Here is a 56,464-nt window from a genome sequence, read left to right on the forward strand (position 1 = left end):
GTCGTTGACATAAATCTCTGGCCACGGCGGGGCGAGGAAAAGACGATCATAGCGAACGCGACCGATGATGGTGGTCGGCTGTTCACCGCCGGTTGCTGCAATCGCAACGGCTGCATCCACAACCCCGCGATCAAAGAATGTGAGTCCGCGCGCGATCTCGTAGTCCTCAATGGACATCTCGAGTGCGCGGCGAGCAAATGCACGCGCATCGACCCAGGGAAGCGCGGCCCCATCCCCCGTCCGTTCCTCAGCGATAATACGGCGTCCGGGCTCCGCAACCACCGCGTAAGCTCTCCGCGCGAGTTCGGCGAGCAGGGTAGACTTGCCCCCGCCTGAACAGCCCGAGATCATTACAAACACGAGCGTTCTCTCCGCCGAATTTCCGTCAGCATATCTTCAACTTGCATTCACGCGGACCACGCAGGCTCCGATAGCAGAAACGAGGCTGCCGTCCCGCATTCGCTGAATCTGCTCGGCTTTTTTGTTTGAGGTGACGGCAACACTCTTCGACCCACGGCGCTAATTCCCTCAACTTCACAACCCCAATAGAGCAGTTGACCAGAGGTAGCGGCTCGTGCGGATGACGGCTTTCGTAGTTCGTCAAAGGGCGGTTCTTCAAGCCCGGGATGACAAGGATAATAACGCTCGCCGGGGTCAAGCGTCTGGCGCCAAATCACGATCCACCCTAGGGGCGCGCTGAATGACCTTTGTTGCCGATCTCGCCGGGCATCTCGACAGCCTGACGCGCAGCCACCGTCGCCGCGGGCTCAAGCCGCGTGCCGGGCTCGATTTTGCATCGAACGATTATCTCGGCGTGGCCGGCGCGCCGCCTCTCGTGCAGGCGGTGCAGGATGCATTGGCGCGCGGCGTGCCGATCGGCTCAGGCGGATCCCGCCTGTTGCGCGGTAACCATGAAGAGCATGAAAGGCTGGAGATGGAGGCCGCCGAATGGGTCGGGGCCGAATCCGCCTTGTTCTTCTCCAGCGGCTATGCCGCCAACAGCACCCTGCTTTCGACCCTGCCGCAACGCGGTGACCTGATCGTTTACGACGACCTCGTCCACGCCAGCATGCACGAGGGCTTGCGCCTCGCCCGGGCAGACACGGCGCCGGTGCGCCACAATGATATGGATGCCTTCGACGCCACCATCGCAGCATGGCGCGCGCGCGGCGGCCGCGGCCGGCCGTGGATCGCGGTCGAGAGCCTGTATAGCATGGACGGCGATCAGGCGCCGCTGGCGGAACTCGCCCAAGTGGCTGCGCGATACGACGCCGTGCTGATAGTCGACGAAGCGCACGCCACCGGCGTGTTCGGCGACGGCGGCCGCGGCCTGGCGAGCGCGCTGCCACGCGGCGGAAACCTGATCACGGTGCATACCTGCGGCAAGGCGCTCGGTTGCGAGGGCGCGCTGATCTGCGCGCCGGCGCTCGTCCGGGACTTCCTCATCAACCGCGGCCGGCCGTTCATCTTCTCGACTGCGCCGTCGCCGCTGATGGCCGCCGCGGTGCGCGCCGCACTCCGCCTCGTCACCGACGAGCCCGAGCGGCGGACACGATTGCTCGCGCTCGCCGCTTATGCCGAGCGGAAGCTCGCACCACTCGGCGCCACCCGAAGCGGATCGCAGATTCTGCCGCTCATCCTCGGCGACGACGCCCGCACCATGGCGGTTGCGGAGCGATTGCAGGCGCGCGGATTCGACGTCCGCGGCATCCGTCCCCCGACAGTGCCCGCCGGTACCGCTCGGCTGCGTATCGCAATCACGCTCAATATCGACGAGGCGGCGATCGACGCGCTCGCGGCGGCACTTGAGGAGGCGCTGGAATGCGCTTGATCGTGACCGGCACCGACACCGGCGTCGGCAAGACAATATTCGCCGCCGGCCTCGCCGGTGCGCTGGGCGCGGCTTACTGGAAGCCGATCCAGGCCGGGCTCGAGGACGCGAGCGATACCGCGATGGTGGCAGCGTTGGCGCCGGCAGCGAGATGCCTGCCGGAAGCTTATCGCCTGCGCACCCCTGCTCTCCGCATCGCGCGGCCGAGATCGACGAGGTGCGGATCTCGCCCGAGGCGCTGACGCCGCCCGCACTCGATCCCCTCGTCATCGAAGGCGCCGGTGGTGCGCTCGTGCCGGTGACTCGCGACCTGCTCTATGCCGACCTGTTCGCACGCTGGAAGCTGCCGGTGGTGATCGTCGCGCGCACCGGCCTGGGCACGATCAACCATTCGCTGATGACGATCGAGGCGTTGCGCCATCGCCGGGTCGAGATCACCGGAATCGCCTTTGTCGGCGACGCGGTGGAAGACAGCGAGGCGACGATCGCTGCGATCGGCCGCGTAAAGAGGCTGGGGCGCCTGCCGCTCGCCGATTCCCTCGACCCGGCGTGGCTTCAATCTGCCTTCGCAGAGGCATTTGATCTCGGTGATTTCGCGTGAGGAGCTCGATCTGGCACCCGTTCACGCAACACGGCCTCGCCGAGCCCACCCCGCTCGTCACCCATGCCGAGGGTGCGGCGCTCTATACCGCGGACGGCCGCCGGATCATCGACGCAATCTCGTCCTGGTGGGTGAACACGCACGGCCATTGTCACCCCCGGATCATGGCCGCGATTGCCGAGCAGGCTACCAGGCTGGACCAGATCATCTTTGCGGGCTGGACCCACGAGCCGGCGGAGCAGCTCGCCAGGGGGCTGCTCGAGATAATGCCTGCGCCGCTTGCCTACGCCTTCTTCTCCGACAGTGGCTCGACGAGCGTGGAGGTCGCGCTGAAAATGGCGCTCGGCTTCTGGCTGAATCGCGGCGAGCCCCGGCAACGGATCGTAGTGATGGAAAGCAGCTATCACGGCGATACGATCGGCGCGATGTCGGTCGGTGCGCGCGGTATCTTCAATCAGGCCTACGCGCCGCTGCTGTTCGATGTCGCCACCGTTCCGTTCCCCACGGCCGGTAGCGAGCAGGTGACCCTCGACGCCCTCGAGCATTTCTGCACCCACGAGGACAAACCCGCGGCATTCATCGTCGAGCCGCTGGTGCTCGGTGCCGGCGGCATGCGGATCTACGCGCCATGGGTGCTGGCGGCGATGCGCGCGATCTGCGCCGCGCACGGTGTCCTGTTCATCGCCGATGAAGTGATGACCGGCTGGGGGCGCACCGGGACTCTCCTCGCCTGCGAACAGGCAGAGATCGTTCCCGACATCCTGTGCCTGTCCAAGGGCCTCACGGGCGGGGCAATCCCGCTCGCCGTGACTCTCGCGACCGAGCCCATCTACGAAGCCCATTTCTCCACCGACCGAAGCAGGCAATTCTTCCACTCGTCGAGCTACACCGCCAATCCGATCGCCTGCGCCGCCGCGAACGCGAACCTCGCCATCTGGCGCGAGGAACCGGTCCTGGAACGCATTGCCCGCCTCACCCGGCTTCAGGGCGAGAAGCTCTCAGGCCTCCAGGGCGTTGCCAATGCACGGCAGATCGGCACGATCACCGCGCTCGAGATCGAGGCGCCCGAGGGCGACTATCTCTCCGCCCTCGGGCCGCGGCTGCTCGCCTTCTTCCGCGAGCGGGACCTGCTTCTCCGTCCGCTGGGAAACACCGTCTACGTCATGCCTCCTTATTGCATCGGCGAGGAGGATCTCGCTGCCATCTATACGGCGATCGGCGAGGCTATCGACGCGATGCGCGGTTAAGCGGCCTCCGCGCACTCGGCTCGACCGAGTCGCTTGACCGATTGTTAACCAAGGCCGGTCATGGATAAGCGGGACATCCAGAGAGGGTCGCGTGGAACTTCGACATCGTCAATTCACGCTGACGGAAGCAGCGCCCGCACCCGACGTCACCCTTGTCATGCCGTGCCTGAACGAAGTGCAGAGTCTTCCGTATTGCATCGGCAATGCGCTCGATGCGCTTGCGCGGCTGCGCAGCGAACTGGGCCTTTCGGGCGAGATCGTGGTCGCGGACAACGGTTCGACCGATGGCAGCCAGACGCTCGCCACCCAGCTCGGCGCCCGCATCGTGCCGATCGCTTGCCGCGGCTATGGTGCAGCGCTGATCGGCGGCTGCCAGGCCGCGCTCGGGCGCTACATCCTGATGGGAGATTGTGACGGGAGCTACGATTTTACCGAAGGCGTGAAGATGATTGCCAAGCTCGAACAGGGCTACGAGCTGTGCATGGGCAGTCGCTTCAAGGGCAGCATCGCTCCGGGCGCGATGCCATGGAAGAACCGCTATATCGGCAACCCGGCGCTGACCGGCATCCTCAACCTGTTCTTCAGACCCGGCATCAGCGACGCGCATTGCGGCCTCAGGGCGATCCGCAAGGATGCCTTCGAACGGCTGCGGCTCACCGGCGAGGGGATGGAATTCGCCAGCGAAATGGTCATCAAGGGCGCGCTGTTGAAACTGAAGATCACCGAAGTGCCCGCTACCCTGTCGCGGGACCTGCGTGATCGGGCGCCGCACTTGCGGCCGTGGCGCGACGGCTGGCGGCACTTGCGCTACCTCTTCATGCTCAGCCCGACATGGGTGTTCGGTGTGCCCGGGATAGCGGCGTTCGGCGCGGGACTATTGATCCTGACTGCGGCCGCGCTGCACTCGCTCGGGCTCATCGGCGCAGTCCCGTTCGGCGAAAGCTGGATCGTGATCGGCGCCCTGCTCGCGTCTGTCGGCCACATGGCGGGACTGATGGCGACCGCCTCGCATCTTTACGGCGTGCACGCAGGCTATCGTTTGCCGAGCCCGGCGTTTCGCCGCATTCGGCACCTGCTGAACCTCGAAACCTGCGTGATCGGCGGATTTTCGCTGATCGCCGCGGCGGGAGCGGCGATGACCGGCATCGCGGTTTACTGGGGCGCGGGCAGCTTCTTCGCCCTCCCTCGATTCTGCCGGTTGCGCTGGCAGGCGTCGTCGGAACCATGGGCCTGCAGACCTTGTTCGGCGGCTTCCTGCTGGCCGTGATCGGCGGCAACGACGCACAGTTCATGTCGGCCTCGCGCGCCTGACCATGATCCACGAACCGCATCGATCCGCTTTCGACCAGAGCACACGGCGGCGCAAACCGCGCATCGTCGATTCCGACTGGCTCGTGCTGCGCGGCCTCGCCGCGGAAGTGACGCGGGCGGCCGACGGACTCGCCCGGCCAGGTGCGACTGCCATCGACGTCGGCTGCGGCGATCAGCCTTATCGGCTGCTGTTCGAAGAACGAGGCGTCATCTATCAGGGCGCGGATTTCGGCACGGCAGCCGAGATCGGCATCGCGGCGGACGGCAGTGTCGCTGCGCCCGACGCCACTGCCGACCTGGTCCTCAGCTTCCAGGTTCTCGAGCATGTCCGCGATCTCGATACCTACCTTGCCGAGATAAAACGGCTGTTGCGCCCCGGAGGTCGGCTGTTGCTCTCGACGCACGGCATGTGGCTTTATCATCCGCATCCGGAAGATCATCGCCGCTGGACCCGCGAAGGTCTCGCCAACGACCTGCAATCGCGCGGCTTCGCAATTGAGAGCTGCCGCCCCGTCGTAGGGCCGCTCGCCCTGACGACGATCATACGCCTGACCGCCTTCGCCTACGCGTTGCGGCGCATACCGTTGCTCGGCCCGGCGATGCTCGTGCCGCTCGCCATTGTCATGAATGCGCGTGCGGTGATCGAAGACTGGATTACGCCAGCTGCGGTACGCAACGACAACGCATGCGTTTACCTGGTGCAGGCCTTGGTAGTGGAATGATGCTCCGCCAGGCCGGCCCTTATACCCTCATCGCGGCGCTTTGCGCCGGGCTCAACATCGCCATTCTCATAGCCGGCGAGGCGGCCGGGCTGCACTATGTTTTCTCGACGGCGCTGTCGTTCGCCGCTTGCATATGCGTCGGCTATGCGATGCATTGCCGGTGGACCTTCGAAGCCGAGCCGACACTGGCCGGTCTGCTGCGCTACACGATGGCGATGTCGCTGAACTTCCCGATGAGCCTGGCCGCGGTCTGGTTGTTCTACAGCGCCCTTGGCTTGCCAATGATGCTTGCAGCCCCGGCATCGACCGTGATGCTGACCGGCATCAACTTCGCGCTGACCCGCTGGGCCATCCTCCCGAAGGGAGCGTAGAATGACCGATATTACCCTTGATCGCGTCAGCCATGTCTTCGCGGCGCACGCCCCGCTCTACCGGCGCAAGGCGCCGCGATACCAGGCTGCGATGCTCCGCGACCTCGCCGGTGTCTGGCAGGGATCGCACGATCGGGTGCTCGACGTCGGCGGCGGCACGGGATTGATGGCCGAGGCGATCCAGACTTTGTTGCCTGCGCGCCATGTCGTCGCCATCGACGTCGTCGACCGCTATTACCCGTCGCTTTCAGTCGAAACCCGGGTTTATGACGGCCGCACGCTTCCCTTTGGCGACGGCCATTTCGATGCGGCAACGATCAACAACGTCATGCACCATGTTCCGCGCGAGCACCGGCCGGCGCTGATGGCGGAGATCGCACGTGTCGTCTCGGGGCCGATCTACATCAAGGACCATCTCGCGGCATCTCGTCTGGACCATTGGCGCCTGACGGTGCTCGACGTGATCGGCAATATTCCGTTCGGCGGCCAGATCGAGGCGCACTATCTCTCCATGCCCGAGTGGCGCCAGCTCGCCAGCGCGATCGACGCGACGATCGGCGCGGTGCAGCCCGGCAGATACCGCGCCCCTCCGATGGCGTGGGTGTTCCCGAACCGGCTGGAAATCACCTTCCGATTCGATCGCCGCTGAGAGCCCGCGGCGGATGCGGATCCTGCTGGTCTCGGGCTTCTTCGAGAGCCATGGCGGAGGCATAGAGATCGTCGCCGGCGCGATGGCGCGCGCGCTCGGGGCTCGTGGCCACACCTGCCGCCTGGCCGCTGCGGCGTTCGATCCCGCGCCCGTGGACCCACTGATCGATCCCGTCCCGCTCACGGCGTACGACCCCGTGGAGCGCTGGACGGGCCTGCCGATGCCGTTGCCGAACGGGTCCGCACGCCGGTGCCTGAAACAGGAAGTGCAAGCAGCGGATGCCGTCATCATCCACGACGCGCTGTACGCCAGTTCGCTGCTCGCGATGCGCTATGCTAGGCGGTTCGGAAAGCCATGGCTGCTGGTGCAGCATATCGGCACCATTCCTTTCACCAACCCGATCCTGCGCGTGGCGATGACGATCGCCGATCGCCTCGTCACGCGTCCCGTGATCCGATCCGCACCGCAAGCCGTGTTCATCAGCGATCTCGTCCGCCAGTCCTTCGCCGATGATCTCGACCCGAAACAGGCCGCGCTGCTGTTCAACGGCGTCGATCACACGCTGTTCTTCCCGCCGCCGGAACGTGCCGCTTCCTCGACGGTCGCCGGCGATTGCTGTTCGTCGGCCGCTTCGTGGAGAAAAGGGCTTGGGCGCCTTGCGCGAGCTCGCGGCACGGCGCCCCGATTGGCAGCTTCTGATGGTCGGTAGCGGCCCCATCGACCCAGCGGCATGGGCACTCGCCAATGTCAGCGTGCTCGGGCGCAAATCGCGCGCCGAACTGGCGCAGCTCTATCGCGAAGTGGATGCGCTCCTTCTGCCGTCGGTCGGCGAAGGATTCCCGCTGGTGATCCAGGAAGCGATGGCCTCGGGACTGGAAGTGTTCTGCGGGCTCGACAGCGCCGCGGCGGATCCTGAAGCGACGGGCATTCTGCATGGCATCCCGGTCGACCCGCGCGATCCCGCCGGCACGGCGGCACGTTTCGCCCGCGCGATCGAAACGACCGTTCCCCGCATCGACAGCGCCGCCGCCGCACACGCCCGCCAAGCCTATGATTGGGATCGCAACGCCGAGCGCCTCGAGCATATGCTGGCCGGGCGCGGTGCGGAATCCGCTTAGCGAACCCCCGGCCGCACGCAATTGCGGCCGTCGAGAGGTGCCACTTGATGGTTGAATTGCGGGTCCCCGGCGGGCACCCGGGCCAGAAATAGCTCCCCGCTGCGCAGCACGCTTCGGCCCACCAGCGCGATCGTGCCCCGGTCGCACAATTGGGTCACCTGGGCGGGCGTGAGATGCGCGCTCGAGAAGATCAGCGGGCGATTTGAAAGATCCGGCCGGTTTCTCACCTGGTCCATCGCAAAGCCCGGGCCATTGGTATCGACGATCACGAAGTCGACATCCTGTCGCGCGATCAGCGCGCTCAGCCGGGCGTACGGCGCCACGAAGCCATGGGTCGTCGCCAACAGCCAGTCGGCGATCGGCAGGGTCGCCGCGGTGAGGAAAGCGACAAATCCCGTGGCCACCCGCTCCTCGCGCCGCGCCAGCTCGCGATAGCCATAGCCGGCGAGCAGCAGGCAATTGCCGAGCAGGCCGTGGATATAGCGGTAGCCCCAGCCATGGCCCTGATACGCCAGCAGGATCGTCATCGCGAAGATGGTCAGCAACACCCCTGCGGCGAGCGGGGTCGTCAGCCCCTCACGACGGCGAACGGCCGGAATGGCCAGCAGCACGCAGGGAAGCAGGAACGCCGCGTTCCACACGACCGCACGCACCAGATTATAGAACATCAAAGAGAGGTCGCCGCCACGATCCCTGAACAGGAGCGGGAGCACCCGGTTGGTGACGAACCCGCCGGCCCCGACGATACTGCCGCTGTGCGCCGTCATGCCGCCCGCCGCGGTCACCATCTGGGGCCAGCTCATCCAGAAGCCGAGCGCAGCAAAGTACACCGCAGCATAACCGGCAAACAGCCGCCAGCGGCGTTCGCGCAGCAGCCACAGGATGAACGGGCCTGCGAACAATGGATGGAACACCACCTGGTGCAATCCGATGGCGAGAGCGCCGACCAGGGCCGCCAGCATATGGCTCCACCATTTGTCGCGCAGAAACAGCGCCAGCCAGATCAGATTGAACGCGAGGTGCGCGGTCATCGCGTAGCTGGTCATCGCGTTCACCGCGATCTGCGCCGACAATACGTAACCGATCAGGACCAGCCACTGCGCGCCGGGAGAATCGGCGAATAAACGTCGCGCGATCCGATGCAGCGCTATCAGCCCAGCCGCTGCGAGCAGCGGATTGAGCAACGCCGGATCGGCGACAAACCCGAAGGCCGCGCGCATCGCCGAATTGACCGGACCATAAGCAGAGGCCAGCAATGCCTGCCCCGGAACGTCGAGCAGGAAATCGGGGACGAGTGCCAGGCCGTACCCTGTCCAGACCGTAGGCAGGAGCGCCGACAATCTGCCCGCGGTGAAGTTTGCCTGGTCGAAACCAGCCATCAATTCGTCGCGCGTGAGGGGATAATCGAGCATCAGCGCGTGCGCCCCCGCCCACAAGCCGAGCGCGAACACCGCCGCAGCGCCCAGCACGAATGCGAGGCGTGGCGGTTGCAGGGGCAACGCCAGAGGCAGCTTGATCCACCAGGCCAGCAACCAGCACGCGATGAGGGCGATGCCGGCTTGCAGGTCCTGGTGCAGGAACAGCCAACGCGTGATCAGCGGACCCTGGGGAATGGCGAGCACTGCCAATCCGATCGCCAGACAGATCGCCGCGCGCCGCGGGGCTGGCAACAGCGCCGATATTTCCTCCGACTTCATCACGACGGCACTAGCGACGATACGTTAACCCTGTGTGGAGGCCGTCTGCATTGATCGCGGCACCGTGAACCGGCTTTTTCCTCCAGCTCGAGCCAGAATCGCGATTGCAAAAGCGTGGATCCACCCTGGCTGCACCCATTGCCGATTGCGCCGCTACCGTTGCGCTCGTTTCTCATTTCGCTTTGCCCTGACGGGCCGACCTATAATGGTTGGTGATCGGAGCCCGCTTGCAGGGTCGCGGAGGGTGTCGAATGCCAGTGCGTCGGATATTGTTGAGCACCGTGACGGCAAGTGTCGGCGTTGTGGCGCCTGCGGTCTCGATGCCCGCGGAAGAGCGCTTCACTGTGAGCGCGACCGTCGTTTCGCCCTGCTCGATTTCAGTCCGCGGTGCAGCGCCATCGCCGACCGACGTCAAAACCGTCTCGGTGGACTGTGCCTTGCCGGGGCAATCGTTCGTTCGCGAGGATGACCGGGCGACGCCCTCACCGATCAGCTCCGCCACGGAACATCATCGCGCCCCGGAAATGGCAGGGACAGATACGATCGAGATTATCGAAGTCGTATTCTGAACTCTTCTCCGCGCGTAAGCGTACGTTCTTGGCAAGAATGCCGCGCGCTTATATCAAAAGATATATCAGACCACGTCAAATCATGGTCAAGTGTTAATTATTATTTAACTTAATTATTACAGTATCGCTGTGAGATCATCTTACTTGATCTCTATACGTAATTCTACTCATGCTTGTATGTAATACGTATGTGGGACATATAGCACATCATAATTGTTGCGATGCGATATAGTCGCACATCGCCGTAAATTCGAGTGCAATCGACTGTGCCCGAAAATCGGCAAACTCTTGGGCGCCAAATTAAAATTACGGCGTCGAGTATGGAGGCTGAAATGATTGCTCATGCCAAGATTCTTGTTCCGTGCTGGATCGCTATTGCGGGTGCGGGGCTCCTTGTCTCTCCCGCCGCGCAGGCAGACACCACCACAACGACCTTCACGGTAACGGCTACCGTCCTCAAGGCCTGTGTCGTCACGGCGAATCCGCTCGCTTTCGGAACCTATGATCCGACGGCGGCAACGCCGCTCGACGGCTCGACCACGCTGTCGGTGTTCTGCACCGTCGGCTCATCCTTCACGGTCGGTCTCAACACCGGCACGGCGAGCGGCGCCACGGTCACGACGCGCCGCATGACGAACGGCGCCAACACGCTTGGCTATGCGCTGTACCAGGAAGCGGGCCGCACCAATAACTGGGGCAATACGCCTGGTACCGACACGCCGCTGGCGACCACGGCCCTCGTCCTGCCGTCGACTTTGACGGTCTATGGCCGCATTCCCGCCAACCAGAATGTGCCCGCGGCCAGTTATGCGGACACCATCACCGTCACCGTAAACTATTGAGGCCGAGCCGATGCGCGCCGGAGCCGCCATCGTCGCGATAGTGCTGCTGCCGCTGGCGGCGCAGGCTTCCTCGCTCAAAGTATATCCCGTCCGGATCGTCCTGACCCCGAAAGAACCGGTGCAGACGATGACGATCCAGAACGGCAGTGCCGAGACTGCCCGCATCCAGCTGCGCGTCTTTTCCTGGCGCCAGGTGGACGGCGAGGACAAGCTCGAGGAAACCCGGGACGTTCTCGCCAATCCGGGCCTGTTCGAGATTGCGGGCCAGGGCGAGCAGATCGCGCGCTTCGGCTTGCGGACCAGCCCCGGCACGGTCGAGAAAAGCTACCGCGTCGTTCTGGAGGAGGTGCCGGGTTTGCGCCCGAGCGAGCCCGGACAAGTGCGAACCTTGTTGCGGATAAGCATTCCCATCTTCGTGCCGGCGCCCAACCCGGTCGGTCGCCTCTCCTGGCGCGCCTGGGCAGCGGGGGATCGAAAAATGGCCTTCGAGATCCGCAACCAGGGCACCGTCCATGTCCAGATCAATCGGCTCGCGCTGGCCGGGCGGAACGGCACGAAGCTGGGCGCCGGCGACATGTCGGTCTATCTGCTGCCCGGCGCGTCGCGGCAGGTCATGCTCGATGTCGGCGCTCCGGTTCGCGCCGGCGAGGCCCTCAAACTGAGCGCCGTGACGGATCAGGGTGATTTGGCCGCCGATCTCGTCGCCGAGGCGGCTCCCCGTGAAACCGGCCGCCCCTAGGAACATAATGGCGGCGCTCTGCCTCCTCGCCGACGCCACCGCCGCAGGCGCACAGTCTGCCGCTCCGGATCCGCCGGCGCGGCAGCAGGACTCGGATCGGTTCGAACTGCTGTTCGTCGCGATCACCGTCAACGGCGTGCCGGAGGGCGAGTATCTGGTGGCGCGGCGCGGCGGCGACTTCTTCGTCCACCCGTCCGATCTGGTGCGCTGGGGCGTCAGGGTTTCCCCGGCCGCGACGACCATGATCGAGAACGAGGCCTTCGTTCCGCTGACCGGCATCGCCGGCATGACTCTGCAATTCGACGCGGCCGGCCAACGCATCGCGTTGATCGTTTCCGCCGAACTCTTCGCTTCCAGCAATGTCTCGGCGATGGCCGTGCGCGTACGGCCGACCAAGAGCGCCTTCGCGGCCTTTCTCAATTACGATCTGTCCGTCCAATATGATCACAAGGCGCAGGCAGCGGCTTTCCTCGAGGCCGGAATATCGGACGGTTGGGGCCTGCTCGCCAGCACCGCGGCGGTCGGCCAGCAGGCGGGATCCAGCCGGGTCACGCGTCTCGACAGCTATTTCCTGCGCGATGATCCCGATACGCTGGTCCGCCTGATTGTCGGCGATACGGTGACGGACGCACGCGACTGGTCGCGCCAGATACGCTTCGGAGGCGTCCGGCTCGGCACCGAATTCAGCTTGCAGCCAAATCTCATCACCTTCTCCACGCCCGCTTTTACCGGCCGCACGGCGATCCCTTCCAATGTCGAGCTGTTGGTGAACAACGCGCAGCGCTTCCAGGCCGACGTGGCGGCGGGACCCTTCTCGATCAATCAGGTGCCGCTCGTGAACGGCGCGGGCGACGTCACGCTCGTCATCCGCGATACGCTTGGCGTCGAACGCCGGGTGACGTCCTCTTATTATGTCAGCTCGCGCCTACTCAGGCCGGGTTTGAGCGACTGGTCGCTCGAGGCGGGTGCCGAGCGCCTGGGTTACGGCATCAGGAACTTCGGCTACACCAATCCCTTCGCCGCCGGCTCCTATCGCCGCGGAGTCGCCGACTGGTTGACCCTTGAAAGCCGCGCCGAATTGAGCGGCGATGTCCAGATGATCGGCGGAGGAGCCGATATCGTCTGGCCTGCTATCGGCGAGTTCGGAATTGCCGGCGCGGTTTCGCGGGGAGACGACGGCAAAGGCGCGCTCTACCGCATCTTCTTCAGCCGGATCACGCCTGGATGGAATGTCGCGGTCAGCTATCAGCGCGCCTCGCGCAAGTTCGACCAGCTCGGCATCTATCGCGACGCGGAACGCATCACGGGCCAGCTCCAGGCCTCGGGCAGCCTCTCGCTGGGGCGCCGCGGCAATTTCGGCCTCGTCTATACCGATCTCGAATATGCCGACCGTAACCGCACCCGGCTCGCCTCGGCCAATTACAGCATCGGAATCAAGGATCGCGGCTATCTGAGCCTTTTCGCGCTGCGCAGCACGACCCGGGGCTCCGGCACACAAACGACGGCCGGTGCGGGTTTCACCATTCCCTTCGGATCGCGCAGCAGCGGCTATGTGCAGGCGGACACCCGCAATGTCCTCGCGGAACTGCGCAGGACGCCACCCCGGAAGGGGGCTGGGGCTATCGGCTGACGGCGGGTGCGGGCGAAAGCGACCGCCAGCAGGCCGAGCTTACCTGGCGCGGCGATCCGGGCGAAATCAGGGTCGAAGCCGCGCGTGTGGAGGGGAGCGCGGGTGTCAGGATGCTCGCCAGCGGCGGGTTGCTTTTCGCCGGCGGGCGCCCCTACGCCACCCGGCGCGTAGAGGACGCACTGGGCGTCATCGACGTGCCCGGCCTGGCGGATGTCCGCATCTACCAGGAAAACCGCCTCGTCGCCCGTACCGACGCCCGGGGCCGTGCGATCATACCGGATCTGCGCGCTTATGAGCAGAACCGGATCGCGATTGCGCCCGGCGACATCCCGATCGATGCGCACATGTCGAGCGACACGCTCATGATCGTGCCGCGGCATCGCGGAGCGGTCACCGCGCGCTTCGCGATCGAACGCGATCACCCCGCGACGATCCTGCTGCAGGCAATCGATGGCACGCCGGTCGATGCCGGCACCACGGTGCGGACCGATACCGGCGAGACGGCATTCGTCGGCTATGGCGGCGAGATCTTCGTGCGCGAAGCGCGGCGGAACATGATCATCGCGTTCGAGACCCGGCAGGGGCCCTGTCGAGTCATGCTTGGGGGATTGCCCGAAAATGACGTCCTGCCGCGCATCGGGCCATTACGGTGCGGCACTCCCGTGAGCGCGCCATGAACATACGGCATTTCATGTTCCTGATGACGATGCTGGCGGGCTGGTTCATGCTTGCGCCATCGCCGGCAAAGGCGGCCTGCGCCCCGCTGTCCCTCTGCAGCTGCACCGTCACGGCGACCGGCGTGAGTTTCGGCAATTACAATGTCGTCAACGCGTCGCCCACCGATTCCACCGGCAGCGTCCGGGTCCGCTGCACGCTGCTCGTTGCGCTGGCGGGGTCGTTCACGGTCGATCTCAGCACCGGATCCGGAACCTACGCACAGCGCACCCTGCACAACGGTGCGCCCGTCCTCGAGTATAATCTCTATACCGACGTGGCACGAACCCAAATTTGGGGAAATGGCTCGGGGGCTCGTTCCGCGTAACCCGAAATTTTACGGCACTGCTCAGTGTCGATCAGACGATTACGGTCTATGGCCGGATCCGCGCCGGCCAGAATGTACCTGCCGGCAGTTACAGCGACACTATCATCGTCACCGTGACCTACTGACGGGCGGCTTGCGTGGGAGCCGTCAATTGCAGGCGCCTGCACGGGCAAGCAGGAACGCCGCTTCGCGTGCGTTGCGCGTGAGCCTGGCCGCGGCCTCGAATTCGGTGCGGGCCTCGGCCAGTCGACCGGCCCGAAACAGGAAGTCGCCCCTCGCCGCCGGCAGGGGCGCATAATTGCGCAGCGCGGCGGCGTCGGCGATCTCGTCCACCAGCCGCAGGCCCGCTTCCGGCCCGAAGGCCATGCTGTGGGCGACCGCCCGATTGAGATCGACCACCGGCGAAGGCATCACCCTGCGCAACTGGTCGTAGAGCGCCGCGATGCGGGACCAGTCGGTGTCTGCTGCCTTGCGCGCCCGCGCATGGCAGGCGGCGAGCGCGGCTTGCAGCGCATAGGGGCCGTCGGCGCCGCCCAGCGCTTCGGCTTGCGCCAGCGCGTCGAGACCCCGGCGGATCAGCAACTGGTCCCAGCGTGCCCGGTCCTGTTGGGTCAGGGTCAGGAGCGCACCGTCGGGGCCGGTGCGTGCCTGCAGGCGCGATGCCTGGATTTCCATCAGCGCCAGCAGGCCGAACACTTCGGCGTCCTCGGGCATGAGCCCCGCGAGGATGCGGCCCAGTCGCTGCGCCTCGAGGCACAGGCTGGGCCGGACGAGGTCGTCGCCCGCCGTGGCGGCATAGCCTTCGTTGAAGATCAGGTAGATGACCTCCAGCACCGAGGCCAGCCGTGCCGCGCGCTCGGCGCCGCGCGGCACTTCGAAGGTGAGGCCAGCCTGTCCGATCGTCTTTTTCGCGCGGACGATGCGCTGGGCGATCGTCACTTCGCTCGACAGGAACGCCCGGGCGATCTCGTCGGTCGTCAGGCCGCCGACGACCCGCAGCGTGAGCGCCGCGCGCGCATCGGCCGAGAGTATCGGATGGCAGGCCGTGAAGATGAGCCCCAGCAACTCGTCGCCGGGATCGCCGTCGATCGCGAACGTCACGTCCATCTCGACTGCGTCGTCCGCCTCCCGTGCGATATCCGCATGCTTGCGCTCGCGCATCTTGTCGCGACGGATGGCGTCGATGGCGCGGCGCTTGGCGGCGGTCATCAGCCAGGCGCCGGGATTGGCCGGGACGCCGGTTCGGGGCCATTCGGAAAGCGCGATGACCAGGGCATCCTGCGCCAGTTCTTCCGCGCGGTCGACATCGCGCACGACCCGGGCCAGTCCCCCGATGAGCCTGGCCCGTTCGATGCGGAAAACCGCTTCTATGGCCCGGGAGTCTCGCTTGCGGTCATGCCGCCTTGTCGGCCATAGCCACAAAGGCGGCAAGCCGGCGCGTATCGGCGAGCTCAGCCAGAACCGGAGAGGATATCGATGTCGCTGCGCACTGCATTGCTTCTGCTGGCCGCCACCGGAAGCGCGCTGACCTGCGGCGCAGCCGCTTCCGCCCAGACCCCTACGGAAGCGAGTCCGCGCGCGGCGATCGAGACCGCTACGAAGCTGGCACGCTGGCAGCTCGCGAGGATGAACGATGTCAGCCATATCTCGCGCGCCGGCGGCGAGACGCGCAACCCACGGGCGTGGGAGCAGGCGGCGTTCTGGGTGGGCATGACCGCGCTCGCCGATCACGGCGCGCCGGCGGATATCGGCAAGTCGATCCTCGATATGGGCGCGGCCAACCAGTGGCTGCCCGCCCAGCGGCCCTATCATGCCGACGATCTGGCAATCACTCAGTCCTATCTGTGGTCAGCGAAGCATGGCGGCGGTGCGGCGGCGCTGGCCCCGACGAAGAAGGCATTCGACTTCATCCTCGCCCATCCGCCCAGGACCACCCTCGCCTTCGTGATCCCCGAAAAGGGCGGCTATAACGCCACCGAATGCCTGACGCGCTGGTGCTGGTGCGACGCGCTGTTCATGGCACCGCCGGCGATGCTCGAGCTTTCCAGGCAGACCGGCGATCGCCGCTATCGCGACTATGCCATCCGCGAAATCTGGGCGACGACCAACTTCCTCTACGATCCGGTCGAGCGGCTCTATTACCGCGACAGCCGCTTCTTCGAGCGGCGCGACGCCAAGGGGCGGAAGATGTTCTGGGCGCGCGGCAATGGCTGGGTGGTCGCAGGGCTGGCACTGATGATCCCGAAACTGCCCAAAGGCGATCCCGACCGGAAGAAGCTGGAAGCGCTGTTCGTCGAGATGGCGGGCAAGCTGAAGGCGACGCAGAAGCCGGACGGCTATTGGGCGCCCTCGCTGCTCGCACCTGAGGATTCGCCCCGGAATCGAGCGGGACCGGTTTCTTCACCTACGGCCTCGCCTGGGGCGTGAAGGCGGGGCTGCTGCCGCGGGCGGAATATGCGCCGGTGGTCCGGAAAGGCTGGTCGGCTCTGACGCGCTCGATCCAGCCCGACGGGCGGCTCGGCTGGGTGCAGCAGGTGAGTGATCGGCCCGAACAGGTGCTGCCGACCGACACGCAATATTATGGCGTCGGCGCGTTCCTGCTTGCCGCGACCGCAGTCGCCGACCTCAAGCTCGACTGATGCTCAGGCTGCTGGCGCCGCTCGCGCTGATCTGCGCGGCGCCCGCGGCGGCGCAGAAGATCGAGGCGGTCGATCAGGTATGGGCGGGGCACGAGGTGCCGTTCGCGCTCGTGGTGACCGAGGAGCGCATCTATGTCGGCTATTACGACGCGGCACGGCAGCTCAGCGTCGCCACCCGCCCGCGTGGCTCCTCGTGGTGGACCTACACCAGGCTGCCGAGCTGGGTCGGGTGGGACAGCCATAACCGCATCGCGATGGCAGTGGATGCGGCCGGGCAGCTGCACGTGACAGCGAATATGCACAATGATCCCCTGGTCTATTTCCGGACCAGCGTGGCGGGGGATGTGCGGACACTGACGCGGGTGCCGACGATGGTCGAACCTGCGGCCGAGCGGAGCATGACATATCCCATGTTCCTCGAGGATGCGGACGGGCGGCTGATCTTCAAATATCGCGACGGCGGCAGTGGCCGTGGGCGCGAAATCTACAATGTTCAGGACGACGCAGGCTGGAAGCGGCTGACCGACGCACCGCTGGTCGATGGCGAAGGCAGGCGTAGCGCCTATTTCGTCGGGCCGGTGCTCGGGCCCGACGGCTGGTTCCACGCGATTTGGGTCTGGCGCGACACGCCTGATGCCGCGACCAACCACGACCTCTCTTATGCGCGCAGCCGCGATCTGGTGCGCTGGGAGCGCTCGGACGGCACCCCCTGCCCCTGCCGATCCGGCTGGGCGATGCAGAGGTGGTCGATCCGGTGCCGGCGCACGGCGGGATGATCAACAACAACACTGTGCCCGGCTTCGACAGCGCAGGCCGCGTGGTGATCGCGTTCCACAAATATGATGCGGCGGGAAACACCCAGATGTTCGTCGCGCGGCGTGAAGCGAAAAGCTGGCGCGTGGTGCAGGCGAGCGACTGGAAGGGGTTTCGCTGGGACTTTGGCGGGATGGGCTCGCTCGATTTCCGGCTGCGCGTGGGAACGCCGGTCATGGACGGGAAGACGCTGCCGGTCCCGGTAGTGCGCGACGGCAAGCCGATCGACCTGCTGCTCGACGGCGAGACGCTGGCGCGGATCGGCGAGCGGCCGGGCGTGATGCTGGCGGATCGGTTGGCAGGGCGGATCGAAGTGCCGGCTGGGATGCAACTCAACACCGTGGAGGATGCATCGGGGATGGCGATCGCCTGGGCGACATTGCCACCGAACCGGGATCTGCCGCGCGAGGAAGTGCCGGAGCCCCAGACGCTGCGTCTAATAGTGCCTTAGCCACCCGTGATGGGTGGATCCGCCTTCCAATGTAGGAAAATCCATGCCAGCCTCATGCTGGCTCTTTGAATCGTCCAGCATCTCCCTACTTCCAAACGCAGCAATATTTCCTGCTCGCGCAACTTTATGAGCGAAACCGCGGGCAAAGTGTGAAGTTAAGCCGCGCTTTTCCTACAATCAGCAATCCACCTTTCGCTCGGTCGGCGTGTGCGGCTGGATGCAGGGATGCGTGGGATAGGCTTCGAGGTCGAGCTCGGTCGCCTCGCGCACCACTTCCACCCGGTCGCCGGCATCCTTCATCTCGTAGAGCTTGCCCAGCGCGAAAGTGAAGGGCCGGTGGAGCACCATCATCAGGCGGCCGTCGAACGCGCGGAACAGCATGCCGTGGCCGCTGTCGCGACGGACCAGCGGGTCGAGCTGCTCCCAGGGGCCTTCGAGCTGGCCCGATTTCGAGCGCGCGATTCCTGGATGTAGCCGCGCTCGCCATAGCTCGACCAGAGCATCACCAATGTCCCGGCGCGCGTGCGGTAGAATTCGGGGCCGTCGGTCACCCAGACGGTGTCGCCGTCCGGCTGGGGCTGGCCCTTGGCCCAGGGCGCCTCGTTCGCGCGGAACAGGATTTTCGGCGGACCGGCGGCGGCAAGGCTGTCGTCGAGCGGGATCGCCTCGATCGTGCCGATCGTGGTCTGCAGCCATTCATGCGCATAGACGAGCCACGGCTTGCCGGCTGCATCGACATGGAGCGTGCCGTCGAGCGTCATCATTTCCTTCGGCGCGACCGGCTCGCCGTTCCGGACGACGCGATACGGCCCGTCGACCTTGTCCGCCACCGCGAGGATCGTGCCGCGGCGATAAGGCTTCCTGTTGCCTGTCGGCGGCAGCGTCGCGGCTTCGTCGTGGAAGGTGGTGAAGAGATACCATTTTCCCTTCCATTGATGCACCTCGGGCGCCCAGGCGCCGGCCCTGGCCCAGATGCTCTCGGGCAGCGTGAAGACCACGCGCGGGCGGCTCCAGTGCTTCAGATCCTTGCTCGTATAGACCATCGTGCCGAGCCGGCGCTCGCCGGTCATCGCGGTCTCGTTGCGCGTGAACAGATAATAGGTCTCCGATGCCTTGTCGGCGACGATGAACGGATCGTGGAGCTGCATTTCCGGGAGCAGCAGCGGCGCCTCGGCGGGCTTTGGCTGCGCGGCGGCGGGAGTCGCGACGAGGGCGCAGAACGCCACGAACAGATGCTTGAACCGCATTCCGGTTCCCCTCACGCCCGCGCCGCCGCGATCTGCTCCAGCGACTTGCCTTCGTTGCGCGGCGCCCAGATCAGCCCGATCACGCCCGAAGCGACGAGGAAGCCGGTCAGGATCCACGCCAGCGTGGTGTAGTTGGTGCTCGCGAGCCACGGCACGAAGAAGCTCCAGATGCCGAGACCGACCCGTACGATCGCGAAGGTCAGGCCCTGCGCGGTCGAGCGGATCGCGGTCGGGAAGAGTTCGGCCGACCAGAGCTGGAAGAAGCTCTGCGCGCCGAAACCGCCGGCCACGCCCATGATCACCACATGCGCGATATATACTTCCAGCGTGAAGCCGAAGATCGCGAGGATCGCCATGCCGATCACGTGCAGTGCCGCGGAGATACCGAACAGCAGCCGCTGATTGACCTTGTCCGACAGCGTCATGAAGATGGCGAAGATCGAGATCATCCCGATCAGGAAATAGCTCGCCGGTACGATCGTCTCGACCCACCCGGGCAGATTGTGCTCCTTGACCAGGAAGGGCGTGAAAAAGCCGTTGAAGCCTGCCCACAGGTTCCAGAAGCCATACATCGAGGCCAGGAACAGCACCGCGCCGAGATAGCGCGGACTGAACAGCTCGCGCCAATTCTGGCTGAGCGCCCGGCCGGCCGAAGCAGCCTGCGCCTCTTCCCAGCGCTCGGACTCACGCATACGCGAGCGCAGGAAGGTCAGCGCGATCGCCAGCACCGCGAGATGCGCAAAGATCCAGCGGACGCCGGTGATTCCCCAGGGCTGGAGGAAGAACGCCGCGACCAGCACCGCGACCGGCCCCAGATACCATAGCAATTGCGCCACGCCCGAATGCGCGCCGCGCTTGTCGTCGGGCGCCTGCTCGGCGATCAGCGACCACGATGCGGGGATGTCGGCGCCGACTGCGAGGCCGACCAGCACGAAGCCCAGCACGATCATCCACGGCGCCGAGGCGAACACGAGGAAGAGCATGCCGAACGCGTAGAACAGCATGTCGTACTGGTAGATCTTCTTGCGCCCGAACTTGTCGCACAGGATGCCGCCGATCAGCGCGCCGATGCCGGCAGATATGGCATTGGCGCTGAACGCGCCGATCAGACCGATAAAGCCGTCCGACAGACCGTAAATCTGCTTCCACAACCCAAGCGCCACCGATCCGGCGACGATCGATCCCGCGTCGATGTAGTTGGCGAGCCCGGCGAGAATCGTGTCGCGCCACTTATGGTCCCGAGTCTCGCTCATATGTCCCCTCAGATGCCCAGCCCGAGCCGGTAGATACGATCGGCGTTGCGCCCCCAGAGCGCGCGGCGCTCGTCTTCGCTGAAATCCACGGTGATCGCGTCATACGCGTCCAGATGTTGCGCGAAGCTGCCGAAGAGCTTGTCGGTCGGGAAGTCGCTGGCGAACATCGCGCGATCGGTGCCGAACAGGTCGATCGCATCGAGGATGTACGGCCGCGCCTGCTCCAAGGTCCATGGGCGATGGGTGAAGCCCATTCCCGAGAGCTTGGTGGCGACGTTGGGCAAGGCGGCGAGCGCGGCCATGCCGGTGCGCCATTGCTCCCACTCGCCGGGAACGGCCATGCCGCTATGGTTGATGACGACCTGTATTTCGGGGTGCCGGGCGATGAGCCTCGCCAGCCCCGGGAATTGGCCGGGATAGGCCTGGAGATCGAAGCTCAGGCCATATTTGCCGAGCAACGCGAAGCCGCGGGCCCAAGCTTCGTCCTGCGTCACGTCGCGGGGCGAATACGTGCGGCGCGGATCCGGGTGCCAGTTGACGATATGGCGGATGCCGCGAACGGCATGGTGCGCGGCGTGCGCCTCGAGCAACGCCTCAACGCCCGGATCGTCGAGCGCGGCGAAGGCGATGATCGCATTGGGCATGCCGCGCGCGTCGGCGAGGCCCTGCAGCCATTCGGTCTCGGCGAGCGCGGCCGAAGCGTCTGCCCCCGCGTCGACATGGACGATGCCGCGGACATCCCAGCCCTCGGCGTCCGCAAGATAATCGTCGAGCAGATAGGTGCGCGCGATCGGCTCGACGCTGCCGTTCGGGCCATCATCGGCGAACGGCGGCGTCAGCCAGGGATAAGCGATGCGGTCGAGATCCCAGAGATGCACATGGGCATCGATAAAGGGCAGATCGCGCGCCATTTCCTCTCTCCTGGTCCTCTCTTTTTCGTCACCCCGGCGAAGGCCGGGGTCCAGAGTTTCTTTGCCGTCCCGCTCCTGGCTCTGGATCCCGGCTTTCGCCGGGATGACGGAGATTGGCTTAGTACGTCGTGCGCCCGCCCGACGTGTCGAAGGTCGAAGCCGTGGTGAAGCTGCATTCCTCGCTCGCCATGAACAGGATCATCGCGGCGCTCTCTTCGGCCTCGCCGAGGCGGCCCATCGGGATCTTCGAGCGCATGTAATCGACCTGGCTCGCGGGGAGCTGGTCGAGGATCGGGCTCTCGAACGTGGCCGGAGTCAGTGCATTGGCGATGATGCCCTTGCCCGCCAATTCCTTGCCGAGCGACTTGGTGAGGCCGATCACGCCCGCCTTGGAAGCCGAATAGGCCGAGGCGTTGGGATTGCCTTCCTTGCCCGCCACCGAGGCGACGTTGACGATGCGGCCATAGCCGTTCGCCAGCATGTGTGGGACGACCGCGCGGCAGCAATAGAACAGCCCGTGCAGGTTGATCGCGACGACGCGCTCCCAACTGTCGAGCGGATATTCGTGGACGGGCGCGGTCGCGCCGGTGATGCCCGCCGAGCAGACGAGGACGTCGACCCGGCCGAGCGCCGCGGCGGTCTCGCCGGCGGCAGCGGCGACGGCGGCGGCATCGGAGACATCGAGCGTAGCGGTGTGCGTCGCGCCGACCTTGGCCGCCGCCTCGGCGATTGCGTCAGCGTTGACATCCCACAGCGCGACCTTGCCGCCCTCGGCGACGAAGCGCCGCGCGACGGCGCGGCCGAGCCCGGAGGCGCCGCCGGTGATGATCGCGGTGCGGCCCGCGAAGCGATCGGGGTACAGCGTCATTCGGCCACCCACGCCACGAATTCCTGGCGCTGCTCGCCGAGCTTCTCGATGCCGAGAGTGACGACGTCGCCCGCCTTCAGATACCAAGGCTCGGGCTTCTGGCCGAGGCCGACGCCGGGCGGCGTGCCGGTGGTGATGACATCGCCGGGCTCGAGGATCATGAACTGCGACAGATAGGCTATGATCTGCGCGACGGTGAAGATCATCGTCTTCGTCGACCCATCCTGCTTGCGCTCGCCGTTCACGTCGAGCCACATCGACAGATTCTGCGGATCACCAACCTCGTCGGCGGTGACCAGCCACGGGCCGATCGGGCCAAAGGTCGGGAAACCCTTGCCCTTGTCCCAGGTCGCGCCGCGCTCGGTCTGCCAATGACGCTCGGAAATGTCGTCGATCACGCAATAGCCTGCGACATAGGAAAGCGCATCGGCTTCCTCGACATAGGAAGCGCGCTTGCCGATCACGACGCCGAGTTCGACTTCCCAATCGGTCTTCTTCGAATCCTTCGGGATCGTCACCGGATCGTTCGGGCCCTGGATGCAAGTCACCCACTTCTGGAACACCACCGGTTCTTCCGGAATTGGCAGGTTCGATTCGGCCGCGTGATCGGCATAGTTCAGCCCGATCGCGACGAATTGCCGCGTGCCGGTGACGCAGGCGCCGTAGCGCGGATTGCCCTCGGCCTTCGGCAGCGACGCCGGATCGATCGCGGCGAGCTTCGCCAGCCCGGCAGGCGAGATTTCGGCCGGGCCGAGATCGGCGATGACGCCGGACAAGTCGCGGATCGCGCCATCGGCATCGATCAGGCCGGGGCGTTCGCTTCCGGCGGGTCCAAATCGGCAGAGTTTCATGAGGTCAGGTCTCTCGCTCTCAGTGCGTGTAGGGGCGGTGCATCGGCAGATCGCGATTGAGCTCGACCCCGAAGCCGGGCTTGTCGAGCGCGCTCACGTGCAGGCGCCCGTTCACGGGCACCGGTTCGCCGATCAATTGCGGGTGGAACATCGGAACGACTTCGGTCGGCCCGGGATGCATCATCAGGAACTCGGCGAACGGGCTGTTATGCCGGGTGATGACGAAGTGGTAGCTGTACACCGACGAGCCGTGCGGAATCATCAGCACGCCCTTGCTGTCGGCATAATTGGCGATCTTGATCAGCTCGGTGACGCCGCCGCACCAGCCCACGTCGGGCTGGATGATGTCGCAGCATTCCATGTCCATCAGCATGCGGAAACCCCAGCGAGTCGCCTCATGCTCGCCGGTGGTGACCAGCAGGCCCTTGGGGGCGTTCTTCTTGAGTGCGGCATAGGCCCAGTAATCGTCAGGGCTCAGCGCTTCCTCGATCCATTTGAGCCCGCACTCGTCATACGCCCGGTGCGCAAGGCGCGTGGCATAGTCGAGATCGAGGCTCATCCAGCAATCGAGCATCAGCCAGAAATCGTCGCCGACGCGAGAGCGCATCTCGGCGAGCTCGGCGATGTTCTTGTGCAGGCCTTCGAGACCCTCCGCCGGGCCATGGTGCAGCGGCAGCTTGCCGCCGATGAAGCCGAGCTCCTTGGCCACATCGGGCCGCGCGCCGGTCGCGTAGAATTGCAGCTCGTCGCGCACCGCGCCGCCGAGCATCTGGTAGACCGGCTCGCCGCGCAGCTTGCCGAGCAGGTCCCAGAGCGCGAGGTCGACTCTCGAGATGGCGTTCACGACAAGGCCCTTGCGGCCGTAATATTGCGTCGAGAAGTACATCTGGTCCCAGATCTTCTCATATTCGGTCGGGCTGCGGCCTTCGAGGAAGCGCGCGAGATGCTTCTCGACGATGAACGCGGCAGGCTCGCCGCCGGTGGTCACCGCGAAGCCGATCGTGCCGTCCTCGGCCTCGATCTCGACGATCAAGGTGCCGAGCACGTTGATGCCGAAGCTCTGGCGCGACTGGCGATATTCGGGATAGCGCGCCATCGGGGTGGCGATGTGATTGTCGATCCAGTGCCCTTCGCCCTGATCGTGATAATCGGCGCCGCCGCCGCGGACGGTGTACGCACGTACCTGCTTGATCTTCGAAAGCCCGGCTGCAGCCACGTCTTCTGATCCCCTTTGCGGTGCCCATACCACATCTGGACACGGCGACTGATAATGTGAAAAATTGCGAGCGTGACATACCATCATATGATACGCCGCACCGCGTTGCCTGACTGAACGGGTCTGGCGGGTGCCGAAATGCTCCGCCGCTTCGCACCCCTCCTGATGCTTTACTTTCTCACTTTATGGGATAGGATGTTACGAGATGAGACGCGACACGTCAAACGCTGAATCGGAAACGACGAGCAAGAAAGCGGGCCCCAAGGTACAGGGCAGCCAGACGCTGATCCGTGGGCTCGACATGCTCGACAAGGTGATCGACGGCCCGATCAAGCTCGCCGAGCTGTCCGCGCGGATGTCGCTCACACGTTCGACCACGCATCGCCTCGCCAATGCGCTGATCGACCGCGGCTTCCTCACCTATCTCCCGCGCGACGGCTATCAGCTCGGCCCCAAGCTGATCCAGTTGGGCTTCCTCGCGCAGAGCCAGGCCGACATCGTCCAGATCGCCCGCCCGCGCATGGAAGAGCTCGCCGCCGCGTCCGAGGATACGGTGCATCTCGGCCGGATGGACGGCGACCTCGCGCTCTATCTGGACAAGATTCCGGGGCGCCGCCGCGTCGAGATATCGAGCCGGATCGGCGATCGCCAGCCGCTCACCTCGACCGGGCTCGGCAAGGCGTTGCTCGTCGACGGCAGCGAAGCCGAATGGACCCGGCTGTTCGAGGCCGACCAGTCGCATGGCGCGCCGCGTGCCGATCGCGAACAGTGGTTCGAACGGATGCGCGGTTATGCCGAGGCGGGCCACGCCTACGACCTCGAGGAGAATGAGGATCAGATCCGCTGCGTCGCCGCCCCGGTGCGCGACGTTTCCGGAAAGATCGTCGCGGCGATCAGCGTGTCGAGCGCGGCGCAGTACATGGACGACGAGCGGATGGCGGCGCTGAGCTCGAAGTGCGCGACACCGCGCAGCGGATCAGCACCGATCTGGGCTGGAGCCCCGATGTGCGCCCGCCGCGCCGCGCACGCAGATAGTCTTACCCAGGAGAGACCAGGTGAAGTTGTTGGAAGGCAAGACCGTGCTCGTCACGGGCGCATCGACGGGCATCGGCCGCGCGGCGGCGGTCGGCGCCGCCAGGGCCGGTGCCGATGTCGTGATCAACTATCACAGCCGCGACGCCGATGCCGCGGCCTGCGTCGCCGAGATCGAGGCGGCGGGCCAGCGCGGTCTCGCGATCAAGGGCGACGTTGCCGCACCCGAGACCGCGACCGAGTTCGTGGCGAAAGCGGTCGAGGCGTTCGGCAAGGTCGACGTGATGGTGTCGAACGCCGGCATCTGCCCCTTCCACTCCTTCCTCGACATGCCGGTCGAGACTGTCCAGCGCACGGTGCAGGTCAATCTGCTCGGCGGCTATTTCATGTGCCAGGCCGCAGCCAACCAGATGGTGAAGCAGGGCCATGGCGGCGCGCTGATCGCGGTCTCGTCGATCTCGGCGCTGGTCGGCGGCGAATACCAGACGCATTACACACCCACCAAGGCGGGGCTCCATTCGCTGATGCAATCGACGGCGATTGCGCTCGGCAAGCACAATATACGCTGCAATTCGGTGCTGCCGGGCACGATCCTCACCGAGATCAACAAGGACGACCTCGCCGACGAGGAGAAGCGCAAGTACATGGAAGGCCGCATCCCGCTCGGCCGATTGGGCCGGGCCGAGGATCTCGCCGGCCCGATCGTGTTCCTCGCTTCCGATATGGCGGCCTATGTCACCGGCGCGGCTTTGCTGGTCGACGGCGGCGCGTTCGTGAACCTGCAGTGAGAGCGCTCCTCGCCGCTGGCGCGGCCCTCCTCGCCACCGCCCTGCCCGCGCACGCGCAGCAGCGCATCCTGATCGCCAGCGATTCGACCGCGGCAAACTACGGCGCGGACAAATATCCGCAGACCGGCTGGGGCATGATGCTCAAATGCGGACTCCAGCCCGATGTGGAGGTAGTCAACCGCGCGGTTGGCGGACGCAGCACCCGCACGTTCATTTCCGAAGGCAAGTGGGACGCGCTGCTTGCCGAAGCGAAGCCCGGCGACGTGGTGCTGATCCAGTTCGGCCACAACGACGCGAGCGTTTCGCGCCCCGAACGCTATGCGCCGGCGGCGACGCTCTATCGCGACAACCTCCTCCGCATGATCTGGGAATCGCGCGGCCGCGGCCTGATCCCCGTGCTGGTCACGCCCCCGCCCGCCGCTCGTTCGACGGCGCCCGCGCCAAGGCCGATTTCGCCGCCTACTCGCAGGTCGAGCGCGAGCTGGTGGTCACCACCAATACGCCATTGATCGACCTCGAGGCGCGCTCGCTCGACCTGGTCAGCAGCGCCGGCGAGGCGGGGTCGACGAAATACTATCTCCATTATACCCCGGCGGACAAAGTCGCCGCCTTCCCGAACGGCATCGCCGACGACACCCATTTCAGCGAGCTCGGCGCACGCGCGATGGCCAATCTGGTTGCGCAGGAGTTGAAGGGACTGAAGGTCCCGGTGGCGGAAAAGGTGCTCGCCGAACGCCCCGACCTCACCCGCACCAGGCCATTGGGCAGCGCCGCCTGCCATTGAAATGACACCGCTGGACAAAAGCTGCACCGTCGCGCAGGTTGCTGCGCGACGGTGTCAGCGCCGCGCGTGGCGACGACATGTGTCTGGACTGTGACCAAAACCCCACATTGGGCGGACAAAGGGCGAAAGGGGTATTGGCGGGACGTGTTCATTGCGTCATATATTGGGAAATAAGAACAACAAATGAGACCGACCGCGCGTAAGCGCGGCGGTCGAGCAGGAACAGAGGAGGGGATCAGCATGAGGCTTGTTTCGCATTCGCGCATTCGCGGAGCCGGAGTTTCCGGCGCTGCGCTGGCCGTGGCACTGGCGTGGGCACCGGTAGCAATGGCGCAGGACGCGCCAGCCGCCGCTCCCGCCGCGCAGCAGACCCCGGAGACGACCGACGAAGGCGAAATCGTCGTCCAGGGCTTCCGCGCCTCGCTGAACAGCGCGCTCAACCAGAAGCGCGAAGAGACCGCCGCGGTCGACTCGATCGTCGCCGAGGACATCGGCAAGTTCCCCGATTCGAACCTCGCCGAATCGATGCAGCGCATCCCCGGCGTCGCGCTCTCACGCGGAGACGGCGGCGAAGGCCGCAACATCGCGGTGCGTGGCCTCGGCTCGCAGTTCACCCGTGTCCGCATCAACGGCATGGAAGGAAGCGCGCAGACCGGCTCGTCGGACATCTACGGCGCCGGCAACTCGGGCCGCAGCTTCGACTTCAACGTCTTCCCGACCGAGATCTTCTCGGCGCTGTCGGTGCGCAAGACCACATCAGCGGACGTCGAAGAAGGCTCGCTCGGCGCAACCGTCGACCTCAAGGCGCCCAAGCCGCTCGACTTCAAGAAGGACTTCACGCTCTCGGCAACCGCGCGCGGCGTCTACAACACGATCAGCAAGAAGGTCGATCCGCGCGCCTCTCTGCTCGTCTCGAAGCAATTCGCCGACGGCACCTTCGGCGTGCTCGCCTCGATCGCCTATCAGAAGCGCCACATCCGCGAAGTCGGCTATTCGGCGGTCGACGTGCTGTCCGCCAACACCAACGGCCTCGATCCGGACGGCGCCGGCGGCTCCCAGCCGGTCCTGCCTTACTGCACGCCGGTCGGCGGCTTCGTGCAGAACGGCGTCACCTATGTCAGCCCGACGCCCGGCTATCTCCAGGGCGGCTTCAACATCGGCGCCTCTGCTGCGAACTGCAGCACCGGCAATCCGCGCACCAGCACACAGGCCGCCTATGCCGCGGTCTTCAATCTGCGCCGGGCCGATTTGCCCAACGTCCCCGGCAGCGGCGCTTTCCTACCACGCCTGCCGCGCTACGTGAATTCGGAGCAGGATACGAAGCGCATCGGCGGCACGCTGACCCTGCAATTCTCGCCGGATGAAGACACCGACATCAGCATCGACGGTCTCTACTCGCGCTACGAAGTCGAGCGTCGCGACAATTATATCGCGGGCATCTCGTTCGGCCGCAGCATCACCAATCTCGGCCAGCCGGTGGTTTCGGTGCGCGAGGCCCAGTTCGATGACAAGGGCTCGCTCGTCTACGGTGTGTTCGACGGCGTCGACGTCCGTTCCGAAGGTCTGGTCGATCACTGGATCTCGACCTTCACACAGGGCGACATCAACTTCCGCCACCGCTTCACCGACAGCTTCGAGATGACCGCTTTCTTCGGCATCAACCAGTCGGTCTGGTGGGGGCCCAAGCGCTTCCAGACGTTCATGGATGCGATCGACACCGACAATTTCACCATCGATTTCCGCGATGGCGGAGCGACGCCGATCCTCGGCTTCGGCTTCGACGTCGCCAATCCCGCCAATTACGGCTACGCGCCTTCGACCGGCGGCGGCACCACGGTGCTCGGCGGGTTCAGCTTCCAGGGCAAGCCGTCCAAGAACCAGACCGACAATATCACGGCCGAGGTCAATACCGATTTCGATATCGATCAGGGGCTCAAGCTCAAGATCGGCGCCCAGTATCGGCGCAGCGACTATAATGCGTACAATTCCAGCCCCTACACCGCCGACACGATCGTCCGTAATTTGCCGGCCGGCACCAGCCTCGCCAGCATCACCCGCCAGATCAGCGGCCTAGACGACCTGTTCGGCCGCGGTGCGCCGGCGAGCTGGGCGGCGGTCGATCCCGACAAATGGGACGAGACCTTCGACTTCGATGCGGTGCGCTTCTGCCGCACCGAATGCGGCGCGGGCGCCTCGCGGATCCGCGAGGATATCAAGACCGTCTATGCCATGACCACGTTCAACACCGAGGACCAGCTCCCGGTGAAGATCCGCGGCGACATCGGCGTGCGCTATGTCCGCACCGACATGCTGGCGGCGGGCTATATCTCGGTCTCCGCGCCCGCCGGCTCGACGCCGACCAACCTGCGCGGCCAATACGCGCAGGTACTGCGCGGCTACGACGATTGGCTGCCCTCGGGCAACGTCGCGATCGAGCCTGTCGACAACCTGATCCTCCGCTTGTCGGCAGCGAAAGTGCTGTCGCGTCCGGAGCTCGGCAACCTTGCGCCGACCAGCGGCATCACCGCCACGACGCGCACGGGCAACATCAATAACCCGTATCTCGAGCCGATCCGCGCCGACACGTTCGACGCCGCGCTCGAATGGTATTTCAAGCCGGGCTCGCTGCTGTCGGTCGCCTATTTCAAGAAGGACATCAAGACCTACATCCAGCGCGTCACCAGCCAGATCCCATTCAACCAGCTCGGTCTGCCCGACGCGCTGCTCACCGGCACCAACACGACTCCGACCGAGATCTTCACGGTCGGCCAGCTCGTCAACACGCGCGGCGGACCACTGGAGGGCATCGAAGTCAACGCACAGATCCAGCTCGACTTCCTGCCCGGCTTCCTCGGCAATTTCGGCGTGCTGGCAAACTACACGCACGTCACCTCGACCATCCAATATGTGCTGGCGAGCGTGAACGGCGTGCCGACGGTGACCACCACCGCGGACCTGGTCGGGCTTTCGAAGAACACGGCCAGCGGCACGCTCTTCTACGAAGACAGCAAGTTCAGCATCCGCGGGACCGCCAGCTATCGCGATCGCTACATCCGCGGCATCCCGGCTTCGCCGGGCAGCAATCTGCAGGGGAATTCGCCGAACATGTTCGTCGACGCCTCGGCCTCCTATGCGCTCACCGACAACATCAAGGTGATCCTTGAGGCACAGAATCTCACCGACGAGCGCAACAACCTCTATATCGACAGCCAACGCAAGGACACGCTGTTCCAGACCCGGATCGGACGGACGTTCAACTTCGGTGTGAACTTCCAGTTCTGAGGCTTGCCTCTACTGCGGGCCGTCATGCGCGGCGGTCCGCATCTTTGGGATCATCCTGCAAAGGAGCGGGCCGCGATCGGGGGATCGCGGCCCGCTTTGCGTGTGGACATAATCCCGGAATGTAAATCATCGTGCCATTAGTTGGGAATCGATTGACTCCACCCGCCACCCGGAGCAGCTTCGCCGCAAAACAAATCGGGGAGAGGTTTCATGCTGACGGCACTCATCATTGCGTCCGCGGTTCCGGCACAGGCGGCGCCGATCGTCGCGGGGCGGCAGGTCGAGCGGCTCGATCGGGCGCTGGTCGCCGTGCCCGCGGGGGCGGCGGCAATCACGTCTCGTGGCGGCTGCTCGCAACCGACGCCAAGGGTGCACGCTTCACGCTGTATCGCGACGGCAAGGTGATCGCGCGAGTGAGCGGCCAGCAGGCGACGAGCTATCTCGACAGGAGCGGCACCCCCACCTCGCATTATGCACTCGCGGCGCGGGACGCGGGCGCAACCGTCTGGGCGAACGGCTATCTGCCGATCCCGCTCGACAAGCCGACAGACGGTCGCACCCCCGACGGCGAGACCTATAGCTACACCGCCAACGACGCCTCGGTCGGCGATCTCGACGGCGACGGCCGCTACGAGCTGATCGTCAAATGGTATCCCTCGATCGCCAAGGACAATGCCTTTTCGGGCTATACCGGCGCGACGCTGATCGACGCCTATACGCTCGAGGGCAAGAAGCTGTGGCGGATCAACCTCGGCCCCAACATCCGCTCGGGCGCGCATTATACCCAGTTCATGGTCTATGACCTCGACGGCGACGGCAGGGCCGAGATCGCGATGAAGACCGCCGACGGCACCGTGGACGGTACCAACCGGACGATCGGCGACCCCCACGCCAGCTGGACCAGCCGCGAGGGCGAAGTCGATATCGACGACCGCACCGGCGCCAAGGTTCTGCCCGACGGCAAGAAGGTTTCCGAGCTCAAGGGCCGCATCCTCAAGGGCCCCGAATACCTCACCGTGTTCGATGGGCTCACCGGCCGTGCGCTCGCCTCCGCGCCTTACACCCCGGCGCGCGATCCGAGCGGCGACAACCCGACCTACGACCAGATGAAAGCGACCTGGGGCGACGGATACGGCAACCGCTCCGAACGCTACCTTGCCGGGGTCGCCTATCTCGACGGGCACCGGCCGAGCCTCGTCTTCGGGCGCGGTTATTATGCCCGGTCGACCGCCGCCGCCTGGGATTACCGGAACGGCAAGCTGAGCATGCGCTGGCTGTTCGACAGCGCGACGCCCGGCAACGAGAAGTTCGGCGGACAGGGCAACCACCAGCTCTCGGTCGCCGATGTCGACGGCGACGGCCGCGACGAGGTCTTCTACGGCTCGATGGTGATCGACGACAATGGCAAGGGACTCTGGTCGTCGGGGCTCGGCCATGGCGACGCGATGCACTTGTCCGATCTCGACCCCAGCCACCCCGGACTCGAGAAGTTCGGCGTCCACGAGACCATGCGGATGAGCGGGAATCGCGGCGCGGCGATGCTCGACGCACGCACCGGCGCGATCCTGTGGTCGACTCCCGCCGACAAGGACACCGGCCGCGGCATCGCGATCGACATCGACCCGCGCCACCCCGGCGCCGAGGCATGGGCGAGCAATTCGCGCGATCTCTACGACGTGAAGGGCAATGTCATTCCCGGCGGGCATCCGCGCGCGGCGAACTTCGGCATCTGGTGGGACGGCGACCGCCTGCGCGAGCTGCTCGACGGCAAGAGGATCACCAAATGGGACTGGAACACATCGAGCGAGCAATTGCTGCTCGACCCACCGGGTGTGGTATCGAACAACGGGACGAAGGCGAACCCCTCGCTCTCCGCCGACATCTTGGGCGACTGGCGCGAGGAGCTGGTGGTGCCGAGTGCGGACAGCACCGAGCTGCGCATCTACGAAACGCCGGTCCCGACCAGCGAACGCATCGTGACGCTGATGCACGATCCGGTCTATCGCCTCGGCGTGGCATGGCAGAACACCGCGTACAACCAGCCCCCGCACACGTCGTACTTTCTGGGGGCGAAGTGACCATTCCCCGCGCCGCCGGGATGACGATTGAAAGAAGAAGGTAATGCTGCTGATCGCGCTCCAGATGGCGATGACCCAGGCCCCGCTCCGCTTCGATCTCGAGCCGCCCAGGCGCACAACCGGCCGCATCGCAGTGGCGGCGGACAAGCCGTACGAGGCTGGCGGCTTCGGCTACGAGCCGCAGCGCCGCGGCAAGGAGTTCCTGTTCTCCGCCGCAGTGCCCGAGGGCAATTACCGCGTGACCGTGCGTCTCGGCGGGCGGGTGACGGTGAAGGCCGAATCGCGCCGGCTGATGCTGCGCGACATCATTACGAAGCCCGGCCAGTACGTCACTGCCAGCTTCATCGTGAACGTCCGCAACGCACAGCTCGCCCCACCCCCGGCGAATGCGCCCGGCGGAACGCAGGTCAAGCTCAAGAGCCGCGAGGCGGGCAGCTACACCTGGGACGACAAGCTCACCCTCGAATTCCTCGGCGATCCGCACGTCGCCTCGATCGACATCGAGCCGGCCACGGTGCCGACGGTGTTCCTCGCCGGCGATTCGACGGTGACCGATCAGCGTTCGGAGCCTGCGGCGAGTTGGGGGCAGATGCTGCCGGCACTGTTCGGCCCCGATGTCGCGATCGCCAATCATGCGGAGTCGGGCGAGACGCTGAAATCGTTCGTCACCGAATTGCGCTTCGACAAATTGCTGTCGCTGATCAAGCCGGGTGACTGGCTGCTGATCCAGTTCGGGCATAACGACCAGAAGGCCAATTGGCCGCAGACCTATGCCGATCCGGAGATCACCTACCCCGCCTGGCTGCGCACCTATATCGCCGAGGCGCGGCGGCGCGGCGCGCATCCGGTGCTGGTCACCTCGCCCGAGCGGCGGAACTATGAGGGGGAAGGTACGCCGCACGCTCGCCGAATATGGCGCGGCGGTGCGCAAGGTGGCGCGCGAGGACAAGGTGCCGCTGCTCGATCTGCAGGAACGCACCGTCACGCTCTACGAAGCGCTGGGCGAGGCGAAGGCCGCACCCTGTTCAACGACGGCGGCAAGGACCGGACGCACCACAATAATCCCGGCGCCTGGTTCCTCGCCCGCGCGGTCGCCGCCGAGATCGCCGCGCAGGTGCCCGAGCTGGCAACGCACCTGAAGCCCGCAGCGCGCAGCTTCGACGCGGCGAACCCCGATCTCACCGAAGGCGCGATTGCCCCGAGCCTCGCCGAGAGCGACGTGAGGCCGGCGGGGAGCTGATGGCGCCCGTTTCCGTCACCCCGGCGAAAGCCGGGGCCCAGAGCCCCACACGACGTCGCCCGCGACTCTGGGTCCCGGCTTTCGCCGGGATGACGAAATAGTGCGCACCGGCGCCACATTCGACGTCCGCGATCACGGCGCGAAGGGCGACGGGGCCGCGCTCGATTCCCCGCGATCAACGCCGCGATCCTGGCCGCGGAGGCGGCAGGCGGCGGGATGGTGATCCTGCCGACGGGCAGATATCTCAGTTTCTCGATCCGCCTGAAGAGCCGCGTCACTCTCGTGATCGAGGACGGCGCCACGCTGATCGCCGCCGAAAAGGGCCCGCTCGGCGCCTATGACCTGCCCGAGGAACGCGGCCCCCAGCTCTATCAGGATTTCGGCCACAGCCATTGGCACAACAGCCTGATCTGGGCCGAACATGCCCAGGACATCGCGATCATCGGCAAGGGACGGATCGACGGAGTCGGCCTCACTCGCAACGGCCCCGGCACGCCGTGGAGCCGCCAAGCCGGCGAACGCCCGCTCTCGATGGCCGCGATGCCCGCCGCCGATATCGGCAAGCTCGAACGCAATCGCGGCGCGATGCAGGGCATGGGCAACAAGGCGATCGCGCTGGCGCATTGCAAGCGCGTCAAGCTCGACGGCTTCAGCATCTTCAAGGGCGGGCATTTCGCGCTGCTGGCGAGCGAGATCGACGGTCTCGACATCACGAACCTCGACATCGACACCAACCGCGACGGCCTCGACCTGGACTGCGTCCGCAATGCTCGCGTCGAGCGCTGCCGGGTCAACACGCCCAATGACGATGCGATCGTGCTCAAGACCAGTCTCGGGCTCGGCAGGCGTTCGTCGTGCGAGGACATCGCGATCCGCGACTGCCAGGTCAGCGGCTTCGATCTCGGCACGATGCTCGACGGCACCCGCCAGCGTACGCAGGAACTGTCCCCGGACCGGGACCGGGTGACCGGGCGGATCAAGATCGGCACCGAAAGCAACGGCGATTTCCGCCGCATCCGCATTGCGAACTGTCGCTTCGAGCGTAGCCGGGGGTTGGCGCTGGAAACTGTCGACGGGGGACGATCGAGGACGTACTCGCCGAGAATATCGAGATGGACGACGTCACCACCGCGCCTTTGTTCCTCCGCCTCGGCGCCCGGCTGCGCGGGCCCAAGGGCACGACAACCGGCGCGATGCGCAACATCGAGGTACGCGGGCTGAAGGCGACGGGCATCGATCCGCGCTTCGCAGCGATCCTTGCCGGGCTGCCCGACCGTCCGATCGAATGCGTACAGCTGCGCGATATCGACCTCGCCTTCCGTGGCGGCACTTCCGAGCCGGTGCCGGCGGGCCCGCTTGAGCTCGCCGATGCCTATCCCGAGCCGAGCATGTTCGGCCCCACGCCCGCCTGGGGTTTCTGGGCGCGCCACGTCACCGGGCTCGAGGTCAAGCATCTGCGGCTGTCGCGCGACGGCGGTGATCCGCGCCCGCCGGTGCTGCTCGACGACGCGCAGGTCGCCCGCGTCGAGGATGCGCAATATTGGCCCGACGAGGTTTGACGCCGCGCCCGCAGTCGACTATCCAAATGCTGCGTTACAATCCCACATAATGGGCTTCAGGAGAGGGCATGACGACCACCCACGCATTCAAGATGCAGCTGAAGCCCGGCGTCGTCGACGAATATCAGGCGCGCCACGACGCGATCTGGCCTGAGCTGGCCGAACTGCTCCACCATAGCGGCATCCGCGACTATTCGATCTTCCTCGACGAGGAGACGCTGTCGTTGCTCGCGGTCCTCAAGCTCACCGACGACAATAGCCGCGATGCACTTCCGGAGCATCCGGTGATGCGGAAATGGTGGGACTACATGGCGCCACTGATGGAAGTCGAACCCGGCAACAAGCCGAAGGAATGGCCGCTCAAGCCGGTGTTCCACCTGCCATGATCCGCGCCCGCACCCACAGCTCCGTTCGTGCTGAGCCTGTCGAAGCACGCCTCTCCACACGGCCGGTCGCTTGTGGTGAGCCGCCCTTCGACAAGCTCAGGGCGAACGGAGGGTGGGTTGGCGCTGCCCTACTCGCCGCCGCCGCCTTGATCGCCACGCCGGCCGCCGCGCAGGAAGCAAAGCCGACCGCGAACTTCAACGCGCCGGTCAAGACCTTCGGCCGCGTCTCGTACGATGCACGCTCGCTGATGATCGACGGCAAGCGCACGATCATCTGGTCGAGCGAGATGCACGCCTTCCGCCTGCCTTCGCCCGATCTGTGGCGCGACGTGCTGCAGAAGATGAAGGCGAGCGGGTTCAACACCGTCGCTTTCTATTTCGACTGGGGCTTCCACAGCCCCAAAAGGGCGTCTACGATTTCAGCGGCATTCGCGACTTGGATCGGCTCCTCACCATGGCCGAGGAAGAAGGCCTGTGGGTCATCACCCGCGCCGGCCCCTATGTGAATGCCGAGCTCACCCGCGGCGGCTTCCCCGGCTGGCTGGTCAACCAGCGCGGCCGCGCGCGCACCGACGATCCCGAATATCTCGCCGCATCGGACGAGTGGCTGACCCGGGTCAACGCGATCATCGCGCGCCACCAGGTCAACGGCGACGGCAAGGGCCACAAGGGCAACGTCATCCTCCACCAGATCGAGAACGAGCTGGCGCTGACCACCCCGGCGCAGCGCCGCTACATGGACCATCTCTACGCCAAGGCGCGCGCCGACGGCATCACGGTTCCGCTGTTCCACAACGACCAGGGCCGCAACGGCTATTGGGTGCCCGAGGACAGCAAGGTCGAGAAGACCGTTCCCGGTCCCAACGACCTGTACGCATTCGACGGCTATCCCGGCGGCACCTGCACGGTGAACGGCAAGCCGACCCGCGGATCGGCGGCGCCCGACTGGGGCTATTACGGACCGGGCGGCGCAAAGGGCGGTGCCTCGGCCTCGCCCAACACGCCCGGCTTCCTCGCCGAGTTCGGCGGCGGCTGGTTCGATTATTGGGGCTCGAACGGTGGCTATGAATGCAATGCGATCCAGCGCGGCAAGCGCTTCCAGCGGGTGTTCTACGGCACCAATCTCGCCAACGGGATCGGCATCCAGAGCTTCTACATGGGATTCGGGGGACGAGCTGGGGCTGGCTTCCCGCCCCGGTGGTGTTCACCAGCTATGATTATGGCGCGGCGTTATCCGAGGCGCGCGAAATTCGTCCCAAGGCCGAGGAACTCAAACAGCTCGGCGGACTGATCGCCGCGGTGCCGGACCTTGCGGGGATGACCCCGCGGGGCCGGTGCAGATCTCGTCGGACAAAATTCAGGTCTATCACAACAAGAGCCCCGAGACCGACGCGCGCTTCCTGCTGGTTACGCACAAGCCCTCGAACGGCCAGACCAACGACCGCTTCACCTTCACTGCCGACCTGCCCGATGGCCGCTACACGCTGCCGATGCAGCTCGACGGGTTCGACGCGAAATGGCTGGTCGCGGGGGTGAATTTGGGCGGCCAGCGGCTGGTCTATTCGACATCCGAGCTGCAGGCGCTGGTCAAGCAGGACGCGCGTGACGTCGCGCTGATCTACGGCCGCACAGGCGAAGCGGGTGAGACCGTGCTGCGCTATGCCAGCGCGCCCAAGGTCACCGTGCTCGAAGGCGGCGCGACCTCGGCGTTCGACGCGACCAAGGGCGATCTCAAGCTCAATTACGCGCATCGCGGGCTCACCCGCTTGCGGATCAGCGGTGGCGGGCGACCGGACCTGCTGCTGCTGATCGGCGACGAGGCCGAGGGTGCGAAGTTCTGGCATGTCGACGGCTCGCTTGTCCGCGGCCCTGCGCTGGTCCGCACTGCCAAGGTGAAGGGTGGCAATCTCGCCCTCACCGGCGATACCCGCGAAACTACGCCGCTCGAGGTCTGGGCACCCGCCGGCGTTCGCAGCGTGACGTGGAACGGGGCGAAAGTCGCTACCACCCGCACCTCCTCGGGCACTGTTGCGGCGACCGCGCCGCTGCCTGCGCCGATAGACTTCCCTCTGCCGGCGCTCACCGACTGGCGAGTCGCCCCGGGCTCGCCCGAGGCCGAGCCCGGCTTCGACGACCGCGACTGGGCGAAGATCGACAACCGCGCTTATGCCAGCATCACCGCGCGCGCCGACGGCCAGCCCAACATGCTGATGGACGCCTATGGCTTCCACGAAGGTGATGCCTGGTATCGCGGCCGCTTCACCGGCGGCCCGGATGCCGAGCGGCTCAAGCTCCACTACGGCGCCGGCGGCGCGGGGCTGGTGCAGGTGTTCCTCGACGGCAAGCTGATCGGCCAGGACGAAATCCCCGCCGGCCTCCCCGCCCGATCACCACCGGCGCGCCGAGCTTCACGCTCCCCGACGCCGCGCGTACGCCCGGCGAGCATGTCCTGTCCGTGATGGTGCGCAACAACGGCCATAATTGGGACCTCGACGCCGACGATTTCCACAAGGAAGCCCGCGGCCTCGTCTCCGTCTCGATCGAGCCGGTCGCCGGCCCGAGCTTCGCGGTGCCGATCGCTTGGAAGATCAACGGGCGCGGCGAGGACTTGCCCGATCCGGTGCGCGGCGTCGCCAATAATGGTGGCCTCGATGGCGAGCGGCGCGGCTGGTACCTTCCCGGCTTCGACGATCGCGGCTGGAAGCCCGCCGCCGCCCAAGCCACGCCAGGCACAAGCTGGTACCGCACCAGCTTCGACCTCGCCGTGCCCAAGGGGCAGGACGCGACGATCGGGCTCGCTTTCGGCGACACTTCGAAGCCGCGCTCGCCGGTGGCCTATCGCGTCCTCATCTTCGTCAATGGCTGGAACATGGGCCAGTTCATCGCGCATGTCGGCCCGCAGCGCGTCTTCCCGATCCCCGAGGGAATCCTCAACCATCGCGGCCGCAACAATATCGCGCTGGCAGTGACATCGGACGGGGCGCCGGGCAACGCGCTGGAGGAAGTGAAACTCGTCGCGCTGCGCAACGTCAAGGGCGGCCTGCCGGTGCGCATGGTTCCCGCTCCCGCAACGCCGGCCGAGCTGAAATGAGGCTAACCCGTCGCCAGACGATCGGCGCGGGCGGCGCAGCGCTTGCGCTCGCCGCGGTGTCAGCACGCGCCGCAAAGGGTACGCGGCCCTGGCCGTTCCTCATCGGTGCCGATATCTCGTGGGTGCCCGAGGATGAGTTCGCGGGCGCGACTTATTATCTCGACGGAGTGCGGAAGGACCCGCTCGCGATCTTTCGCGAGGCCGGGTTCAACGCGCTCAAGCTCCGGCTCTTCGTCGATCCCGCCAGGGGCTATTCGAAGGGCAAGCCCGGCGGGCCGTGGTGCGGGCTCGATCAGATCATCGACTTCTCGAAGCGGATCAAGGCGGCAGGCTTCCACCTCTCGATCACCCTCCATTATTCGGACACCTGGGCCGATCCGCAGCATCAGGAGAAACCGGCGGCATGGGCGGATCTGCCCTTCGCCAAGCTGGTCGAGACGGTCCATCGCTACACCGCCGATACCTTCGCCGCGCTCAAGGCCGCCGGCGCAGCGCCGGACCTCGCGATCCTCGGCAACGAGACCACCTTCGGCATGCTCTGGCCCGAAGGCCGCGTGCCGCTGACCATCCCGACCGGCAATCCGCAGACCGACAATGTCCATATGAACGTGACCGGCGCCGGCGGCTATGACCGGTTCGCGGCGCTCCTGAAGGCGGCAATTTCGGCCACCCGCGAGACTCTTCCCGGCGTGCCGCTCGCACTCCACAACCATCTCGGCCGTCACTGGGCAATCGTCCGCCACTGGACCGACAGCCTGATCGAACGCGGCGTGGATTTCGATGCGCTCGGCTTCTCCTGCTACCAGCAGGCCGCCGAGGGCGACTGGCAACGCACCTTCGCCGAGTTCGGCAAGCGCTATCCCGACAAGGGTTTCTTCGCGATCGAATATTCTTCGCGCAAACGCTATTTGAACGACCTCGTCCACGCGCACGCCAATGGCTGGGGCAGCTATATCTGGGAGCCGACCCGGCACCAGGAAGCGATCTTCCTCAAGGACGGCGTCAGCGCCGGCGAAGGCCCCCGGCCCAATTTGCTCTCGCAGGGGATCAACGGCGCCGAGGCACCCGGCGCAGCCCTGCCCCGCCGACGCCGCGCAAGCCGCGCGATCACGGCGGACGCTATGACGCCGATCCGAACTTCATTCGCCTCTACCAACAGATGGCGAAGGACTATGGGGTCACGAAGTGACTCGCACCTCTGTCGAATTCAGGAGACACTAATTGGCCGCCCTCACCCATGACGTTCCGCGCAGCGAGATCACGTCGAAGATCGACCTGCTCATGGACAATCTCGTCAATATCAAGGACGAGACCGGCGAGTTCCTGCTCCATCTCGAGGACGGCCGGATCATCGACACCAAGGGCTGGGCCGGCTGGGAATGGACCCACGGCGTCGGCCTGTTCGGCATGTGGCGCTATTACGAGCAGACCGGCGACGACAAGGCGCTGCACATCATCAAGCAATGGTTCGAGGACCGCTTCGCCGAGGGCACGCCGACCAAGAACATCAACACCGTCGCGCCGTTCATCACGCTGGCGTACCTCTACGAGCAGGAGCCCGACCCGCGCTACATCCCGTATCTCGATACGTGGTGCGAATGGCTGATGGCCAAGGACGGCCTGCCAAAGACCGAGGAAGGCGGCTTCCAGCACATCGTCTATAACGACGAGAATCCCGGCGAAATGTGGGACGACACGCTGATGATGTCGGTGCTGCCGCTCGCCAAGATCGGCCTGCTGCTGAACCGGCCGCATTATGTCGAGGAGGCCAAGCGCCAGTTCCTCGTCCACATCAAATATCTGTTCGATCGCAAGACCGGTTTGTGGTTCCACGGCTGGGACTTCAACGGCCGGCACAATTTCGCCGAGGCTTTGTGGGCGCGCGGGAATTGCTGGGTGACGATCGCGATCCCCGAGATCATCGAGATCCTCGATTTGCCCGAGGGCGACGCCTTCCGCACCTTCCTGATCGACACGCTCGCCGCGCAGGTGAAGACCCTCGCCGAGACGCAGGACGAGAGCGGGCTGTGGCACACGCTGGTGATGGACCCGACCAGCTATCTCGAAGCCTCGGCCACCGCGGGCTTCGCTTACGGCATCCTCAAGGGCGTGCGGAAGGGCTATCTGCCGCGGCACTATGAGCAGGTGGGGATCAAGGCCGTGAAGGGCGTCCTCGCCAATATCGATGCGACCGGCGAGCTCCAGCAGGTCAGCTTCGGCACGGCGATGGGCGACACGCTGCAATTCTACAAGGACATCCGCCTGACTTCGATGCCCTACGGCCAGAGCCTCGCGATCTGTGCGCTGGGCGAGTTCCTGCGGACCTATATCTGATGTTGCGGGCGGCGTGGTTCCTCGGGCTCGCCGCCCTGTTGTTGCCGTTTGGCTCCCAAGCAACCTACCGTCACCCCGGCGAAGGCCGGGGCCCAGAGCCACAAGCGGCGTCGCCCGTAACCCTGGGCCCCGGCCTTCGCCGGGGTGACGATTCTGGTGGGCTCGCCGACTGGATCGATACGAACCCGAATGCGCGCGGCGTCTCGCTCGCCGGAGCCAGCGTGATCGTCGAACAAGGCGACCACGAGGTCGTCAAGATCGCCGCCGACGACCTCCGCCGCGACCTCGCCACCGTAACCGGCAAAACCGCAGGCGGTGACCAGATCTGGGCCGGCACGATCGGCAAGAACCCCGCGATCGACCGCCTCGTCGTCTCCGGCAAGCTCGACGCCAAGCGGCTCAACGGCGCGTGGGAAAGCTTCGTCATCGCCACCATCGAGCGCCCCGCCCCCGGCGTGCCCCGCGCGCTGGTGATCGTCGGAAGCGACCGGCGCGGCACCGCCTTCGGAATCTACGAGCTCAGCCGTGCGATCGGCGTCTCGCCCTGGCATTGGTGGGCCGATGTCACGCCGCTCAAGCTGCCGGCGCTGCACGTCCGCCCCGGCACGCACCGCTTCGGGCCGCCTTCGGTCAGATATCGCGGCATCTTCATCAACGACGAGGATTGGGGACTCACCCCTGGTCGGCGACGGTCTTCGAGCCGGGCACTCGCGGCATGGGTCCCAAAACCTACGCCAAAGTGTTCGAGCTGCTGCTTCGGCTGAAGGCCAACACCTTGTGGCCGGCGATGCACAAGATCTCGCCTGCCTTCAACGCGAACCCCGACAATGCGAAGCTGGCCGACCGCTATGCCATCGTGATGGGCTCGTCGCATGCCGAGCCGATGCTGCGCAACAATGTCGGCGAATGGACGGCCGATACGCACGACTATGATTACGGCAAGAATCCCGACGGCGTGCGCGCTTATTGGGAGGAACGCGCGCGCACCAACGGCAAGTACGAGAGCATCTGGACGCTCGGCATGCGCGGCATCCACGACAGCGGCATGCAGGGCGCATCCGACATGCCGACGCGGAAGCGCTTCCTCGAAAGCATCATCGCCGACCAGCGCGCAATGCTTGCCCGGCACGTCTCGCCACAGATCGAGCGCGTCCCGCAGGTCTTCACGCCGTACAAGGAAGTGCTCGACATCTATCGCGCCGGGCTCGCCGTCCCCGACGATGTCACCTTGATGTGGCCCGACGACAATTTCGGCTATATCCGCCGCTTCCCCACTCCCGCGGAGCGCAGGCGCAGCGGCGGCGCGGGCATCTATTACCATTTGTCCTATCTCGGCGCGCCGCTCTCTTATCTGTGGCTGTCGACCACGCCGCCGGCGCTGATCGCCGAGGAGATGGGCCGCGCCTATGATCTCGGTGCGCGCGGCATGTGGATCGCCAATGTCGGCGACATCAAGCCCGCCGAGCTGGCGACCGATTACTTCCTGTCGCTCGCCTGGGACGTACCGGGGACACGGGCGCTCGGTGTGGATGGGTTCGTCCGCCGCTGGGCCGCGCAGAATATCGACGCGACGCAGGCGGCCGGAATTGCATCGGTACTGGCCGAGCATCACCGACTCAGTTTCGAGCGGCGCCCCGAGCATCTCCAATGGTATTTGCCCGGGCAGAAGGCGCGCATGAGCCCGTGGTCGATCGGAGAGGCCGATACCCGGCTCGCCGCGTTCGATCGCAACCTCTTCCTCCTCCATACGATCGCTGGGCGGATCCCCGAAGCGCGCCGCGAGGCATTCTTTGAATTGCTCGGCTATCCCGTCGAGGCTGCTGCCAATGCCAATCGCCGCTTCTTCGCCGCGGAGGCGCATGATCGGCTGCGCGACCTCGATCTGCCTCGTGCGCTGAGCCGCGGCGCCGAGGCGCGCGCGGCGGACGCACGGATCGCCGAATTGACGGGCGCCTATGACAAGCTCGCCGACGGCAAGTGGCGCGGCTTCATCGCAGTCGAGCCCGCGGACGGCCAATGGAAGAGCTATCGCCTGACTCCCCGGTCCTGCCCGCGCCTGCCGCGACGCCCGCGGTGACGCCGGTCCTGGTCGAGCCCGTCACAGAGCCCGAGGTGCGGCTCGATCTGCGCAAGGTTGCGGGAAGCTGGCGCGTGGTTCCCGGGCTCGGCCGGGGCGGGCTGGTGCTGGGCGCGCGCGTCGATCGCGCAGTGACGGGCGCGGCGGCACTGACTCTTCCCGCCGGCAATTGGCGCGCAGTGATCGACTTGATCCCGACCTATGCCGACGGCGACGGCGAACCGCTCCGCCTGACGCTGCGGATCGACGGCAAGGCCTATCCGCTGTCGATCGCGCGCAACACCGGCGACGCCGCGTGGGTGCAAGCCGTACTCGACAACCGGATTTCGATCGAAGTGCCCGGCGGGATCGCGGGCGGCAATCACCGCATCGAACTGCTGGCCGAAAGCGGCGGCGTGCTGATCGAAGCGGTGCGCTTCGTCCCCGCCGACCGCTAAACTTCCATCGTCACCCCGGACCTGTTCCGGGGTCCACCAAGCATCACCGGAGAAGCCGGAGCATCTTGTCTATGACCTGCCTCCCGGTGGACCCCGGCACGAGGCCGGGGTGACGGTTCAGCCTACTTCGCTTTCGCCAACTCCACCGCGTAAACATGGTTCGCGCCTTCGAAATTGGCGCGGAAGACGACCCACTTTCCGTCCGGCGTGAAGGTCATGTTGGGCTCGAGCCGGTAGTCCTGCTTGCGCATGTCGACCAATTTTTCGGCGTCGAAGGTGCCCGGAGAGATCAGGCTCTCCGCACCGGGCGCGTGGATGCCGGCGACATCCGGGATATCCTTCGGGTGGAACAGGTACAGATATTTTCCGTCCGGGGCATGCGCGACCATTTCGCTATCGCCGCCGTCGCCCGAGAACAGCTTCAGGTCGGGCGACTGGTTGTAGTGCACCGACCAGTGGTTGCGCTCGACATTGTACCAGCGGCGCTTGCCCGTCGCGAGGTCGAAGCCGGCGAGCCAGAACACTTCGCCGCGCGGGGTCTGGAGGTCGTACCAGATCGTCTTGCCGTCAGGCGAGAAGAACTCGTGGCCGGCGATCTCCATGTTCATCGTGCGGTTGTGGACGAGGCGTTTGCCGGTGCCGTCGGCGCGGATCGTCCAGATCCGGTCGACCTTGTGCCACGGGCCCTCGTGGCAATACATGATCTGCTGCGGATCGGTCGGCGAGAACTGGATGTGGTTGAGCCAGTCGGTCGAGGCAGTGACCACTTTCCGCGCGCCGGTCTTCACGTCGATCGTGAAGATCTCCATCGGGACCTTCGCCTCGAGCCGCTCGTTGAGCCGCACTTCCTTGGCTTCGGCATAGGTCATCGGGCGGCCGTCGGGCCAATTGGCGGCATATTGCGCCTGCCCGAACCTGCTGTTGTCGGCCGGCTTGGCATTCGGCTGGAGCGGCCGCTCATTCTCCGCCCATTGGCCGAGCAGCAGGGTCTCGTCGGCGTTGATCGATCCGATGAAGCCGCGGTCCACATCGGCGATTTTCCGGACCTTGCCGCTATCGATATCGACTGCGAAAATCGTCGCAGGCCCTCCGTCCGGCCCACGCCGCTGATAATAAGCGGTACGCGTCTTGCGGCCGGTGAACAGCAGGGTCGCGCCCTGCACCTTGACCAGCGGGCTGACTTCCCACGTCTTGAGGTCGACCACCGAGATCCCGCCCGGCACCGAGATCACCATCTTGTCGCCCTGCGGCGTATAGCTGTTCTGGTGGAAATAGAGCGCGGCGCTGCCCGGCTCGCGGCTGATCCGCACCACCTTGTGCCCGGTGAGCGGATCGACCCACTCAGCGGCGGGATCCGCCGCCGCCGTTCCCGCCAGCGTCAGCGAAGCAACCGCAAAGCCCTGGCAAATCGCGCGTCCCAGCCGCATCCTCAACACTCCCGCCGACTTGATGTCGTTCCACATATCATGATAGCGGTTCAGAATATGGAGTAAAGAACCGGTGTCGGCACGTTGCCGCAATCCCGGCGGCCGAACCCCCGAGAGGAAACCCCGCATGGCCAGCAGCGCCTCGGCGCCAACCGTATCCGCGCACCGTCAGCCGCGCTGGTACAATTATTGGGGCTGGGGCTCCGGCGACATGCTGGGGGCAGGCGCGCAGGCGGTCGTCACCGGCTGGCTGTTATACTTCTTCACCACCTTCTGTAATCTGTCCGCGGCGGAGGCGGGGCTGATTCTCGGCCTGCCGCGGCTGCTCGAGGCGATCACCTGCCCGCTGATCGGCTATGTGTCCGACAATCTGCGGCACACCTGGATCGGCCGGCGCATCGGGCGACGCAAGATCTTCCTCATCGCCACCATTCCGCTGCTGCCCAGCTTCGCGCTGATCTTCGTCGCCGGGCACAGCTTCACTTATTATCTGCTGACCTTCATCTTCTTCGAGTTCGTCTACACGATGTTCCTCATTCCGTGGGAGACGCTCGCCGCGGAAATGACCAACGATTATCGGAAAAAGGCGAAGTTCGCCGGCGCGCGGATGATCGTCGCGCAGAGCTCCGCCATCCTCGCATCCTATCTGCCGACGCTGATCATCAGCAGCCTCGGCGGCAAGGATTCGCCCAGCACCTTCCTGATCATGGGTGCCATATTCGGCGCGATCTTCAGCCTGGTCGTGCTGCTGGTGGTGATCTTCACCTGGGAACGCCCCTATACCGAAGCCGAGAAGCAGGTGCAGTCGGCGCCGCTCGACCTGAAGACCGCATTGCTGATCCCCGTCGTAATGTTCCGCGATCTGTTTTCGACGCTTCGCATCCGCGCCTTCCGTCAGCATCTGTCGATCTATCTCGGCGGCTACATCTCGCAGGACATCTTCAACACGGCCTTCCCGATTTTCGTCGTCACGGTGATGATGGGCGCGACGCTGATCATCTCGCAGCTGCTGACGATCATGTATGTGGCGCAGCTCATCTCGGTGATGATCGCCATCAATATCGTCATCCGCACCGGGCCCGTGGTCGCCTATCGCATCGCCATCAGCTTCTTCGGCGCCGGCCTCTTGCTGTTCCTCGCTTTCTATCATCTGAGACCCGCGGGCTTCGTCGCGGACCTGGGCGCCCTTCACGGCAACATGCTTTCGGCGCTGAATCCGGCGTCCGCGACGTTCAGTCCGGTGCTGATCTTCTGGCTGTTCGTGCCGATCCTGCTCGCCGGGCTCGGCCGCGGCACCCTGAATTTCGTGCCCTGGTCGGTCTATAATTACCTGCCCGACGTGGACGAGGCAGTCACGGCCCAGCGCCGTGAGGGCATCTTCGCCGGCGTGATGACGCTGGTGCGCAAGCTCGCCCAGTCGGCAGCGATCATTTGCACCGGCTGGATCATCGACCTCGGCGGCTATGTCTCGCCCAAAGGAGGCCCTGCCGAAGCTGTGCAACAGACCCCGCAAGCGATCGCCACCATCACCTGGCTGCTGATCCTCGGGCCGATCCTGGTCATGCTCGCCGGCCTGATCGCCTCGTGGCGCTTTCGCCTCAATGCGCAGACGCACGACGTGCTGATGGCCGAGATCGACCATTTGAGAGCCGGGGGCACCGAGCCAACCTCGCCCGAGGCACGCGCGGTCGTCGAGGATCTGTCGGGCTGGAAGTACGAGCAGCTCTGGGGCAAGAACCCCGTCTCGGGGAGCCGCTGATGCTGCTCGCCGCGCTGGCGCTGCTCGCGGCGGACCCGGTCGCCGCGGTCCCGCTGTTCCGCGATCCGGTGCACGACGGCGCGGCGGATGCCTCGACCGTGCACGATCCGAAGAGCAACGAATGGGTGATGTTCTACACCAATCGCCGCGCCGACCTGAAGCTCGCCGATCCGAAGGACGTCAGCTGGGTCCACGGCACCGCGATCGGCGTCGCGCGATCGAAGGACGGCGCGAAGTGGCGCTACTCGGGCACGGCGGCGATCCCCGTGAGCTGCACCGGCGCGACGCTCTGGGCGCCCGAGGTCCAGCGCTTCGGCGACAAATGGCACATGTGGATCACCGTGGTGCCCGGCGTGTTCAAGGACTGGAACGCCCCGCGCTTCCTCGTCCACCTGACAAGTCCCGACCTGAAGCGCTGGGATTGCGGCGAACGCGTCGAACTCGGCTCGGACCGAGTCATCGACGCGAGCGTGCTGGCGCTGCCGCAGGGCGGCTATCGGCTGTGGTTCAACGATGAGCGGATGGGCAAGGCGATCCGCTGGGCAGACAGCCCCGACCTGAAGAACTGGACGGTGCGCGGCACCGCCGTGACCACTCCCGGTGAAGGCCCCAAGGCGTTCCGCTGGCGCGGGCGCTGGTGGCTGATCAGCGACGCGTGGAAGGGCCTGCTGGTCCAGCATTCGAGCGACGGTGAGCATTGGACCGCGCAGCCCGGCCATCTCGCCGGCGAGCCGGGCGCGCGCCCGACCGATCGCGCCAAGGCCCAGCATCCGGACGTGATCGTCGCGGGCGATCGGGCATATCTCGTCTATTTCGTCCACCAGTCGGGCGAGCCCGAAGCGGCGAAGGATCCCGACTGGGGTCGCCGCAGCGTGCTGCAGGTCGCCGAGATCGCGGAAAAAGATGGCATCCTGTCGGTCGACCGCACAAAGCCGGCCACGATGCGGCTCGGCAAATAAGGGAAGAGACATGGATCGGCGGGCGTTTCTGGCAACCACGGCGCTCGCTACCGCGCTTCCCGCTTTCCCTGCCCGCGCGAAGGCGGTGGACACCTATAACGGCAGCGACGTGCCGATGCCCGCCCCGCACGACGGGCTCGATCCCCGCCCTACCCCTGAGGAATCCGGTCGGCTGCTGCTCGACCAGGGATGGCGTTTCCATCTCGGCGACGTGCCCATGCCCGAGATCAAGGGCCATCAGGCGACCTATGAGAACGCCAAGGCCGGTGCCGCGCACGGCGCCGCGGCGATGACCTTCGACGACAGCGACTGGCGCGAAGTCACCTTGCCCCACGATTGGGCGATCGAGAGCGCGGTCGATCCCCAGGCCAATGTCTCGCAAGGCTATCGCCGCCGCGGCATCGGCTGGTATCGCCGCACCATCCGGCTCGATCCCGCGCTCCAGGGCAAGTTCCTCGAGATCGACTTCGGCGGGATCGCCACGAATGCTACGATCTGGATCAACGGCACGATCGTCGACCGCAACTGGAGCGGCTTTAACGGCGTGCATGTCGATCTGACGCCCTATGCGCGCTTCGGCGACGAGCTCAATACGATTGCCATACGAGTCGACGCCGAGCCGATGGAAGGCTGGTGGTACGAAGGCGCCGGCATCTATCGCCACGTCTGGCTGGCGGTGCGCGCGCCGATCCACATCGTCACCGACGGCGTGCATTGCGATCCGCGCCGCGCCGCGGACGGCAGTTGGAGCGTGCCGGTCGAAGTGACGCTCGGCAACATCGCCACCGATGCGCGGCGCGTCACCGTCGAGGCCGAGCTGCTGGACCCGCAGGGTGCAAAGCTGGCGGGCGATAGCGCCGACGTCGAAGTCCAGCCGCTCCGCAACGACACCGCCAATCTACGCCTGCCAGTGGCCGATCCGCGCCTCTGGTCCCCGGACAGCCCGACACTGTATCCGCTGCTGGTCCGCATCCGCGATGGCGAAACCCTGCTCGACGAGCGCCGCATCCTTATCGGCTTCCGGACTTTCACGTTCGACAGCCGGACCGGCTTCCACCTCAACGGCCAGCCGCTCAAGATCAAGGGCACGTGTAATCACCAGGACCATGCCGGGGTCGGCACCGCCATCCCCGATTCGCTGTGGGACTGGCGCGTACGCCGCCTGAAGGCGCTCGGCTCGAACGCGATCCGCATGTCGCACAATGCGCCGCCCACCGAACTGCTCGACGCCTGCGACCGCCATGGCCTGCTGGTGATGAACGAGAACCGCCAGTTCAATCCGAGCCCCGATTACATGGCGCAGCTCGAATGGCTGGTGCGGCGCGACCGCAACCGGCCCTCCGTCTTCCTGTGGTCGGTGTTCAACGAGGAGCCGATGCAGGGTAGCCCGCAGGGCTATGAGATGGTCCGCCGCATGGCCGCGACGGTGAAGGCGCTGGACGACAGCCGCCCGGTCACTGCGGCGATGAACGACGGTATGTTCACGCCCTTGAACGTCAGCCAGGCGGTCGACGTGGTCGGATTCAATTACCAGATCCCGCAATACGACAAATACCACGCCGCCTTCCCGGACAAGCCGCTGACCAGCTCGGAGGATACCAGCGCCTTCTCGACCCGCGGCGAATGGGCGACCGACAAGACCCGCAACATCATGACCAGCTATGACGACGAGGGCGCGCCGTGGGCGCCACCCACGCCGCCGCGTGGAAGGCGATCGCCGAACGCCCGTTCGTCGCCGGCGGGTTCGTCTGGACCGGGTTCGATTATCATGGCGAGCCGACGCCGTTCGAATGGCCGTCCACCTCGAGCTTCTTCGGCATCATGGACATTTGCGGCTTCCCCAAGCTCGCCTTCCACCAGCACCGCGCGCAATGGATCGACGACACGCCCGTGCTCGCGCTCCAGCCGCACTGGAACTGGCCGGGCAAGGAGGAACGCCGATCCGCGTGGTGGCGCTCACCAATGCCGAACGCGTCACGCTGCTGCTCAACGGCAAGAAGGTCGGCGAGGCGACGGTCGACCGGCTCAAGCAGCCCGAATTCCAGGTACCCTATGTTCCCGGCAGGCTCGAAGCGATCGGCTATCGCGGCGGCCGCGAAGTCGCGCGCGCCGTGATCGAGACCGTCGGCGCGGCCTTGGCGCTCCGGCTCACACCCGATCGGCGGGTAATGGTGGGCGACGGTGAGGATGCCCAGCCGATCACCGTCGATGCCGTCGATTCGCGCGGGCGGCACGTACCGCTCGTCAATCTTCCCGCCGGCTTCACGATCGAAGGCGGCGAGATCATCGGCCTCGGCAATGGCAATCCCAATGATCACGATCCCGAAAAGGGCAGCGCGAGAAGATTGTTCAACGGCCTCGCGCAGGTGATCGTCCGCGCTGCCGCCGGGCGCGGCAAGCTGGTGCTGCGCGCCACTGCGCCGGGCCTCGAGCCGACGACGCTGACGATCGACCGCATCGCCGCCACGCCGCGCGCGCAGGTCGCCGATACCCGGCCCGAGATGCTGCTGAACTTCTGGGCACGCGCACCGTTCACTGCGACCCGGCCCGACCCCAATGCGAAGGTCGGCACCGACGATCGCTACGCCACTGCGCGCGGCCGCTCTGGCCGGCTCGAAGGACCGTCTGACGCAGGCCCCTGGAACGGCTATCAAATGAACTTCACGCCACCGGCAAGCGTCCGCCGGCGCGGCGGCGTGCTGACCTTCACCGAACTCGTCGGCAGCGCCGAGATCTGGCTCGACGGCAAGAAGATCGGCGAGAAGCGCGATCCCGCGCCGGCGCCGCTCGACGTCACGCTGCCCGCCGGACAGGGCGAACGATCGCTGGTGGTGCTGGTCGAGGCCGAGCCGGGCAAGGCATCGGGCTTCGGCAAGATGGTCGTGGTGCGCGAGAAGGTTGACCAATAGCCGCGGACTGTGGCAGTCGCCCCCACGGCTCGCGGGTATAGCACAATGGTAGTGCAGCAGCCTTCCAAGCTGAATACGCGGGTTCGATTCCGCTACCCGCTCCAGCCGCACCCGGTACCGCCTTCGGGCAGCCCCTTCGCGCGGACCAACCGACGTCGACCGACCGGTTCTCCAAGCTCTCGACGCGGACGTGTGCCCGCCCTTCGGGTTGAGCTGCCGCAAATTGCATGCATCGAAAGCGGACGGTCTGCAGACGCCCCAGTTGCGGTCGTTCGGAACGTCTGACAACGTTGCGTCATGAAGCGCCGTACAAAGTTTATCCTGATCCCTGGAATCATCATTTTGGCCGTAGTTGCCACCTTACCTTTCTGGGGAATGGGTCCTGCCGTCTTTCTCGATTCCGAGCGAGCGGTGATCTCGCGCGTAACCTCGCCAGACGGAAAGCGTACGGCACAGGTTGAACGAATTGTCGTTGGCGGCGAACCCTCCATCGTCGTTATGGTTAGACCAGCCTGGATGCCAGACTGGTATCTAGCCGGCTGCGCAGCAACTTCTCACCATCAGGATGCGACTGCTCGCGTTCGTTGGGTATCGAACAGCGCTATAGATATCAGGCACTCGGGCGAGCAGCGTTTCTGGAGCACCGGCTCGGCTCCCTTCCACAACGAGGCCTGCGGAGACTTGCTGGTCACCTTCGATAACAAGCGGCTCTGAGCGGACGTCCGCTTTCCACCCATTTGCAGACATGCTTGCAATGTAGGATTTCGTCTGACAGCCTCACCTAGCTCTTTGACATCGTAACGCCCCTCTCATCCTGCTCGTGCGAAAGCAGGAGTATAATGCTGCTTGGTCCACACCCTCCTGGATCGCCTGCGCAGGAACAGGCCAGAACGATGCAGGCAGTGTGACCCTAGTGTGACTTTCGCGGCCAACCACCCACTTCCTGCCGTTCGCTTGCATCCAGCTTGACACGAGACAGGCTCCCGTTACCCGCTCCGGCCCTTCAAGCGCATGACAACCGACACACCCCCGCTCGCACTATATGTGCATTGGCCGTTCTGCGTGTCGAAATGCCCCTATTGCGACTTCAACAGCCATGTCCGCGAGAGCGTCGACCAAGAGGCCTGGCGCGCGGCGATGCTCGCCGACCTGGCGCATGAGGCGGCGGCGCTGCCGGGGCGCAGGCTGGGCTCGATCTTCTTCGGCGGAGGCACGCCTTCGCTGATGCCGCCCGAGACGGTCGCCGCGGTAATCGCAGCGGCGGAGCAGCATTGGGGGTTCGAACCGGGCATCGAGATCACGCTGGAGGCCAATCCCTCCTCGGTCGAAGCCGCACGCTTTGCCGATCTCGCTGCCGCCGGGGTCAACCGCGTCTCGCTCGGCCTGCAGGCGCTCGACGACGAGGCGCTGCGCTTCCTCGGCCGCGCGCACGGCGTGGCGGAGGGGCTCGCGGCGCTGGAGACAGCACAATCCGTGTTCGATCGCGTCAGTTTCGACCTGATCTATGCCCGTCCCGATCAGGATCTCGCCGCCTGGGAAACCGAGCTCCACCGCGCGATCGGCTTCGGCACCGAGCATCTCTCGCTCTACCAGCTCACCATCGAACCCGGCACGCGCTTCGCGACCTTGTTCGAGAAGGGCCAGCTCGCCGCTTACGATCCCGATGCGGCGGCCGACCTGTTCGAGGCGACCCGCGAAATCACCGCGGCAGCCGGCCTGCCCGCCTACGAGATTTCCAACCATGCCCGGCCGGGCGCGGAGAGCCGGCACAACCTGACCTATTGGCGCTATGGCGACTATGCGGGGTGGGGCCCGGCGCGCACGGCCGGCGCGGCGGGCTTGCGACCATGCGGCACAAGAAGCCCGAGAACTGGATGGCCGCAGTGACGCGCAACGGCCATGGCCTTCAGCTCGAGGACCCGCTCACTCCGCATGAACGCGCGGTCGAGGCACTGGTGATGGGCCTGCGGATCGCCGAGGGCGTGGATTTGCCGCGCATCGACGCGCTCGCCGGCGGCGCGGCGCCGATCGAACCGCGCGCCCTCGCCCGGCTCCGCGAGCAGGGGCTCGTGGTCCGCGAAGGCGATCGGCTGCGCGTCACCGACGCGGGCATGCCGGTCCTCGAAGCGATCCTGCGCGAGCTGGTGATCGCGTAGTGCCCGGCGCTCCCGCTTTCGCAGGAGCACCGAGGCAGCTTATTTGCCCTTGAAGTTGGGCGGCGCCGGCGAGACCGTCGCGGTCGTCCCGCCCCGGATTTCCTGCACTTCGAGCGCGCGATCGGCGACGCCGTCGCGGCCGAATCGGAACGCCCCGTCCAGCCCCGCAAAGCCCTCGGGCTCGACCAGCCGGCGCTCGGGGAATTCGGTGCCGGGGCGCCAATCGCGCGCGATCCGCACGGTCAGCAGCACCGCGTCATAACCGAGCGTCGACAGGCGATACGGCGCGGTGCCGAAGCGCGCGCGGTATTTGGTGGCGTATTGGCGATAATAATTGTCGGGCACGCTGGCGAACCAGGCCCCGCTCAAAGCTGCCTTGCCGCCGATCGCCGAATCGGTGTTCCACAATTCGGTGCCGAGCAGCCGCGCGGTCTTGCCGCTCGGCGCCCGACGGATCAGCGGCGCCGCGGTGACCGCGCCATCGGCGCTTCCCGCGAGCAGGATCGCCTGGAACGGCGAACGACCGATCTTGGCCATTGCACTCGTCATCGATCCCGGACGCGCGTCATAGGTCTCGAGCGCGAGCACCTTGCCGCCGGCCTGCTCGACCGAACGGAGCAAGGCGGTCGAGGCGCGCTCGCCATAGAGTCCGGTGGGGATCAGCCCCGCGAAATCGGTGATCCCCGATTTCGCGGCATAGTTCACCACGCGTTCGATCGACTGGCCAGGCACATAGCCGAGGATGAAGGTGCCGTTGCCGGCGACGCTGGCGTCGTTCGAGAAGCTGAGCACGGGAACGCGGGCGCGCCGGGCGATCGGCGCGACTTCGCGCGCTTCCTCGGCCAGCAAAGGCCCGAGGATCAGCCGGTTGCCGTCGGCGATCGCCTGTTGCACCGCGGCGGCCGCCCCGCCGGCCGCGCCGGTATCGTAGGTGGTGATGCGCAGCACATCGCTCTTCGTGTCGAGCACGGCGAGCTGGGTGGCATTCTGAAGCGACCGCCCGACTCCGGCGTTCTGGCCGGTGAGCGGCACGAGCAACGCGATGCGGTGACGCTCGACGTCCTGCGGCAGTCCCGGCGCGATCGGACGCACGACGGGAGGCGCGGGCAGCTCGGGGGCCGTGGGGCGTTCGGCCTCCGGAACGATTCGCGGGCCGCTGGCGCAGGCTGCGAGAAACAGGGTCGCGCCGACTGCGGCTGCGCGCAGCATGTTCCACAGGCCCGGTTGCGCACTTACTCTGGCGTCTGCCATGACTCTCCCCGATGGATGATCTTGTTCTCGCCCCCGGCCTCTACATCGTCGCGACGCCGATCGGCAATCTCGGCGACCTCAGCCCGCGTGCTGCTCAAATACTGATGAAGGCCGATGTGGTTGCAGTTGAGGACTCGCGTGTGACAGCCGGGCTGTTTCGCCACCTCGGCACAAAGGGCAGGATGCTGCCCTATCACGACCACAACGCCGATGCCGTCCGGCCGGGGCTGATCGCGCGGATGGCGAGCGAAGCGGTGGCTCTGGTCTCCGACGCGGGGACGCCTTTGATCTCCGATCCGGGCTTCAAGCTGGTCCGCGACGCGCGCGCCGCCGGCCACGTGGTGACGACGATCCCCGGCCCCTGCGCCGCGATCGCCGCGCTCACCCTCGCCGGGCTGCCGACCGATCGCTTCCTGTTCCTGGGCTTCCTGCCCGCGAAGCAGCAGGCGCGCGCCGAGGCGATTGCCGAGGTCGCGGCGATCCGGGCGACATTGGTGCTGTACAGATCGGGCCCGCGCCTCTCCGCCTGCCTTGCCGCACTGGCAGAGGGACTCGGCGACCGCGAGGCCGCGGTTGCCCGCGAGATCACCAAGAGGTTCGAGGAGTGCGTGACGGGGACGCTGACCGAGCTCGCTGCGCGCTATGCCGATGCGCCGCCCAAGGGCGAGATGGTGGTGGTGGTCGCGCCGCCGGGGAAGCGGCGCCTGCCAGCGAGGAGGATGGCGATGCCGCGCTCGCCGAAGCGCTCACGCGGCTCCCGCCGGCAAAGGCAGCGGGCGAAGTCGCCAAAAGGCTCGGGCTGGACCGCAAGGCCCTCTACGCCCGCGCCCTGGCGCTCAAGGCTTAGGCGAACTCTTGCAGCCGCGCCGGATTGGCATCGAGCAGGAAGCTCTCGTCCGAACCGGTCAGTTCCGAAAGGCGACGGACATAGCTTTCGGCGAGCGATCGCCTCCGTTCCTTCGCATTCGCAGTGATCGCGTGGCGTGCCGCCACGATTTCCTGGATGGCGCGACGCCGGTAGTAGCTTTCGTTGGATTCCATAGTCCTCGGCACCCCCGGTGACGATGTGCGACCCGCCTCATATGAGTCGGAATGATGGAGACTAACCAAAGTTATCCACAGGCGCAAAGCCCTTGTGCGAGGAGTCGCAGATGAAACGACCTCGACGCGCGACGAGTGCCCGGAAAGCGGCGGAAAACCGCGGCCGTGAGGGCGAAAGGCGCGCCGCCTGGTGGCTCTGGCTGCGCGGCTGGCGAATCCTCGATCGCCGGGTGCGCACGCCGGCGGGCGAAGTCGACCTCGTCGTGCGCAAGGGCAACCTGATCGCGTTCGTCGAAGTGAAGACCCGCGCGACGGGCGCGGAGCTGGATTTCGCGATCGACGAACGGCGGCTTCGCCGGGTCGCTGCGGCGGCCGAATATCTGATGTCGCGCTACGCCGGGCCGGGCGACGACATCCGCGTCGATGTGATCCTCATTGCTCCCGGCAAGCTGCCTCGCCATATCGAGAATGCCTGGATGGGGTGACTTAGTTGAATAAGCCACTTACAGGAATTCCGAAGGAGGCCGAATGTCGCTCGTTGTTGCCGTGCAGATGGACCCGCTCGATGCGATCAACATCGCCGGCGATTCGACGTTCGCGCTGATGCTTTCCGCCCAGGCGCGCGGGCACCGGCTGTTCCATTACGCACCCGAGGACCTGAACTATTCGGACGGGCGCGTCTGGACCAGGGCACATCCGGTCAGCGTCCAGCGCGTCGCGGGCAACCATTTCCACTTCGACGATCCGGTGAGCCTCGATCTCGGCGAGGGCGCCGATGTCGTGCTGATGCGGCAGGACCCGCCCTTCGACCTCGGCTACATCACCGCGACGCATCTGCTCGAGCGCATCGCCGACCGCACATTGGTGGTGAACGACCCCGTCAGCGTCCGCAACGCGCCCGAAAAGGTGTTCGTGCTCGATTATGCCGAGTTCATGCCGCCGACCCTGGTGACACGCAGCCTCGACGAGGCGCGCAAGTTCCTCGGGAAGCACGGCGAGATCGTCGTCAAGCCGCTCCACGGCAATGGCGGCAAGGCGATCTTCAAGGTCGGCAGCGACGGCGCCAACCTTTCCGCGCTGATCGAAGTGTTCAACACCGCCTATCGCGAGCCGCACATGGTGCAGGCCTTCCTCCCCTCGGTGGCGCAGGGCGACAAGCGCATCGTGCTGGTCGATGGCGAGATCGCGGGCGCGATCAACCGCATCCCCGGCGAAGGCGAGATCCGCTCGAACCTCGCGGTCGGCGGATCGGCCGC

At 65.9% G+C, this 56,464-nt stretch carries 55 protein-coding genes, 1 tRNA gene and 7 pseudogenes (2 of these 63 cut by a window edge); 50 read left to right on the forward strand and 13 right to left on the reverse strand.

Going from position 1 to position 56,464, the window contains the following annotated elements:
• A protein-coding gene (locus tag PIB19_RS10935) for an AAA family ATPase (protein ID WP_271240967.1) crosses the window boundary here: on the reverse strand, positions 1 to 351 show its 5' portion. Its footprint begins 150 nt before the window's first position; the window shows 351 of its 501 coding nt (coding positions 1-351); it begins with the start codon at positions 349 to 351; its stop codon lies beyond the left edge, outside the window.
• A gap of 349 nt (positions 352 to 700) precedes the next feature.
• Here PIB19_RS10935 and PIB19_RS10940 point away from each other — a divergent pair, with 349 nt between their 5' ends.
• The 9 genes and pseudogenes from PIB19_RS10940 to PIB19_RS10980 all read left to right on the forward strand — a co-directional run bounded on the left by PIB19_RS10940 (position 701) and on the right by PIB19_RS10980 (position 7,850).
• A complete protein-coding gene (locus PIB19_RS10940) occupies positions 701 to 1,831 on the forward strand; it encodes an 8-amino-7-oxononanoate synthase (RefSeq protein WP_271240840.1) in 1,131 nt (376 codons plus the stop codon).
• A pseudogene (gene bioD / locus PIB19_RS10945) lies at positions 1,822 to 2,432 on the forward strand (dethiobiotin synthase). Before PIB19_RS10940 ends, bioD begins: the two are co-directional and overlap by 10 nt.
• The gene (locus PIB19_RS10950; protein ID WP_271240841.1) at positions 2,429 to 3,679 is read left to right on the forward strand and encodes an adenosylmethionine--8-amino-7-oxononanoate transaminase; all 1,251 of its coding nucleotides are present in this window, start codon (positions 2,429 to 2,431) and stop codon (positions 3,677 to 3,679) included. The pseudogene bioD and the gene PIB19_RS10950 overlap by 4 nt, the downstream one beginning before the upstream one ends.
• Before the next feature lie 175 nt (positions 3,680 to 3,854).
• Entirely contained in the window at positions 3,855 to 4,946 is a 1,092-nt protein-coding gene (locus PIB19_RS10955; RefSeq protein WP_271240842.1) for a glycosyltransferase family 2 protein, read from the forward strand.
• Between the two features lie 46 nt (positions 4,947 to 4,992).
• Complete coding sequence (locus tag PIB19_RS10960; RefSeq protein WP_271240843.1) at positions 4,993 to 5,712, forward strand: methyltransferase domain-containing protein; 720 nt, start codon at positions 4,993 to 4,995, stop codon at positions 5,710 to 5,712.
• Positions 5,712 to 6,083 (forward strand): GtrA family protein, encoded by a 372-nt coding sequence (locus tag PIB19_RS10965; protein ID WP_271240844.1) that lies wholly within the window; start codon positions 5,712 to 5,714, stop codon positions 6,081 to 6,083. The genes PIB19_RS10960 and PIB19_RS10965 overlap by 1 nt, the downstream gene beginning before the upstream one ends.
• A 1-nt stretch (position 6,084) precedes the next feature.
• Complete coding sequence (locus PIB19_RS10970; protein WP_271240845.1) at positions 6,085 to 6,732, forward strand: class I SAM-dependent methyltransferase; 648 nt, start codon at positions 6,085 to 6,087, stop codon at positions 6,730 to 6,732.
• Positions 6,733 to 6,745: 13 nt separating this feature from the next.
• Entirely contained in the window at positions 6,746 to 7,441 is a 696-nt protein-coding gene (locus PIB19_RS10975) for a glycosyltransferase (RefSeq protein WP_271240846.1), read from the forward strand.
• Positions 7,431 to 7,850, forward strand: a complete 420-nt coding sequence (locus tag PIB19_RS10980) for a glycosyltransferase (protein WP_271240847.1) — start codon at positions 7,431 to 7,433, stop codon at positions 7,848 to 7,850. Before PIB19_RS10975 ends, PIB19_RS10980 begins: the two co-directional genes overlap by 11 nt.
• On the opposite strand, the gene PIB19_RS10985 is transcribed toward PIB19_RS10980, so the two are convergent.
• Complete coding sequence (locus PIB19_RS10985; protein ID WP_271240848.1) at positions 7,847 to 9,547, reverse strand: hypothetical protein; 1,701 nt, start codon at positions 9,545 to 9,547, stop codon at positions 7,847 to 7,849. The two genes, PIB19_RS10980 and PIB19_RS10985, sit on opposite strands and share 4 nt — an antisense overlap.
• Before the next feature lie 272 nt (positions 9,548 to 9,819).
• Between PIB19_RS10985 and PIB19_RS10990 the strand changes: the two genes are divergently transcribed.
• From PIB19_RS10990 to PIB19_RS11020, 7 genes are all read left to right on the forward strand, one after another.
• Positions 9,820 to 10,116, forward strand: a complete 297-nt coding sequence (locus tag PIB19_RS10990; RefSeq protein ID WP_271240849.1) for a hypothetical protein — start codon at positions 9,820 to 9,822, stop codon at positions 10,114 to 10,116.
• Positions 10,117 to 10,448: 332 nt separating this feature from the next.
• Positions 10,449 to 10,958 (forward strand): Csu type fimbrial protein, encoded by a 510-nt coding sequence (locus tag PIB19_RS10995; protein ID WP_271240850.1) that lies wholly within the window; start codon positions 10,449 to 10,451, stop codon positions 10,956 to 10,958.
• Between the two features lie 10 nt (positions 10,959 to 10,968).
• The gene (locus PIB19_RS11000) at positions 10,969 to 11,697 is read left to right on the forward strand and encodes a fimbrial biogenesis chaperone (RefSeq protein WP_271240851.1); all 729 of its coding nucleotides are present in this window, start codon (positions 10,969 to 10,971) and stop codon (positions 11,695 to 11,697) included.
• Complete coding sequence (locus PIB19_RS11005) at positions 11,678 to 13,327, forward strand: fimbria/pilus outer membrane usher protein (protein ID WP_271240852.1); 1,650 nt, start codon at positions 11,678 to 11,680, stop codon at positions 13,325 to 13,327. The genes PIB19_RS11000 and PIB19_RS11005 overlap by 20 nt, the downstream gene beginning before the upstream one ends.
• Positions 13,324 to 14,004, forward strand: coding sequence for a fimbria/pilus outer membrane usher protein (locus PIB19_RS11010; RefSeq protein WP_271240968.1), 681 nt, complete (start codon positions 13,324 to 13,326; stop codon positions 14,002 to 14,004). The genes PIB19_RS11005 and PIB19_RS11010 overlap by 4 nt, the downstream gene beginning before the upstream one ends.
• Positions 14,001 to 14,369, forward strand: coding sequence for a Csu type fimbrial protein (locus PIB19_RS11015; RefSeq protein ID WP_271240853.1), 369 nt, complete (start codon positions 14,001 to 14,003; stop codon positions 14,367 to 14,369). Before PIB19_RS11010 ends, PIB19_RS11015 begins: the two co-directional genes overlap by 4 nt.
• Entirely contained in the window at positions 14,336 to 14,494 is a 159-nt protein-coding gene (locus PIB19_RS11020; protein ID WP_271240854.1) for a spore coat protein U domain-containing protein, read from the forward strand. The genes PIB19_RS11015 and PIB19_RS11020 overlap by 34 nt, the downstream gene beginning before the upstream one ends.
• A 22-nt stretch (positions 14,495 to 14,516) precedes the next feature.
• Here PIB19_RS11020 and PIB19_RS11025 read toward each other — a convergent pair whose 3' ends face one another.
• A complete protein-coding gene (locus PIB19_RS11025) occupies positions 14,517 to 15,683 on the reverse strand; it encodes an RNA polymerase sigma factor (RefSeq protein ID WP_271240855.1) in 1,167 nt (388 codons plus the stop codon).
• A gap of 162 nt (positions 15,684 to 15,845) precedes the next feature.
• On the opposite strand from PIB19_RS11025, the gene PIB19_RS11030 reads away from it, so the two are divergent.
• From PIB19_RS11030 to PIB19_RS23655, 4 genes are read left to right on the forward strand one after another with little or no spacing between them, the layout of a single operon-like run.
• Positions 15,846 to 16,796: a glycoside hydrolase family 88 protein gene (locus tag PIB19_RS11030; RefSeq protein WP_271240856.1), complete on the forward strand. Its 951-nt coding sequence runs from the start codon at positions 15,846 to 15,848 to the stop codon at positions 16,794 to 16,796.
• Positions 16,793 to 17,008 carry a glycoside hydrolase family 88 protein gene (locus PIB19_RS11035; protein ID WP_271240857.1) on the forward strand — a complete coding sequence of 72 codons (216 nt, stop codon included), beginning with the start codon at positions 16,793 to 16,795 and terminating at the stop codon, positions 17,006 to 17,008. The genes PIB19_RS11030 and PIB19_RS11035 overlap by 4 nt, the downstream gene beginning before the upstream one ends.
• Positions 17,008 to 17,784: a BNR repeat-containing protein gene (locus tag PIB19_RS23650; protein WP_271240858.1), complete on the forward strand. Its 777-nt coding sequence runs from the start codon at positions 17,008 to 17,010 to the stop codon at positions 17,782 to 17,784. Before PIB19_RS11035 ends, PIB19_RS23650 begins: the two co-directional genes overlap by 1 nt.
• Positions 17,751 to 18,272: a BNR-4 repeat-containing protein gene (locus tag PIB19_RS23655; protein WP_271240859.1), complete on the forward strand. Its 522-nt coding sequence runs from the start codon at positions 17,751 to 17,753 to the stop codon at positions 18,270 to 18,272. Before PIB19_RS23650 ends, PIB19_RS23655 begins: the two co-directional genes overlap by 34 nt.
• 177 nt (positions 18,273 to 18,449) lie before the next feature.
• Here the strand turns inward: PIB19_RS23655 and PIB19_RS11050 are convergent, their stop codons facing one another.
• The 7 genes from PIB19_RS11050 to rhmD all read right to left on the reverse strand — a co-directional run bounded on the left by PIB19_RS11050 (position 18,450) and on the right by rhmD (position 24,618).
• On the reverse strand, positions 18,450 to 18,653 hold the full coding sequence (locus tag PIB19_RS11050) for a hypothetical protein (RefSeq protein WP_271240860.1): 204 nt from the start codon (positions 18,651 to 18,653) through the stop codon (positions 18,450 to 18,452).
• Positions 18,623 to 19,519: a family 43 glycosylhydrolase gene (locus tag PIB19_RS11055; RefSeq protein WP_271240861.1), complete on the reverse strand. Its 897-nt coding sequence runs from the start codon at positions 19,517 to 19,519 to the stop codon at positions 18,623 to 18,625. Before PIB19_RS11055 ends, PIB19_RS11050 begins: the two co-directional genes overlap by 31 nt.
• Positions 19,520 to 19,530: 11 nt before the next feature.
• Complete coding sequence (locus PIB19_RS11060) at positions 19,531 to 20,772, reverse strand: MFS transporter (RefSeq protein ID WP_271240862.1); 1,242 nt, start codon at positions 20,770 to 20,772, stop codon at positions 19,531 to 19,533.
• An 8-nt stretch (positions 20,773 to 20,780) separates the two neighbouring features.
• Positions 20,781 to 21,683, reverse strand: coding sequence for an amidohydrolase family protein (locus PIB19_RS11065; RefSeq protein ID WP_271240863.1), 903 nt, complete (start codon positions 21,681 to 21,683; stop codon positions 20,781 to 20,783).
• Between the two features lie 118 nt (positions 21,684 to 21,801).
• Positions 21,802 to 22,551, reverse strand: coding sequence for an SDR family NAD(P)-dependent oxidoreductase (locus tag PIB19_RS11070; protein WP_271240864.1), 750 nt, complete (start codon positions 22,549 to 22,551; stop codon positions 21,802 to 21,804).
• Positions 22,548 to 23,402, reverse strand: a complete 855-nt coding sequence (locus PIB19_RS11075) for a fumarylacetoacetate hydrolase family protein (RefSeq protein ID WP_271240865.1) — start codon at positions 23,400 to 23,402, stop codon at positions 22,548 to 22,550. Before PIB19_RS11075 ends, PIB19_RS11070 begins: the two co-directional genes overlap by 4 nt.
• A 19-nt stretch (positions 23,403 to 23,421) precedes the next feature.
• Complete coding sequence (gene rhmD / locus PIB19_RS11080; RefSeq protein WP_271240866.1) at positions 23,422 to 24,618, reverse strand: L-rhamnonate dehydratase; 1,197 nt, start codon at positions 24,616 to 24,618, stop codon at positions 23,422 to 23,424.
• A 205-nt stretch (positions 24,619 to 24,823) separates the two neighbouring features.
• On the opposite strand from rhmD, the pseudogene PIB19_RS11085 reads away from it, so the two are divergent.
• The 19 genes and pseudogenes from PIB19_RS11085 to PIB19_RS11170 all read left to right on the forward strand — a co-directional run bounded on the left by PIB19_RS11085 (position 24,824) and on the right by PIB19_RS11170 (position 43,706).
• Positions 24,824 to 25,653 (forward strand): annotated as a pseudogene (locus PIB19_RS11085) (IclR family transcriptional regulator).
• 20 nt (positions 25,654 to 25,673) lie between these two features.
• Positions 25,674 to 26,438 carry an SDR family NAD(P)-dependent oxidoreductase gene (locus PIB19_RS11090; protein ID WP_271240867.1) on the forward strand — a complete coding sequence of 255 codons (765 nt, stop codon included), beginning with the start codon at positions 25,674 to 25,676 and terminating at the stop codon, positions 26,436 to 26,438.
• On the forward strand, positions 26,435 to 26,947 hold the full coding sequence (locus PIB19_RS11095) for a GDSL-type esterase/lipase family protein (protein ID WP_271240868.1): 513 nt from the start codon (positions 26,435 to 26,437) through the stop codon (positions 26,945 to 26,947). The genes PIB19_RS11090 and PIB19_RS11095 overlap by 4 nt, the downstream gene beginning before the upstream one ends.
• On the forward strand, positions 26,923 to 27,222 hold the full coding sequence (locus tag PIB19_RS11100; protein ID WP_271240869.1) for a hypothetical protein: 300 nt from the start codon (positions 26,923 to 26,925) through the stop codon (positions 27,220 to 27,222). Before PIB19_RS11095 ends, PIB19_RS11100 begins: the two co-directional genes overlap by 25 nt.
• 240 nt (positions 27,223 to 27,462) lie before the next feature.
• Complete coding sequence (locus PIB19_RS11105) at positions 27,463 to 30,504, forward strand: TonB-dependent receptor (RefSeq protein ID WP_271240870.1); 3,042 nt, start codon at positions 27,463 to 27,465, stop codon at positions 30,502 to 30,504.
• Between the two features lie 210 nt (positions 30,505 to 30,714).
• Positions 30,715 to 30,909 carry a hypothetical protein gene (locus PIB19_RS23035; RefSeq protein ID WP_336297355.1) on the forward strand — a complete coding sequence of 65 codons (195 nt, stop codon included), beginning with the start codon at positions 30,715 to 30,717 and terminating at the stop codon, positions 30,907 to 30,909.
• On the forward strand, positions 30,888 to 32,582 hold the full coding sequence (locus PIB19_RS11110; RefSeq protein ID WP_443018745.1) for a rhamnogalacturonan lyase: 1,695 nt from the start codon (positions 30,888 to 30,890) through the stop codon (positions 32,580 to 32,582). The genes PIB19_RS23035 and PIB19_RS11110 overlap by 22 nt, the downstream gene beginning before the upstream one ends.
• 43 nt (positions 32,583 to 32,625) lie before the next feature.
• Positions 32,626 to 33,822 (forward strand): rhamnogalacturonan acetylesterase, encoded by a 1,197-nt coding sequence (locus PIB19_RS11115; RefSeq protein WP_271240871.1) that lies wholly within the window; start codon positions 32,626 to 32,628, stop codon positions 33,820 to 33,822.
• 216 nt (positions 33,823 to 34,038) lie between these two features.
• Positions 34,039 to 35,043, forward strand: coding sequence for a glycoside hydrolase family 28 protein (locus tag PIB19_RS11120; protein WP_271240872.1), 1,005 nt, complete (start codon positions 34,039 to 34,041; stop codon positions 35,041 to 35,043).
• Positions 35,016 to 35,381, forward strand: a complete 366-nt coding sequence (locus tag PIB19_RS11125; RefSeq protein WP_271240873.1) for a hypothetical protein — start codon at positions 35,016 to 35,018, stop codon at positions 35,379 to 35,381. The genes PIB19_RS11120 and PIB19_RS11125 overlap by 28 nt, the downstream gene beginning before the upstream one ends.
• A gap of 68 nt (positions 35,382 to 35,449) precedes the next feature.
• Complete coding sequence (locus PIB19_RS11130) at positions 35,450 to 35,767, forward strand: L-rhamnose mutarotase (RefSeq protein ID WP_271240874.1); 318 nt, start codon at positions 35,450 to 35,452, stop codon at positions 35,765 to 35,767.
• A gap of 287 nt (positions 35,768 to 36,054) precedes the next feature.
• Positions 36,055 to 36,991: pseudogene (locus PIB19_RS11135) on the forward strand (beta-galactosidase); the annotation flags it as partial.
• A gap of 110 nt (positions 36,992 to 37,101) precedes the next feature.
• A complete protein-coding gene (locus PIB19_RS11140; RefSeq protein WP_271240875.1) occupies positions 37,102 to 38,226 on the forward strand; it encodes a beta-galactosidase domain 3-containing protein in 1,125 nt (374 codons plus the stop codon).
• Positions 38,226 to 38,858: a beta galactosidase jelly roll domain-containing protein gene (locus PIB19_RS11145; protein WP_271240876.1), complete on the forward strand. Its 633-nt coding sequence runs from the start codon at positions 38,226 to 38,228 to the stop codon at positions 38,856 to 38,858. The genes PIB19_RS11140 and PIB19_RS11145 overlap by 1 nt, the downstream gene beginning before the upstream one ends.
• Positions 38,855 to 40,099, forward strand: coding sequence for a glycosyl hydrolase 53 family protein (locus tag PIB19_RS11150; RefSeq protein WP_271240877.1), 1,245 nt, complete (start codon positions 38,855 to 38,857; stop codon positions 40,097 to 40,099). Before PIB19_RS11145 ends, PIB19_RS11150 begins: the two co-directional genes overlap by 4 nt.
• Entirely contained in the window at positions 40,080 to 41,192 is a 1,113-nt protein-coding gene (bglB, locus tag PIB19_RS11155) for a beta-galactosidase BglB (protein WP_271237415.1), read from the forward strand. The genes PIB19_RS11150 and bglB overlap by 20 nt, the downstream gene beginning before the upstream one ends.
• Before the next feature lie 221 nt (positions 41,193 to 41,413).
• A complete protein-coding gene (locus PIB19_RS11160) occupies positions 41,414 to 41,956 on the forward strand; it encodes a hypothetical protein (protein WP_271237416.1) in 543 nt (180 codons plus the stop codon).
• Positions 41,908 to 43,269: a glycosyl hydrolase 115 family protein gene (locus PIB19_RS11165; RefSeq protein WP_271237417.1), complete on the forward strand. Its 1,362-nt coding sequence runs from the start codon at positions 41,908 to 41,910 to the stop codon at positions 43,267 to 43,269. The genes PIB19_RS11160 and PIB19_RS11165 overlap by 49 nt, the downstream gene beginning before the upstream one ends.
• The gene (locus PIB19_RS11170; protein WP_271237418.1) at positions 43,266 to 43,706 is read left to right on the forward strand and encodes a hypothetical protein; all 441 of its coding nucleotides are present in this window, start codon (positions 43,266 to 43,268) and stop codon (positions 43,704 to 43,706) included. Before PIB19_RS11165 ends, PIB19_RS11170 begins: the two co-directional genes overlap by 4 nt.
• A gap of 122 nt (positions 43,707 to 43,828) precedes the next feature.
• Here PIB19_RS11170 and PIB19_RS11175 read toward each other — a convergent pair whose 3' ends face one another.
• Positions 43,829 to 45,133 carry an oligogalacturonate lyase family protein gene (locus tag PIB19_RS11175; protein ID WP_271237419.1) on the reverse strand — a complete coding sequence of 435 codons (1,305 nt, stop codon included), beginning with the start codon at positions 45,131 to 45,133 and terminating at the stop codon, positions 43,829 to 43,831.
• Between the two features lie 127 nt (positions 45,134 to 45,260).
• Here PIB19_RS11175 and PIB19_RS11180 point away from each other — a divergent pair, with 127 nt between their 5' ends.
• The 8 genes and pseudogenes from PIB19_RS11180 to hemW all read left to right on the forward strand — a co-directional run bounded on the left by PIB19_RS11180 (position 45,261) and on the right by hemW (position 52,916).
• On the forward strand, positions 45,261 to 46,892 hold the full coding sequence (locus tag PIB19_RS11180) for an MFS transporter (RefSeq protein WP_271237420.1): 1,632 nt from the start codon (positions 45,261 to 45,263) through the stop codon (positions 46,890 to 46,892).
• On the forward strand, positions 46,892 to 47,851 hold the full coding sequence (locus tag PIB19_RS11185) for a glycoside hydrolase family 43 (protein ID WP_271237421.1): 960 nt from the start codon (positions 46,892 to 46,894) through the stop codon (positions 47,849 to 47,851). The genes PIB19_RS11180 and PIB19_RS11185 overlap by 1 nt, the downstream gene beginning before the upstream one ends.
• Before the next feature lie 217 nt (positions 47,852 to 48,068).
• Positions 48,069 to 49,343, forward strand: a pseudogene (locus PIB19_RS11190) (glycoside hydrolase family 2 TIM barrel-domain containing protein); the annotation flags it as partial.
• A gap of 379 nt (positions 49,344 to 49,722) precedes the next feature.
• Positions 49,723 to 49,896 (forward strand): annotated as a pseudogene (locus PIB19_RS11195) (DUF4982 domain-containing protein); the annotation flags it as partial.
• Between the two features lie 66 nt (positions 49,897 to 49,962).
• Positions 49,963 to 50,760, forward strand: coding sequence for a hypothetical protein (locus tag PIB19_RS11200; RefSeq protein ID WP_271240969.1), 798 nt, complete (start codon positions 49,963 to 49,965; stop codon positions 50,758 to 50,760).
• Positions 50,761 to 50,791: 31 nt separating this feature from the next.
• Positions 50,792 to 50,864 (forward strand) — tRNA-Gly (locus PIB19_RS11205).
• A 193-nt stretch (positions 50,865 to 51,057) separates the two neighbouring features.
• Positions 51,058 to 51,474 carry a hypothetical protein gene (locus PIB19_RS11210; protein ID WP_271237422.1) on the forward strand — a complete coding sequence of 139 codons (417 nt, stop codon included), beginning with the start codon at positions 51,058 to 51,060 and terminating at the stop codon, positions 51,472 to 51,474.
• A 297-nt stretch (positions 51,475 to 51,771) separates the two neighbouring features.
• Positions 51,772 to 52,916 (forward strand): annotated as a pseudogene (gene hemW / locus PIB19_RS11215) (radical SAM family heme chaperone HemW).
• A gap of 39 nt (positions 52,917 to 52,955) precedes the next feature.
• On the opposite strand, the gene PIB19_RS11220 reads toward hemW, so the two are convergent.
• Positions 52,956 to 54,167 (reverse strand): penicillin-binding protein activator, encoded by a 1,212-nt coding sequence (locus tag PIB19_RS11220; RefSeq protein WP_271237423.1) that lies wholly within the window; start codon positions 54,165 to 54,167, stop codon positions 52,956 to 52,958.
• 11 nt (positions 54,168 to 54,178) lie between these two features.
• Here PIB19_RS11220 and rsmI point away from each other — a divergent pair.
• A pseudogene (rsmI, locus tag PIB19_RS11225) lies at positions 54,179 to 55,014 on the forward strand (16S rRNA (cytidine(1402)-2'-O)-methyltransferase).
• On the opposite strand, the gene PIB19_RS11230 reads toward rsmI, so the two are convergent.
• Positions 55,011 to 55,208: a hypothetical protein gene (locus PIB19_RS11230; RefSeq protein ID WP_056617502.1), complete on the reverse strand. Its 198-nt coding sequence runs from the start codon at positions 55,206 to 55,208 to the stop codon at positions 55,011 to 55,013. The pseudogene rsmI and the gene PIB19_RS11230 overlap by 4 nt on opposite strands.
• Positions 55,209 to 55,318: 110 nt before the next feature.
• On the opposite strand from PIB19_RS11230, the gene PIB19_RS11235 reads away from it, so the two are divergent.
• Together PIB19_RS11235 and gshB are read left to right on the forward strand one after the other, a co-directional pair.
• A complete protein-coding gene (locus PIB19_RS11235; RefSeq protein ID WP_271237424.1) occupies positions 55,319 to 55,693 on the forward strand; it encodes a YraN family protein in 375 nt (124 codons plus the stop codon).
• Between the two features lie 43 nt (positions 55,694 to 55,736).
• Positions 55,737 to 56,464: the 5' portion of a glutathione synthase gene (gene gshB / locus PIB19_RS11240; protein ID WP_271237425.1), read on the forward strand. The gene runs 232 nt beyond the window's last position; the window shows 728 of its 960 coding nt (coding positions 1-728); the start codon lies at positions 55,737 to 55,739; the stop codon falls past the right edge of the window.

The organism is Sphingomonas sp. 7/4-4 (genome assembly GCF_027941955.1).
Classification (GTDB): Bacteria; Pseudomonadota; Alphaproteobacteria; order Sphingomonadales; family Sphingomonadaceae; genus Sphingomonas.

What these genes read in the sequence shown, in the direction of transcription:
- PIB19_RS11180 (WP_271237420.1), top strand. Translation starts at nt 45,261, where the DNA reads ATGGCCAGCAGCGCCTCGGCGCCAACCGTATCCGCGCACCGTCAGCCG.
- PIB19_RS11105 (WP_271240870.1), top strand. Translation starts at nt 27,463, where the DNA reads ATGAGGCTTGTTTCGCATTCGCGCATTCGCGGAGCCGGAGTTTCCGGC.
- PIB19_RS11165 (WP_271237417.1), top strand. Translation starts at nt 41,908, where the DNA reads ATGGGTCCCAAAACCTACGCCAAAGTGTTCGAGCTGCTGCTTCGGCTG.
- PIB19_RS11125 (WP_271240873.1), top strand. Translation starts at nt 35,016, where the DNA reads ATGCGCAACATCGAGGTACGCGGGCTGAAGGCGACGGGCATCGATCCG.
- PIB19_RS23035 (WP_336297355.1), top strand. Translation starts at nt 30,715, where the DNA reads ATGCTGACGGCACTCATCATTGCGTCCGCGGTTCCGGCACAGGCGGCG.
- PIB19_RS11070 (WP_271240864.1), bottom strand. Translation starts at nt 22,551, where the DNA reads ATGACGCTGTACCCCGATCGCTTCGCGGGCCGCACCGCGATCATCACC.
- PIB19_RS11220 (WP_271237423.1), bottom strand. Translation starts at nt 54,167, where the DNA reads ATGGCAGACGCCAGAGTAAGTGCGCAACCGGGCCTGTGGAACATGCTG.
- PIB19_RS11065 (WP_271240863.1), bottom strand. Translation starts at nt 21,683, where the DNA reads ATGGCGCGCGATCTGCCCTTTATCGATGCCCATGTGCATCTCTGGGAT.
- PIB19_RS11060 (WP_271240862.1), bottom strand. Translation starts at nt 20,772, where the DNA reads ATGAGCGAGACTCGGGACCATAAGTGGCGCGACACGATTCTCGCCGGG.
- PIB19_RS10970 (WP_271240845.1), top strand. Translation starts at nt 6,085, where the DNA reads ATGACCGATATTACCCTTGATCGCGTCAGCCATGTCTTCGCGGCGCAC.
- PIB19_RS11055 (WP_271240861.1), bottom strand. Translation starts at nt 19,519, where the DNA reads ATGCGGTTCAAGCATCTGTTCGTGGCGTTCTGCGCCCTCGTCGCGACT.
- PIB19_RS11145 (WP_271240876.1), top strand. Translation starts at nt 38,226, where the DNA reads ATGGTGCGCAACAACGGCCATAATTGGGACCTCGACGCCGACGATTTC.
- PIB19_RS11185 (WP_271237421.1), top strand. Translation starts at nt 46,892, where the DNA reads ATGCTGCTCGCCGCGCTGGCGCTGCTCGCGGCGGACCCGGTCGCCGCG.
- PIB19_RS10965 (WP_271240844.1), top strand. Translation starts at nt 5,712, where the DNA reads ATGCTCCGCCAGGCCGGCCCTTATACCCTCATCGCGGCGCTTTGCGCC.
- PIB19_RS11000 (WP_271240851.1), top strand. Translation starts at nt 10,969, where the DNA reads ATGCGCGCCGGAGCCGCCATCGTCGCGATAGTGCTGCTGCCGCTGGCG.
- PIB19_RS10980 (WP_271240847.1), top strand. Translation starts at nt 7,431, where the DNA reads ATGGTCGGTAGCGGCCCCATCGACCCAGCGGCATGGGCACTCGCCAAT.
- PIB19_RS10995 (WP_271240850.1), top strand. Translation starts at nt 10,449, where the DNA reads ATGATTGCTCATGCCAAGATTCTTGTTCCGTGCTGGATCGCTATTGCG.
- PIB19_RS10940 (WP_271240840.1), top strand. Translation starts at nt 701, where the DNA reads ATGACCTTTGTTGCCGATCTCGCCGGGCATCTCGACAGCCTGACGCGC.
- PIB19_RS11015 (WP_271240853.1), top strand. Translation starts at nt 14,001, where the DNA reads ATGAACATACGGCATTTCATGTTCCTGATGACGATGCTGGCGGGCTGG.
- PIB19_RS11120 (WP_271240872.1), top strand. Translation starts at nt 34,039, where the DNA reads ATGGTGATCCTGCCGACGGGCAGATATCTCAGTTTCTCGATCCGCCTG.
- PIB19_RS11150 (WP_271240877.1), top strand. Translation starts at nt 38,855, where the DNA reads ATGAGGCTAACCCGTCGCCAGACGATCGGCGCGGGCGGCGCAGCGCTT.
- PIB19_RS10985 (WP_271240848.1), bottom strand. Translation starts at nt 9,547, where the DNA reads ATGAAGTCGGAGGAAATATCGGCGCTGTTGCCAGCCCCGCGGCGCGCG.
- PIB19_RS10960 (WP_271240843.1), top strand. Translation starts at nt 4,993, where the DNA reads ATGATCCACGAACCGCATCGATCCGCTTTCGACCAGAGCACACGGCGG.
- PIB19_RS11030 (WP_271240856.1), top strand. Translation starts at nt 15,846, where the DNA reads ATGTCGCTGCGCACTGCATTGCTTCTGCTGGCCGCCACCGGAAGCGCG.
- PIB19_RS11075 (WP_271240865.1), bottom strand. Translation starts at nt 23,402, where the DNA reads ATGAAACTCTGCCGATTTGGACCCGCCGGAAGCGAACGCCCCGGCCTG.
- PIB19_RS23650 (WP_271240858.1), top strand. Translation starts at nt 17,008, where the DNA reads ATGCTCAGGCTGCTGGCGCCGCTCGCGCTGATCTGCGCGGCGCCCGCG.
- PIB19_RS11115 (WP_271240871.1), top strand. Translation starts at nt 32,626, where the DNA reads ATGCTGCTGATCGCGCTCCAGATGGCGATGACCCAGGCCCCGCTCCGC.
- PIB19_RS11210 (WP_271237422.1), top strand. Translation starts at nt 51,058, where the DNA reads ATGAAGCGCCGTACAAAGTTTATCCTGATCCCTGGAATCATCATTTTG.
- PIB19_RS11175 (WP_271237419.1), bottom strand. Translation starts at nt 45,133, where the DNA reads ATGCGGCTGGGACGCGCGATTTGCCAGGGCTTTGCGGTTGCTTCGCTG.
- PIB19_RS11230 (WP_056617502.1), bottom strand. Translation starts at nt 55,208, where the DNA reads ATGGAATCCAACGAAAGCTACTACCGGCGTCGCGCCATCCAGGAAATC.
- PIB19_RS10975 (WP_271240846.1), top strand. Translation starts at nt 6,746, where the DNA reads ATGCGGATCCTGCTGGTCTCGGGCTTCTTCGAGAGCCATGGCGGAGGC.
- PIB19_RS11050 (WP_271240860.1), bottom strand. Translation starts at nt 18,653, where the DNA reads ATGCTGTTCCGCGCGTTCGACGGCCGCCTGATGATGGTGCTCCACCGG.
- PIB19_RS11130 (WP_271240874.1), top strand. Translation starts at nt 35,450, where the DNA reads ATGACGACCACCCACGCATTCAAGATGCAGCTGAAGCCCGGCGTCGTC.
- PIB19_RS11235 (WP_271237424.1), top strand. Translation starts at nt 55,319, where the DNA reads ATGAAACGACCTCGACGCGCGACGAGTGCCCGGAAAGCGGCGGAAAAC.